Genomic DNA, 57,671 nt, shown 5'->3' on the forward strand with positions numbered 1-57,671 from the left:
ATGGCAAAGGGAGCGATGAGCTGTTCGTGGTGAATCTTTGGGGTTATCACTTAACGATCTCTGCAATGATCGAAAAAGATAAGATCAAAGATTACCAAGTAGATATTAAGTGTGATGTGGAAGAGGTACTGCGTTATTCTCGTGCTCGCACCACCAATGCCGGTAAACGCAATATGGCGCCAACTCTGCCAAACCCATTGCGTAACGAAATGGTTTCACGCCAGCAGCTTGATGAATTATCGCAAATTATTGATGGTGAGTTTGAGCCTATCCAACGCAAAGAACGTTCACCAAAAGGCCATTTAGGGCGTCGCGTTAAACAGCGAAAGCACTTGGTTGAAGTCAATGCCGATGAGATTACCATTACTTTATCTAAATATACCTCTCCAGAGGCTCTAGAACGCAGTATAACGGCTTTAGCTGCCATGACAGGGCATTCCCATGGCTCAATCAAAGAAGAGTGTCTGGAGCTTATAGACAAGCTTGATTGGCTTCGTGTTGGTGAGCAAACTATCCCTTACGAAACGCTGAGCAAAATGGTTGAGCTGTACAACAGCCAAAGTGAGAACAAGCATTTGTCCATTGAGCGCCTTATCGCAGGTTTGGCGGTTCGACGTAAAGTGTGTAAGCAAGTTCTGGAAGGGCACATTGATGAAACTGTCTTTAGAGCCCTCGATGAGGTCGCGGTTTAACGAAAATATGATCAAGAGTTAAGCGGAGCGAAATTGGAATAATTTTCAATTCAAACATACTTACAACACTCCGCTGACACTCAATTGACATAAGTCAGCGGTGAGCCAGTATGATTAATCACGAATAGACAACCTTTTGTCCTTTCTGATGAATAGGGGATGTATCTTCCCTTTAGATTGGCTCATATTGTTACATTCATTCTGAATATTTTTGCGAGTTCGAAAGAGCTCGCTTTTTTTTGTCTGAAATTTGCCAAATACTGAGTGTATTTGGTTTTTGCGCGATGAGTTACGATGAAAAGTAGGGGAGTGGTCGTGTTGATCTGGCAAAGAAAACGGAACGATGATCAAGCTAGCGGCCTTGATCATCGTTCCGTTATTGTTAGTCAAAAATCAGTGTAATGTGACTGAGCCTTGATCATTGTTCCGGAGTTTATTGCCGTTAGGCTCGTTCCAAGCATGAGCGGCCATAAACTCAACATGACTCTCCACCAACATATTGGATTCTCTCTGCCACTTGTCTTGTTCTTGCTGGCTGCAAAACTCAAGACCTAATACAGTGAGGTGTTGTAAACGCTTCATTGACCAATCTTTAAGTTCAAGGTCAGCAAGAGGTTGGCTTACCGTTGCTTGAAGCTTGCTCGTAGCTAGCTGCAAGTACTGATAAGCCTGATTTGGTTTTTGAAAACGCAAACCTTGAAAGACACGCAGGCAGCCATCTAACCAACACGCGATGGCCTTGCTTTGCAGCTCGGTCACTTCAGGACCCCAAACCGAATCTGGCACAGTTAAGATCAACGTTTGCAATTGTTCATCTTGATCATGCTTTCGGTTTTTGTACCAAGTGCTGATTTGTTCTACCCAGGTGTCTAGTTGGATCATGCTGCGTCTACCCAATGCTTAACGAAGTGGTTAGGACCAATTTGATCAAATCCATCGCGAACAATGGCACTTGTTGCGCGGATCTTATCGGCATCTACAGAATAGTCTGGTTCACTTTCCACTAAATGACCAAATGGAAGATCAGGATCAGGTACCGCTGAGATCAACAGTTTGGTGTATGGGTGCTGCGGGTTGGTGAGAAGCGCTTGCGTATCACCCCATTCCACAATTTGGCCTTTGTACATTACTGCCGTCTCTTCTGCGATGTAGTGCGCTGTGGCCAAGTCGTGGGTGATGTACAAGAAGCCAATACCAAGCTCTTTCTTCATGCGTTGCATAAGGTTAAGCACGCCAAGACGAATCGATACATCCAGCATTGAGGTAGGTTCGTCAGCCAGAATCACTTCTGCGCCAACAGCAAGAGCACGCGCTAAGTTAACACGTTGGCGCTGACCGCCACTTAGCTCGTGTGGGTACTTTTTCAAGGTATCCGGAGCAAGTTCAACCAAATCAATCAGCTCTTGTAAGCGACCAGGGATCTTACTGTTGTCTGATACTTGTTTATGAATCTTTAAAGGGCGAGTTAAGTGGTGCTCAATGGTATGGGTTGGGTTTAATGACCCAAATGGGTCTTGGAATACCATTTGTACTTTACTGCGATAATCAAGCAGCTCTTTTCGGCTAGTGATCTGGTCAATGTTCTTGCCTTTGAAAAGGATCTCACCGGTCGTTGCTGGGTACACTTTAGTCATCAAGCGAGCACAGGTACTTTTACCACAACCTGACTCTCCAACCAGCGCTAGCGTTCGGCCTTTATAGAGATCAAAGCTTACTCCTTGCAGCGCTTTAAAACGCTCAACCGAAGAGAAGCCACCACCAATAGTGAATTCTTTAACAATATTGTTTACTTGGATGATTGGCTCGCTCATGCTGGCTCTCCTTCAGTTTGGTGTTTACCCTCATGGATATTCGGGAAAGATGCCCATAGCTTTTGCGTGTAAGCATGCTGTGGGTTATTACGGATGTTCTTTGAGGTATTTACTTCCACAATCTCACCATGGCGCATGATGGCGATGCGATCACACAATTGGCTCATCAAAGCTAAGTCGTGGGTAATAAACAACACAGAGAAACCAAACTCTTCACGTAGCTGATAGATTTGTTGCAGGATTTCACGTTGAACCACAACATCTAGCGCGGTGGTTGGCTCATCCATAACAATCAGTTTCGGGTTCAATGAAAGTGCAATTGCAATCACCAAACGTTGGCGCATGCCGCCACTGAATTGGTGAGGGTATTCGGTTAATCGCTCGCGAGGAATGTTAACCAAATCAAGCAGCTGCTCAGCGCGTTTGGTGGATTCAGCTTCGCTCATGCCTTTATGGTGGCGAAGTACGTCAGCAAATTGCTCTTTCACGGGCAAAACCGGGTTAAGCGAGTTCATGGCACTTTGGAACACCATGGCAATTTCGCTCCAGCGGACCATGTTTAGCTCGCTGTCAGGCAGTTTTAATAGATCACGGCCTTCAAAGTGGATTTGACCACCTGAGATAAACGCAGGCGGCTTATGTAGGCGGTTTATCGCAAACGCAATGGTACTTTTACCGCAGCCAGATTCGCCAGCAAGACCGAAGATTTCGCCCTTGCCAATATCGAAGCTAACCGACTTAACGGCATTAAAGTCACCAGTGTCTGTGATGTAGTCGACACAGAGGTCGCGGATTTTAATTATAGGGTCAGCATGAAAGGCATGCTGTAACAATGTTTCACTCATAATGACACTCACTTGATAAAGATAATGGTTATCATTAACTCTTATTTTGCGCGAGAAAAGAAGAGTGACAAAAAATAGTGAACTAGGTCGAAAAATGAACGCAGGAAAACGCGGATATTGCGCAGCGAAAGCAAGTTTGAACTGGTGAGATTTTGTACCACACTTGATCTAGAACAGCATGGCCTTTCTGAGGGGGAATTTTTTAAATGTACTTTGGAATTTTGGCCGGTGCAAAGAGAATTGCAGCAAAATTTCTACTGGGTATTTGAACTATTAGCACCATCACATTCTTCACCAAATATGCTTAACAAATAGGATTGAGGTTTGTTAAGAATGAGGCGTCCCTAGCATGGTTTGTTCGGAGGTTACAATGTCCATCAATTCTATTGACCATGATGAAATGACAAATATTGCGAATAAGTGGGACTTCACGGAAGAAGTAGAATCGCATAAGCCAACCACGACGGTAAAATCAGCCGAAGCTCGTCGCCGCATTGAAGCGTTGAGAGAGATTCGAGAAAGCGGTCTTACCATTGAGGAAGCAAAGGAACTTGGCTTGTTGCACTGACGTGTATCGTAATGTTTGACCTGTGGGTGGCGAATCATTGAGCCACCCTTAGTTATTTTCAACGTTTTCTATTCTCAACATCCCCCTCTTGTGTGCTATATTTGCGCCTTTGTATTTTCTGATTCGAGATCCAGCATGTCGATAAACTTGTCACTTCTACCTGCCGATGAAAAGAACCGAGTCGAGCTTGATAAGCAGGCTTCGTTTTTGGTGTGGAAAATGAGGGAAGCAAAAGGCGGCCCTGAAGAAATTGATCTGCAAGCTAACAAGCTAATTGATGAGAATGAGCGCACTTGGTTTTTGGAGTGTGTTGCAAAATACAAACGAATAATGGGTATCGCGTAGCCCAAGCCGTTAGGCAAAATTGAAAAGCCTCGACATTTTGCTAAAATCCACCGCGTTAAATTGAATTAAGAGAGAACATCCCGATGGGAAGAAGTTTTGAAGTGCGCAAAGCCTCTATGGCTAAAACTGCTGGCGCAAAAATTAAAGTTTATTCCAAATACGGTAAAGAAATTTACATGTGCGCCAAAAACGGCGGTGCAGACCCAGATATGAACTTGTCGCTTAAGCACCTGATTGCTAAAGCTAAAAAAGACCAAGTTCCTGCACACGTTATCGAAAAAGCGATTGATAAAGCGACAGGTGGTGGCGGTGAAGATTACGCTCCTGCTCGTTACGAAGGCTTTGGCCCTGGCGGCACAAGCGTAATCGTTGACTGTCTGACAGATAACGGCAACCGTACATTCCAAGATGTTCGCCAATGCTTCGTTAAGTGTGGTGCGAAAATCGGTGTTGAAGGTTCAGTATCTCATATGTTTGATCACCAAGCTGTATTCCAGTTTAAAGGTGAAGACGATGAAGTGATCCTAGAAACGCTAATGATGGAAGACGTAGACGTGACTGACGTTGAGCTAGAAGACGGTGTTATCACTGTATTCGCTCCGCACACTGAGTTTTTCAAAACTAAGACAGCGCTTAACACAGCATTCCCAGAGCTAACGCTAGATGTGGAAGAGATTACTTTCGTACCTCAAACGCATACTCCAGTAACTGGCGAAGATGCTGAGAAATTCCAGAAGTTCCAAGACATGCTGGATGATTGTGATGATGTTCAGCAGGTTTACCACAACGCTGAGCTGTAATTGCTAAACGTGATATGTAAAAGCCTCGCACATGCGAGGCTTTTTTATTGCTGCTCGTTAAAGTGACTCCTAACTGTGAGAGAGTGATGGCTTCGTTGCTTTGGGTTTACAAGCGTAATGAGCGACCAAGCAGCACAGTGCGTAGAGTATCGCCAAAGTGACCATTAACTGCCAACCGCGTAGGAAGGTACGTTCAAGCCCCAAGTTCTGATGCGAGATATACAGCTGTATAGGCAACATCGTTGCTAGCAAAGCATCGGCATGAAGATCGCGCATCTGACTATCGGATTTCGTCATCATTGTCGCGATGACAAAGATTAAGCCCGCCAGTAGCAAGGTATAGCCTCCGACGACACTTTGATGTCCTAAGAGCAGTAAGCTAAATATTGCCGCAATGGCACAGCCACCCACCTGAGTAATGAATCGACGTTCAACGACCTGTTTAAAGGTAGATATTTGGTTTTGTGTGGCCGCTGCGATAACAGGCACCAAACAGAAGGTCGCAGAGAGCATTTCTACTTGCATCAGAAACCCTACGCCTACGCCAACTAAGCCGATAAAGATCAATCTTTGTTGTGCTGAAACCGCCTTGTCTGATGGGGGATTCGGCTTTCCGGTACTCGGTATAGGAAAACAATACACCGCCAGTTTGCACACTAGGATAGTGATGGCCATCGAAGTGAGAATTTCATGGATACGCATCGCCATATTGGTACTAGAATGCTGAGCAAATACGACAATTAAAATCCAATTAAAGGTTGGCATTAGCATCGCCCCCATCTTGGCAGGAGAAGTCGCTTGTCGGCGCATGAAATCCAAGAAAAACAGGCTGATGGTCCAAATGATAAATGGATGGTCGCTAAACGTTTCACTCACCACAAGAGCAGAACTGGCTGCAAGCAATGTTGGCACAAAGGTGCGCGTTAGTCCGCGCCAGCTATAGTCTTTGCTCTTCGTCATGATGATGGTTGGGTAAAGTGCCAAATAGACTGCTGAATCGAGTGCGAGCAGCTTTCCCAACATCATACAGGCAGTAATTGCGAACGTGATTCTAATCGCTTCATTGTTCGGTGAAGGTTGAGTAAAACATTTCATGCTGTGTCCGCTCTAATAGAGGTATCTGAACATAGAGACAAGGTGAATCCAAGCATTGCTGATTGGGCTTATCCAACTTGAAGGTTCACTGACACTGACACTGACACTGACACTGACACTGACAGAGGCTCGCGCACCTGCAATTAAACTCGGATCGAGTGCTTCGACTGCGATACGCACGCGGATCTTCTGTTGATCGCGAATCCAGCGACTATCGTTAATCACACTAGATAGTTGACCACTGCCATTATCGGCGTCGTGAACGGCTCTCTCTTGGCTCTCAATATGACCAATGAAAATCTGACCTGGTAAGGCATCAAAAGCGATTTTTACCTCACGACCAGCCACTAAATGTCCCATTCCTTTCTCGTTGAAATCAGCACTTAGCCATGTTTGAGCTTCATTGACGAGCAATAGAGCGGGTGAGCCTTGCGTGATGTAGCTGCCTTGCTGCAATTGAAGATTGGTCACGACGCCATCTGTTTTGGCGATAATGCGGGTATGGGTATGATCTAATTGTGCACTCGCTAGTTTTGCCTTGGCCAGTTGGATAGCTGCATTGGTTTCTGCGCCAGATAACTGCGCTTCAATTCTTTCTATTTCGGCTTCTGCAACCGAAAGAGCGCTGCGAGCAACATCAACATTGGTTTTGGTGTCATCCAGTTCCTGCGCGGTTGATAACCCTTTCTTAAACATGGACTGTGCACGCTGATATCGATTGTTTTGATTGTGCAGTTCAGCCTTGCGTTGGCCTAATGTTTGTTGTGCGGCGATCAGCTGTTGCTGAGTGGCTTTGTAAGACTCTTTCGCTTGCTCGAGTTCTGCTTGCGCTTGAACCACTTTGAGTTGATAGCTATCAGCGTTGAGGGTGAACAGTAGGTCTCCCTTTGCGACTTTCTGACCGTTACTGACAGAAACATGCTCAATCACGCCTGAAACTTCAGGGGCTATTGAGACGATATTACGATGCAAAGACGCTTGGGTTGTGAAGGGAGATAAATTATCTGAAGTAATCAGAAACAGTGAAAAAACGGCGGTGATACTCAAAACCGCGTAAAGGGTATATTGGTATATTTTTTCAGTCACAGTGTGTTCTCTTGCTCTGTATCGCTTCCTTGGATGTGAATGATTGGCTTTTGTTGCGAAACACTATATAACCAAGCAATATTGAGAAAAATAAGCGGTTTTAGAACCATGAATTCCATATTTGGAAACGTTGACGATCTTTATCTGTTTTGTGCCGTGGTGGAAGCGGGATCGCTGCAATCCGCTTCCAACCATCTAAAGCTGCCGGTTTCAACCATGTCTCGGCGTTTATCAGCGTTAGAAGATAGGCTTAATATTCGCTTACTTGAAAAGCAGGGTAGGGAGCTGGTGGCGACAGAAACTGGGCAAAATGTTTTTGAGCAGTTTAAAAGTGGTATGGAGAGTATTGAAACGGCATTTAAACAGTTGAGTGAAGATAGCCAAGAGGTGGTTGGCAAAATCAAACTCGCATTGCCGCACAATTTTTACCGAAGCTTTGTTAGACAAGTCGTGGAAGAATTTTTGCAAGCTTACCCGAAGGTTCGATTAGAGCTGATTTTAAGCCAAGAGCAAATGATCCCACAAACGGATCGCGATCTATTGATGACGTTTGATGTAACTGATATGCAGGGCATGATCGCAAGGCCATTGTTTACGGCTCAACATGGTTTTTATGCGAGTCCTGAGTATATTGCCAGCCATGGGCCTATGACGAAAATAGAGGATCTAAAACGTCAAGATTGGGTGTCGGTGGATCATATCAATGAAATGACAGTTTACCAGCAGGACGATTTGGTTGAGGCGATAGCCATTAAACCCAAACTGGTGGTCAATGACATTCTTGCTGTTGTTGACGCGGTAGAGAAAGGCTTAGGAATCGCGTCACTGCCTCATAAGCATATAAGCCAAGATTCAAAGTTAGTCCAAATACTGCCTGAATATCACCGTAGCGCTCGACAAGCCTACTTAGTATATCGCGAGAGGAAGTATCAACCTAAAGCGCTCAGGTTGCTTATAGAAGCGCTTTTAGCGGGTGTCGCGAGTATGGCAAGCTAACAGGGGGAAATGCACGGCTTATCAGCAATAACAAGCCGCGCATTGTTGGTCTCATCTAGTAGTTGTAAAGGTTGCCGTCCACCAGCACTGAAGCAGTATCGCCATGTTCAGTGAGGATGGTTGCCGAAGGGCGATAACCTTGCTTTAGATAGCCAAGTTGATCATCAAGTTTCATGGCTCGTGCTGGGTTTGTGCTTGCCATTTGATAAACGTGCGCAGCATCCACGCCCCAATCAATGAGGTTTTTCACCGATTGCGCCATCGTAATGTGCGCGCCTGCTAAACTGCCAGCTTCGTTAACCAATTTACCGTCTTTAACACGAATAGTTTGGCCATCTAGGACGAAGCTTTCATCTGGGTTACCTACAGAAGCCATTGCATCGGTGACCAAGACCATCTTGTCTTTTGGCTTCAGTTTGATTGCCATAAGCAAGTTTTGCGGATGAACATGAATACCATCGGCAATGTAAGATGCCCATCGTTCGTCATCGCTCAATGCTACCCCTACCGCACCAAGTTCACGGCCGGTTTGAGGTGACATAGCATTGTACAGGTGAGTAAAACCATTGATGCTTTCACGTTTACCAACAAGGTCTTGTTCGACAAGGTTAGTATGGCCTGCGGCAATAATGCAGCCTTTATCAGACAGCCATTTTATCGACTCTGCATCCACTTGCTCTGGCGCTAAGGTGATGAAGTTCACGCCGTTATTTAACCAAGGGAAGGCTTCTAACTGCTTGATTGTTGGGCTGTAGAAGTTGTTTTGATCGTGAGCGCCTTTTTTATTTGGGTTTAACCAAGGGCCTTCTAAATGGATACCCAACAAGCCATCGATTTCTTGCTCCATACCTTGTGAAATGGCTTCCAATGCCGCTGCCATTGCTGGTGGTTTCTCACTGACTAATGTTGGGAACAAATACGCAGTGCCTCCTTGGCGATGCGCTTTTATGATGGTCTCGATAGCTTGTACGGATTGCTCATCGTTAAGCATGACACCGCCGCCGCCATTGACTTGAATATCGATAAAGCCAGGAACAATGGTTGCCCTGCCGTAGTCAACTCGCTCAATGTTAGCATCGAGTTGATCGATGGGAATGATGTCGACAATCTTCGTATGATCAAACACTAACGCGTGTTGCTCTAAGTAGCGTTCACCGTCAAACAATGTGTGGGCGGTAATAGCTTTTAACATGAGGTTTTCCTTTTCTCTTTGGGCTATTTTTCTTTATCGGCAACGGCATCAAGATACCAAGAGGTTGCGACTTCAAGACGGGTTAATGCCGATCCAACGGTGACAGAAAGTGCGCCTGCTTGGATCGCTTGTTTACACAGTTCGGGAGAATTGAATCTTCCTTCTGCCATAGTGAGGTAACCGGCTTGAGCAAATGCAGTCACGAGTGCCAAGTCTGGCTCTTCCGGCGTGACCGCGCCAGTGTAACCAGAAAGTGTCGAGCCAATCAATTCAATACCTTGCGAGTGCGCCCAAAAACCGTCTGCAAACTCTGCACAATCCGCCATGCCAATGCAGCGTGACTGTACAATTGCGTCAGCAATGGCTTGGCGACTCTCTGGCCTCACTCGATCTGTAGCATCAAAAGCAATAATCGCTGCACCTGCGCTTTCTAGCGCTTTTACATCGTCAATAAATGGTGTGATGCGTACTGGGCTGTCTGGTAGATCGCGCTTAACGATGCCAATGATCGGTATCGAAACCGCCTTTGCTACAGCAGCAACGCGCTCAACACTTTCGATTCTTAACGCGGGTGCTCCGGCCATTTCTGCGGCTTTAGCCATAGCAACAACAAACTCGGTAGTATCGAGTGGGCTTCCTTCAACTGGTTGAATTGAAACGACAATCGTGTTGGCCAGTTTCTTGGCCATTTCGGTGATATCCCAGTTCTTCATAACTCGCCTCTTACCTATGATTTTTATTTTTAGAACTTGTTTGTGAGGCAGTTATACTCCTGAAAATTATCTTCATCCACAATAAAGAAAATATTTTTTACAGTGATCACGGATTTTCTTCATGGTATTTGAAGGAAATTTTTATTGTGTTGATAATTGACTCGATTAAGGGAAGCTGCGTAGCGGTTTGAAATACAATATTAATAATTCAAAGGGTTTGGAGGATACATGAACAGTATCTTTTCTGTACTACAAAAAATCGGTCGGGCATTCATGTTGCCTATTGCGGTATTGCCAATGGCGGGTATCTTACTCGGGGTTGGTGGTGCATTTACCAGTGGGCCACTGATTGAAACCTACAACTTGACCTTCCTTGCGCCGGGAACTCTGGCTAACCAATTTTTGGTGCTTTGTTTCCAAGCGGGTCTATTCGTGTTTGTGAACTTACCTTTACTATTCGCAGTTGGTGTTGCGATTGGTATGGCAAACAACAACAAAGAAACGGCGGCACTTTCTGCGGTATTGGGCTTTTTGCTCTTTCATACCGTGATTGGTTCAGTGCTTGGTTTCCAAGGCTTATCGCCAGATACCACTAGTGTAGAAGCGTTGATTGCGGCTGGTGCAAATGCCGATGAAGCGGTAGGTCTCGCCTCAATGTACACCAAAGAGCTCGGTATCTTTACTCTACAAACCGGTGTCTTCGGCGGTATTACGTGTGGCCTATTGTCAGCGTTTATCACTAACCGTTTTTCTAATGTGACGCTGCCTGATTACTTGGCGTTCTTTAGCGGTAACCGCTTAGTGCCAGTGATGACCATGTTGTTCTTTATTCCACTCGCATTTTTGTTCCCATTCATTTGGCCACCAATTTTTAAATCTATCGTTTTTGCTGGTGAAGCCTTCTCCGCAATGGGGTACATCGGTACTTTCTTCTACGGCTCTTTGATGCGTCTATTGAACGTCTTTGGCCTGCATCATGCGATTTACCCACTGTTCTGGTACACCGAATTAGGTGGTGTTCAAGAGGTTGCAGGTGAAATGGTTGCAGGTGGTCAGAAGATTTTCTTCGCTCAGTTAGCAGATCCTTCAACGGTTCACTTTAGCTCAGAAGCAACTCGCACAATGACAGGTGGTTTCCTGCCAATGATGTTTGGTCTACCAGCGGCTGCTTTGGCTATGTACCGTTGTGCGGATGACAAGAACAAAGCAAAAGTGAAAGGTATTTTGTTCTCGGCGGCCTTAACGTCATTCCTGACGGGTATTACCGAGCCACTAGAGTTCACATTCTTGTTCGTCGCACCTGTATTGTACGCAGTACATGCGGTGTTAGAAGGTGTGGCTTACATGCTGATGCACATGCTTGATGTAGCGGTAGGGATTACCTTCTCACGCGGTATCATCGACTTTACCTTCTTTGGTTTGTTGCAAGGTATGGAGAAGACTTCATATCAATGGATTCTAATTCTTGGCCCACTTTACTCAGTCATTTACTACTTCGTGTTTAGCTTTATGATTCGCAAGTTCAACTACTCAACACCGGGTCGTAACGATGCAGAGAGCAAGCTATACACACGTAAAGATTACAACGGTAAAGAGAATGCGCTGATTGATGAAATTGTGACAAACTTAGGTGGTAAAGAGAACATCGCGTCAATCGATGCGTGTATCACTCGTCTTCGTATCACAGTGAAAGACAGTGAACTGCCAGCAAGTGATGAAGTGTGGAAGTCACTTGATGCCAAAGGGGTCATTCGCTCAGGTAATGGTATCCAGTTGATATACGGCACTCAGGCAGAAACCTACAAGAACCAGATAATAGAAAAATATCAGTTATAACAGATAATTGAGATCAGAACCCAGCAAGCGCTGGGTTCTTGTTGTTTGAAATTACGTTATACTCCCAGCGTCAGTTACGGAATCAAGAGCTCTATGAACGCACAACCTCAAGTTAATCTACTTTCTCGCCTTCGCTACGGCATGGAAGGTTACAGCCCTAAGTTAAAGACAGTGGCTGATTTTATTGTATCTAACGCAGATAGTGCTCAGTACCTGACGATTACTGAGTTAGCAAGAGATACCATGACCAGTGAAGCGACCGTGATTCGCTTGTGCCGCGATTTAGGTTTCAAAGGCTATTCTGATTTTCGTATGGCGTTGGCGATCGAAATAAGCCAGCCGCAAGCCACTAAAAATAACGATGTACCAAAAGAAGATGGCGACCGAATTGACGATGCAACCCAAAGTGCCATTACCAGTTTGCAAGACACCAGTGCACTGATTGACCGAAAGCAGATTGATCGTATTTGTCAGATGATTCATCAGGCAGACAACATCCACTGTGTCGGTGTGGGAGCATCTAGCATTGTCGGGCGTTACTTATCGTTTCGTTTAACTAGAATTGGCAAAAGCTCGACCATGTTTGAAGACACCCATATCGCCGCGATGCGTGCAGTGAAATCAAAACCGAGTGATCTCTGGTTTGCGATTTCAAGCTCTGGCTCGACCAAAGATGTCGTCTACGCAGCGACCCGAGCAAAAAGCCAGCAATCACCGGTGGTGAGTTTGACCAACATCCGCCATAGCCCATTATCCGTAACCTCAGATGAAGTCTTGGTAGCTGCAAGACCAGAAGGCCCATTAACTGGCGGTGCATTCGCCTCGAAAGTCAGTGCCTTGTTACTGGTTGATATCTTGATCAATCAGCTGGTGGCTGAATATGAAGAGTACGCAGAATCTGTTAAAGATACCGCTGAAGTTACTATGGCGTTCATGGTTTAACGCCAACCTGATTTGCAGCGAAGTCTTGATTGCTGAATAAGCCACGACGGCTGAGCTGCGAACTCCTTTCGTTTTTCCTACGATAAAAAAAAGCCCCGAGTTCGGGGCTTTTAAAAGCAGTGAATTTGAGTGGTTAATTAAAGAACCGCTAGGATATCTTCCATCGCTAGACGCGCTTTAGGTAGGCCGTGGTTATAGTCTTCCCCATCTTTGTGGTAGCCCATTGCTAAAGCAACATCACATACATAGCCATCTAGCTCATCTTTAAAAAGCTCGCCAAGAAGTTCTGAATCAACGCCTTCCATCGTAGTTGAATCAATGCCCAAACGCGCAAGGACGTGCAGTGTGTTGCCTAGCGCAAGGTAAGTTTGTGCTTTGGTCCAGTTACCGTTGTAACCATTTTCGTCTGTGTTGGCCTCTGCAAATGCGTAAGCGCCCATGAACATGTCGTACATATCTGCTGGTAAGTGGCCAGAAGAGACTTCAGCGTCCACGCGTTTTGCAAATTTCTCTTTAGTGAGCTTTGGATCGTATGCAAACAAGATTGTATGTGACGCTTCTTTTGCATGCGGTTGGTTAAACTGGTGTTTGTTGGCAAAGCTATCGTGGAACTTTTGTTTCGCTTCATCACTTTCAATCACAATGAATTTCCAAGGCTGTGAGTTGATCGAAGATGCCGATAAGCGGATTGCTTGATAGATCACATCTAGGTCTGCTTGAGGGATACGCTTGGTTGCGTCGTAGCGTTTAGCAGTGTAGCGAGATTCTAGGTCAGCAATAATTGGATGAGTCATGTTCGTACCCTTTATGAGTGTTAGATGGCATTTGCCGTTTCAATGGGGGCATTCTAGCGATGGACTCAAAAAGGAAAAACTAGCGATCGATTGAAACATTATCAACGGAATATTGATAATAAAGCGGAGCCTTATGTCGCTTGATTATCGCATTGGATTTAAAGGATAAATTTCACTCTCTTTTGTAAAATCATCAAAGGTAGAGCGAATAATTTACAGTGTGAATTGAAAAGAGCAGCTCGATGGCTGCTCTTTAATTTTAAGATGAGTGGATTTAGCAACTCATTCGTAATAAACCACTTTTAGTAACCCATCAGTTTGAGTAGTTCTTCCGCAGTGCTAATCGCTTCTTTACGGTTGGCAATATTGAGTTTTTGATACAAGTTGCGAATGTGAGTTTTGATGGTGGTGGCCGCTACGTCCAACTCATGGGCAATTTGTTCATTGCTAAAGCCAGAATAGATCAGGCCAAGCACCTGCCATTCACGTTGCGTTAGTGGGCTAGTGCGCACGAGCTCTGGAATATTAGGATGGTTAACTAACTTCTCCACAAACTCTTCGTCAAAATGTACTGAGCGGCTGCGTTGAGTCGTTGAGATGTCTCTCATTAACTGCTGAGCGCGGTGGCGTTCTAAATCACCCAGTTCAGACTTGTTGCTGATTTTTTCAAGTAAATGACCAATACGCGCGCCATCCACTAAGTAGTTACCTAAAATACCGGTTTGATTGGTCAGCTCTAATGCATCTTTTAGCATTTGTTTCGCGACGTCGTCTTGTTTGAGCTCTTTGGCTAATACTGCTTGCACAATCATGTTGCGGTTGGTGTCGGTAAGCAGATGGTTTTGTTCTGCTTGCTGTTGTAAGAAGCTTAGCGTTTGCTGCGCATCGTCAAACAGACCAAGGTTGATTTGAGCGCGAGAAATATTGCGCCATTGCAATTGGGTAAAGTGGTTACAGGCTTTTTCTGGCCGTGTAGCGGTACTCAGCCATTGCTCAATGGCATCAGTATTACCACGAGCTTGCCAGTATAAAATCTGCGAAAGCGAGGCGTTTGCTGTCCAGTCCACATGATAGGTCGATTGTTTCAATAGGTGATCTATGTGATTAATGAACTTCGCTGCTTTATCAAGCTCGCCACGACCAATCGCAATACGGGCCAACATTGAGTAGCAATGTAAGTGCTTACTTGGATCGTGTTTACCAAGCACATCGAGACCTTTATAAACGCATTCTTCAGCTTCATCTAATCGGTTCCAGAACCAGAAGATTTGCGCGCGAATACGGAGTAAGAATTCGTGTAACGGCACTTGATGAAGTTGCTGTTCATCGATCAACTTGAAGGCATTTTCTTGCACTTCAAAAGCCGCTTGAACATAACCTTGGGCGATCAAAATTTCGCTTTGTTGCAACATTGCCCACAGCGCTTGGTGGTGAACTTGGTATTGGCGTGCGAGCTTTTCTGTTTGCTGCATCATCGGTAGCGCTCGGCTTAAATTGCCGAGTACATGGTTCACTTCACCCACTACAGATGTGGCCACAATGCGGCTATGGTAAACCGTGCTGTCCATTTGGCTTAAGGCGAGTTCCGCCAGTTCTAGTGCTTGCTCTGGCTCGTTTTGGTTGATGGCAACCTGAGCGCGTAATGCGTTGAACTCACCTTGCTCAATGGTTGATAGTTTCACATTGAGACGGTCCATCTCTGCGGCTGCTTTTTTAAGTAAATCCCCGACATCATCATAGCGGTGTTGGCTTTGGGCAAGCCAAGCTTGCAGCATACACAGTTTCGGTGCGCTATAGAGCTGTTCATTTGAAAGCGAACAGATCGCTCGTTCTAATACATTTAGCTCACCGTTATTGAACATGCGCCAACCATGTTGGTGCAAAATGTCCGCAGTTAGCTGGCTATTGCCCGATTTTTGCGCGTGAGACAGCGCTTGCTGAGGCACCGATTGACTAAGCCAAGCACGCGCCGCCATTTCATGTAAGCTTTGCTCTTGTAACGGAATACGAGCTTGACGCTCATGGGCAAGAAATTCTGCAAACAGGTTGTGGAAGCGATACCAGTTTTGCTCGCCCTCTAGTGGGTGAATAAACAAACCATAACGGTTGAGTGATTCAATCATTCCCAACGCATCTTCTCGTTGAGTTAGCGAGGTAACGAGCGCATCGTTGAAGTGGTCAAGAACCGAGCATTGTAAAAGAAACAGGCGGGTCTCTTGGTCGAGCAGATCAAATACCTCTTCGACTAAGTAATCCCATAAATGTGCGTGGTTGAATTGAGAAACGGACTCGACGGATTGTTGCAAGGATTTGTTTTGGTGCTGAGCTTGCAGCGCAATAAGTTGCAACGCCGAAGGCCAGCCCTCAACGTAACTACATAAGTTACCTGCTATTTCTTCGTCAATGCCATCGGCGATACGTTGATTAAAGAAGCGCGTGGTTTCTTCGCCATCAAACGCGAGCAGGTCGTTGCCGATTTCAATCATCAGGTCACGTACACGTAAGTTTGCAGTACCCAGTGGAGGAGAAGAGCGGCTTGTGACAACCAGTGTTAGGTTATCTGGCATATGCTTGAGGAAGAAGCGCATTGCTTCATGGATTTCATCGTCATTAATCAGATGGTAGTCATCAAGCACCAAGTAGCACTCTCTGTGGCAGGATGCCATTTCAGCGAACACTTCACTAAATAGACTACGTAATGACGAAAATTGGCGTTTTTCGGCCAATTTCAACGCATTTGGACACGCGTTGTCACACGCTTTGTTCAGCGCTTGAAGCAGATAGTTAATAAAACGGAAAGCATCGTTGTCACTGTCGTCAATACTGTACCAACCGACATTAGGTTTGTCGGCTAGCCATTGCGCAGCCATTGTTGTTTTTCCATACCCCGCAGGAGAGCGAAATAGAACCAGTTTGTAAAAAGGTGCTTGTTGCAGCAAATCAAGCACTCTTGGTCGTACGATAGCGTTATGCAAACGACCGGGACGTGTCAATTTAGAAGGAATCCACATCGTATTTATATCCTCGATACCAATCCCAATGGTGGGAGTTGGTTCTTTACCCGTCTTACCCATGTCCATTTTTGTTATTTAGTATCGGACTTATTAGGGGCATATAGATGATTTTGGTCATCGGTATTTATGCAATGTTACTGCTGAATTATTTTTCTCCGAGTGATAAGAGGTCAGACTTTTGAATAATTCACATTTTGCGCTCAACTACGCCCCAAAAGTGTGACGACGATCTTTTATTTGCCGCTTTTTTAACCGCTACACATGCGAGTGTCCTACCAAATACACTGCAACTTGTTAACTAGCTTCCAAAGTTATGTGACCAGATGAGCATATTTGTAATCTGATGAAATTATCTCTCATCCAATCGTCATAAACCGCATCTAGTTTTAGAGAGGCGGGGTTGTGATCATAATCACTGGTGTTTGTCGGAATTACGTCATTGATGCGACTTAGATCACTGAGCGCGCAGTTTTACGCCCTCTACGCCCTGAGGACTCCTCCTAATTCCTACCTAGGGTAGGAGGATGTTTAGCTTGTCCTGTCCATGCAGGATAAGTAGCAAGGAAACTAAAAGAGATTTCACCGATGAAACCAACACAACAAACTACGTTTGACAAAGTGTCATTCCAAAATAGCGTGAAAAAGCATTTAAGTGCGAGCTATGCAACGACGATTGAAAAAGCGAGCAGCCGTTCATGGTACCTTGCAATGGGTCGTGCTTTAGCTGAATTGACCACGTTTGATCTGCTAGAAACAGAACAAGATGAAGCGATTCGTGAAGCCAAAAGTGTTAACTACCTTTCACTAGAATTCCTTATTGGCCGTTTAACGGGTAATAACCTGATCAGCATGGGCTTGTATGAGCAAGTTCACTCAGCAATGGCTGAGCTAGGCCAAAGCCTAACTGACTTACTAGAAGAAGAGCGCGACCCATCACTGGGTAACGGTGGTCTTGGTCGTTTGGCTGCCTGTTTCATGGACTCGCTGGCTGCGCAAGAATTCCCAACAGTGGGTTACGGCCTGCACTATGAATACGGCTTGTTTAAGCAATCTTTCAAAGAAGGTCATCAACAAGAAGCTCCGGATGCATGGGCTGGCGTAGAAGGCTATCCATGGGAAGTGGCTCGCCCTGAATTGGCACAAGAAATCGGCTTCTACGGCCATGTAGAAATGTATGTAGAAAATGGCCGTGAGCGTCGCCGTTGGGTTCCGGGTATGTCAGTAAAAGCGATGCCATGGGATCTGCCAATTGTTGGTTACCAAAGCGATACGGTTTACCCACTTCGCCTTTGGGAGTGCCAAGCCATTGCCCCTTTCTCTCTAGAAAGCTTCAACAACGGTAACTATTTCGAAGCGCAGCACGCGCTGATCGATGCGGGTAACATTACTAAAGTTCTATACCCGAACGATAACCATGAAAAAGGTAAGACACTGCGTTTGATGCAACAGTACTTCCACAGTGCAGCATCGGTACGCGATATCCTACGTCGTCACGAAGAAGCAGGCCATACACTGGCTTCTCTACCAAAATTCGAAACGATTCAGCTAAACGATACGCACCCAACAATTGCGATTCCTGAATTGATGCGCATCCTTATCGATGAGAAAGATCTGAGCTGGGATGAAGCATGGTCTATCAGTTCTAAGACGTTTGCTTACACTAACCACACGCTACTGCCTGAAGCATTAGAAACGTGGAGCGAGTCTCTGATTCAACGCTTACTGCCGCGTCATATGGAAATTATTTACCATATCAACCACTTATTCTTGCAAGAAGTGCGTGCGAAATGGCCTGGTGATGTGGCTAAACAGCAGAAGCTGTCTATCATCCAAGAAGGTTTCCACCGCATGGTTCGCATGGCAAACCTATGTGTGGTTGGCTCTTACGCGGTTAATGGTGTGGCGGCGCTACACTCAGAGTTGGTTAAACGTGACCTCTTCCCAGAGTTCCACGAGCTATACCCAACACGCCTACATAACGTTACAAACGGTATAACCCCTCGCCGTTGGTTGAAGTTCTGTAACCCGGGTCTAAGCCAGTTGATCACAGATAAGATTGGTGATGAGTGGGCAGCGGACCTTGATCAGCTAGAGTCTATCTCTAATTACGCGAATGATGCTGAGTTCCAACAGCAGTTCATGGCGGTGAAGAAAGCCAACAAACAGCGCTTAGCGGATTGGGTGAAGACCAACATGGATATCGATCTCGATACCAATGCGATCTTCGACGTACAAATCAAACGTCTGCATGAGTACAAACGTCAGCACCTAAACATGCTGCACATCTTGTCTCTGTACCATCGTTTACTTAACGATCCTGATTTCGATATGGCGCCACGCGTTGTGTTCTTCGCAGCGAAAGCGGCACCGGGCTACCACCTAGCGAAAGAGATCATCTACGCACTGAACAAGATTGCCGACAAGGTGAATAACGACCCTCGTATCGGCAATAAACTGAAAGTGGTCTTCCTACCGGATTACCGCGTGAGCATGGCTGAGATCATCATCCCTGCTGCGGATGTATCAGAGCAAATCTCTACCGCAGGTAAAGAAGCATCAGGTACGGGTAACATGAAGATGGCGCTTAACGGTGCATTGACTATCGGTACGATGGATGGTGCGAACGTTGAGATTCGTGAAGAAGTTGGTGATGAGAACATCTACATCTTCGGTTTGGATGTGGATGAAGTTGAACGCACTAAAGCGAATGGCTACAACCCATACGATTACTACAAAGCGGATCCACTATTGAAGGCGTCACTTGATCTTCTATTAGGTGATGAGTTCACTCCGGGTGAAGTCGGTAAGCTACGTGCAACTTACGATAGCCTGCTAGACGGCGGTGACCCATACCTAGTACTTGCTGACTTTGCTTCTTACGTGCAAGCGCACGAAGACATGGACAAACAATACCGCGACCAAGCGGGTTGGGCGAAGAAAGCGATTCTTAACACGGCGCTGGTGGGCAAGTTCAGCTCAGACCGCAGTATTCGTGATTACGTAAATAACATCTGGAAACTGGAAAGCGTTAAACGTTAATCCATTTATGTGCCTCTCTAGCGCCGCTAGAGAGGCTTCTTAGTTTGAAGGTAAGCAGTCCTTCGGAGAGAGCGATGACACAACAAAATCCATTAAAACAAGTCGCTGAAATGGCGAGAATTGCCGACAAATATGTAAGTGCTTGGGGCAGCGAAGCCAAAGTTGAAGACGAAACCATTCGTCGTTTGCTTGCTTCATTAGGCTATGACACCAGTAGCGATAAAAAACTACTCGCATCTGCGCAAAAAATGCATAAAAAAGATGTGCTTGAACCAGTGGTTGTCGTACGAGAAAGCTATCCGATTGAAGTTGAACTGCATTTAGGAAGCAGCGCTCGTGAAAGTGACTTCAGTTGGCGCTTAGAAACAGAGCAGGGAGAGGTACTTGAAGGCTATCTTCAGTCTCAGATCGTTCGTGATGAACGTGCCGAGGGTGGCCCTTTAGTGTTTGCCCTACCGGGTGATATTGAATGGGGTTACCACAAGCTGATTGTCGAGCGTAAGCGCCGCAAATCACCTTATACTGCGACGTTAATCTACACGCCAGACTCGTGCTACAAACAGCCTCAAATTGAGCAAGGCAAAAAGATGTGGGGCCCGAGTGTTCAGCTCTACACTCTTCGTACTCAACACAACTGGGGTATGGGTGACTTCGGTGACTTAAAACAATTGGTCTCTGAGATTGCATCTCGCGGTGGCGATTTTGTCGGTCTAAACCCAATTCACTCACTGTTTCCTGCTAACCCTGAAGGGGCGAGCCCATACAGCCCATCTTCGCGTCGCTGGTTAAACATTTTGTACATTGATGTGAGCTCAGTGCCTGAGTTTTCACTCAGTGCAGAAGCGCAGCAACAAGTTGGCAGTGCCGAGTTCCAACAGCGTTTGCAACGGGCGCGTGAATCCCATTGGGTAAACTACAGTGAGGTTGCAGAGCTGAAACTTAGCGTGTTGCCGCTACTGTACAAAGAGTTTAAAAAACGTCACCTAGATAAAAACAGTGAACGCGCACAAGCGTTCCTAGATTTTGTTGAAATCGGTGGTGAGAGCTTGATGCACCAAGCCGCGTTTGATGCGCTGCATGTAAGTCTTCACCAACAAGATTCTTCAGTTTGGGGTTGGCCTGTCTTCCCTGAACAATACCGCCGCTTTGAAAATAGCGCAGTCCAAGACTTTATCAGTGAAAACCAAGATCAAGTGAACTTGTACCTGTACTTGCAGTGGGTTGCCGACAATCAAATTAGAGAAGCGCAAGCGCTGGCTGAAGAGAAAGGCATGTCTGTTGGTCTATACCGTGACTTAGCGGTAGGCGTAGCCGACTCGGGCGCAGAAACATGGGCTGACGATGGTAACTTAGTGCTCGATGCAAGCATTGGTGCGCCGCCAGATATTTTAGGCCCACTGGGTCAAAACTGGGGCTTGCCTCCGCTGAACCCTCAAGTGCTAAAAGCAACGAGCTACGATGCCTACATCAAGCTACTGCGCGCGAACATGAAACATTGTGGCGCACTGCGAATTGACCACGTACTGGGCTTACTGCGCTTATGGTGGATACCGAAAGGTGAAGACGCAACCGCAGGGGCGTACATCTACTACCCAGTAGAAGACATGCTAGCGATTCTTGCGCTTGAGTCACACCGACATCAATGTAGTGTGATTGGTGAAGACTTAGGTACTGTGCCAGATGAGATTGTGGATATCTTGCGTGACGCGGGCGTGCACTCATACAAAGTGTTCTTCTTTGAAACGTCTGAAGATGACGGCGGCTTTATTTCACCGGCTCATTACGCACCGCAGTCAATGTCAGCCCTGTGTACTCATGACATGCCAACGCTGCGTGGTTTCTGGCACTGTGATGATCTAAAAATGGGGCAAGAGCTTGGCCTATACCCAGATCAAGCGCAGTTAAACACGCTGTTTGATAACCGACTTGAATGCAAACAAGGTATTTTGGATTCAGTGGCATGGCATGGTTACCTTCCCGAAGGCGTAGGGCGTGATGCTCAATACGTACCAATGGACAACCACCTTGCTCAAGCGCTTCAGTTGCATGTCGCGGCTGGCTCTTCAACATTGTTGAGTGTGCAATTGGAAGATTGGTTAGAGATGGACAAACCGGTAAACATCCCGGGTACTGTGAATGAATATCCTAACTGGCGTCGTAAACTCTCAATGAACTTAGATGACGTGTTCTCTAAATCTGAGGTGAATGAGATTGCGAACAAACTGACTGAAGTGCGCGCTAAAGTCAGTCAATAACGGCTAATTGAGATAATTACCCAAGTGGTTTGTCTGAGCATTTTGCTCGGCCAAATGCTTGGGTTTTCCGCTTTTTGAGGATGACTAAGTACAAGTGGCTGACATAACAAAATTCTGTTTTGGTCACTCAAACCGCTAGCGGAATTCGTTAAGATATGAAACGCTGTACCTAGCATGAGTTAGGTATAGGATTTACCCGTCCCGTATGCGGGTTTTTTGCTTGTTGTGCTGCTCTGTGAGCAGAACGGAAGTTAGGTTAGGGAGATAATAACTTGAATAAAACAACACTAGATAAAAAAGAACAGGCATATCGCCAACTTTCTCAGGCAGCATTTGCTGACCCATTTTCTTTTTTAGGTCCATTTTTAGACCCTAAGCATGGTTCGCTCAGAGTATGGATGCCGGGAGCCGATGCCGTTAGCCTTTTGATTGAAGGTGAAGAGCGTATTGCACTGACTCGCGAAGCGGATTCTGCGTTTGTTTTAACCGAGCAACGTGATCTTCGCTTTACTCACTATCAACTTGCTGTGAATTGGGCGGGGAATGAGCAAATCATCGACGACCCATATCAATACCACACGATTTATGCCGAATATGAAGATCTTCATACACCTAAGAGTATGTATCATCATATGGGGGCGCAGTTTGTTACGGTTGAGCGTGATGGTAAAACCATCTCGGGTACTCGATTTTTGGTCTATGCACCACATGCTAGCGCTTGTAGCCTAGTTGCGGACTTCAACCATTGGGATGGTCGCCGCACTCCGTTACAACGTTTAGATTACGGTATTTGGGGGATTTTCATTCCTAACCTGCCAGAAGGCACACAATACAAATTTGAATTAAAAGGTCCTGATGGTGAAGGCTTGCCGCATAAAGCTGATCCATGGGGATTCTTCTCTCAGCAACACCCTTCTTTTGCTTCCGTGACATACGATCACAGCCGTTACGCTTGGCAAGATAATCAATGGCAACAACGCCCAGTGACAGAAAAACGCAAGCAGGCGCTGTCGTTCTACGAATTGCATGCAGGTTCGTGGAAGCGTGATGATAACGGGCAGTTTTTAAACTACCGTCAATTGGCCGATCAGCTTGTGCCTTATTTGGTTGATATGGGCTATACCCATGTCGAATTGATGCCAGTATCTGAGCACCCGTTTTATGGCTCATGGGGCTATCAACCGGTCGGCTTATTTGCGCCAACCAGCCGTTTTGGTACACCGGATGATTTCAAATATTTTGTAGACACTTGTCACCAAGCGGGCCTTGGTGTGGTGCTTGATTGGGTTCCTGCGCACTTCCCATCTGATGATCATGGCTTAGCCAACTTTGATGGTACGCCACTGTTCCATGATCCTGATCCACGCAGAGGTTGGCACCAAGATTGGAACTCATTCATTTACGATATGGGGCGTGAACACGTAAGACGCTTCTTAGTATCGAATGCACTGTATTGGTTTGAACAGTTCCATATTGATGGCATTCGTGTTGATGCGGTGGCATCCATGCTTTATTTGGATTACTCGCGCAGTCATGACCAATGGATTCCTAATGTGGATGGCGGCAATGAAAACTACGATGCAATTGCGACCCTAAAATGGATGAACGAAGAAGTGTACAAACACTTCCCGAATGCGATGACGATTGCAGAAGAGTCGACCGCGTTTCCTGGCGTGTCAGCGCCGACATTTGTTGGTGGCCTAGGCTTTGGGTTCAAATGGAATATGGGCTGGATGCACGATAGCCTCTCATACATTCAAGAAGATCCTGTTCACCGCAAATACCATCACAATACCATCACCTTCCCATTGATTTACGCACATAGTGAGAACTATGTTTTATCGCTATCTCATGATGAAGTGGTGTATGGCAAAGGCTCTATTCATAACAAAATGCCGGGTGACGAATGGCAACAAACCGCGAACCTGCGTGCGTACATGGGTTATATGTATGGCCAACCGGGTAAGAAACTCAACTTTATGGGTGCAGAGTTTGGTCAAACTGGTGAATGGAACCACGACGATCAATTGCAATGGTTCTTACTGCAATTCGAGCGCCACCAAGGTGTGCAAACCTTAACGCGCGATCTGAACAACTTGTATCAAAACGAGAAAGCGTTGTATGAGCTAGATTGCGATCCTCAAGGCTTTGAATGGCGACTGCAAGATGCGGCCGATGCGAGCGTATTGGCCCATGAGCGGATCAGCGAATCGGGCGAGCGTATATTGGTGATCTCTAACTTCACCCCTGTGCCACACAGTGATTTCCGTCTGGGCGTGCCTTGCAGCGGTAAGTATCAATTGCTGCTCAATACTGATGCTAAGCAATACAACGGCTCTGATTTCGCCATTCGTGATGTCGTACAAAGTGAGGCTGTGGAGAGTGAAGGGCTAGATCAGTCTCTACTGGTGAGCCTTCCCCCACTCAGTACCTTGTTCTACAAGTTGGTGTAATCCCAGACGATTACCGCAGCCAAGCCCTCGTTGAATAAACGGGGGCTTTTTCATACATGAGAATGAATTTCTTCTACACTGATGAAAAGGAGAAAATGTATGATTACAGCACTTTACGCAGCACTGCTTGGCTTATTGATGATGTGGCTATCGGTTCAAGTCATCAAACAAAGACGCAAAAACAAAATTGCTTACGCCGATGGCGGGGTTGAAGACTTACAGGTCGCGCGTAGTGCGCAAGGTAATGGCGTTGATAACATTCCAATCGGCCTGATTCTACTGGCCTTGTTGGAAATTAATGGTGCGAATGTGTTGATCATCCATGGGCTGGGCGTTTTATTCATAGTGGGACGAGTGATTCACGCTCGGGCGATTCTCGACAAGAAATTGAAAGGCCGTATAACGGGCATGAAGCTAACATTCGGCGTTTTGTTTGCCTTGGCCGTTTTGAATATCGTCTACTTACCCTTTGACAAGCTATGGTAATACGCAAGGGATGGCCGCCCGCATGGCTGTTGGTGTTGATTGGTTTAGTGCTTAATGTGTTAGCCATTTTGATGTCGAGCATCGTATTGGAAAAGCTGAGCGGTAACATCGCTATGCTCGATGAAAACAAGCAAGAAAATATCTACTCAATACAGTTGGTGTGGAACAGCGTTGAAACGTTAGAGCGCAAGCGAGAAGTTCTCCTTACTCACCTTAAGCTGTCTGAAATCAGACCTTCTCAAGAGTTAGATCATGCGATGGCGATGCAATTGAGAGAGTGGGTGGCAGAGCCGATTCCTTTGCTCAATACAGCCAATGTTACTCAGCTCATGGAGCGTATTGACGATGCCCAACAAATCTATCGCGATCAGATCGATGAATACTACTTAGAGAACTTAACACTCAGCGATGAGATGAACATACTCAATGAGCGAATCGCATGGTATCGCAATATCGGCTTGTTTTTACAGGTGTTTGGTTTGGCGTTAATTTTAGCGCGAGATCTCGCCAGAAAGCCGTAATTGGGATTGTTCTCCTAGCTTATATAAAAAACCGCAGCGAAGTGATTCGCTGCGGTTTTTTTGATGGTTGGTTTAACAGCTGTGAAGCATGAAGGATTGTATGTCATCGCCAGTTTGGAAGTACTGTGCTTCTTGCTGATGCTTAAAGAGTTTTAGAGGCGCGCCTGTTGCACTGTGGTAGCTTAGCGTCTCTCCTTCTACTTTCAGCATTGTACCTTCAGGAATCCCCACCACGATTTCATGCGGGTTTTGAATTAAGAACTCTTCAATACGTTCATCTCGGGTTTCACCCATGTGCCCTGAGATATTGGCCTCGATGTAGTGCGGGTTGATTTGAAATGGCACTAAGTTGAGTGACGGTAGAATGACCGCTGATACGATGGGCATGTCATTGGTGGTACGTATTGTCGGGCAGGCGATATTGGTGCCCGCACTCCAACCAATAAACAGTTTGTTCTGTTTTAGAATCGCGTTTCTAAGCGGCCCAATGAGCCCTTGATCGTGCAAAAGCTTATTCAGCACCCAAGTATTACCACCACTGACAATAAAGCCATCAGCGTCATTGACGGCTTTTACAGGGTCTTCTGCGTGATGGATACTGGTGACTGTTGCGCCTAAAGGTGCAACGACTTCGTTAAGTTGCTCGGCGCGATCGTCATATTGACCACGGATCATCGCAAATGGAATGAAAAGCAGTTTACGTGCGCCAGTGCGCTCAATCGCTTCTGCTACCCATTCCGCACCAAATTCGAGCAACGATGTGTTGCCCGCGATTTTACCATTGCTAAATAGCAATACATTCATGGCTTTCTCTCCGTTAAACAACGCTGTTGTAATCAATGGTCGAAATATTCAACCAGTGATTAGGGTTTATGTAGTGGTTTAACTGGTTAGTATTCATAAAATCAGAGTAAGTAATGTGCGCCAGTAAGCAAGTTTGCAGATATGGCGTTAAACAAGCATCCGCTTTCTATGCTTATATTGATCGAACTGATGGGCTGTGCGTAGTGGTATTCATAGATATAAAGGGAAAGTATTTAGATGAGTAAACTTACTTTGTTCTATGGCGGAACATGCCCGTTGTGCGCGAAAGAAATGCAAGCGATTAGGCAGCGAGATAACGCGAATATGATTAAGACCGTCGATATTTATAGCGACGAGTTTAGTGCTTATCCCAATATTGATCCTGATGAAGCAAACCGAATTCTTCATGCTGTCGATGGTGATGGCAAATTATGGCTTGGTTTAGATGCCGCCTATCGCGCGTGGGATTTATTAGGTAGAGGTTGGCTCTATGCTCCGCTTCGATGGAGCTTGATCAAGCCACTGGCTGATAAACTCTATCTCTATTTTGCCAACAATCGCTATCGAATTTCTTATTGGCTTACGGGCACTTCTCGTTGTGGCGACCAATGTCGTGTGAAAATGAATAAGCGACTGTGATGTCTATTGCGGGTAGCAAAGGGGCGGCTTAGCCACGCGCCAGTCATGGCTAAGCCTTTAGCGTGTGAGATGGAGAGTTAGTTTAGTGCTTCAATCAACACGATCTCGCGTTTTATTTGCTGGCTTTGATGCTCAGATGATCCGCTTAACTTGGCTTGACGCGTTGCAATCGCAGCTTGCTTATCTTTATCAGTTTTGAACATCAAATCCTTCACGTTGATAGAAGCAACGTTGGTGTAGCGACCATCTTCGCTAGTCGGAACGGAGATCTTCTCATCATTGATTAGCGTTTTAACGATTTCACGTTGTGGGTTGTATTGGCTTTCTAGGCCGTGCAGTTTCCAACGGTGTTGAGGTTTACCTTGGTATTGACCTTTTTTCTCTTCTGTTAGGTACTTAATGGTCAAATTACGGATCGTACCTGCTTCTTCGCCATATTCTGCTTCAGTATCAAACAGTACTGGGAAGGATTGGCCTTCTAACACGCCACCTTTTTTGGTGAGATGACCCATGCGGTAGCTGTTCATACCAATGCGAATCTCGCTGTTATCGGTTACTGGTGTGCCGTCGGCAAACATAAGGTCAGTGATGCGCTCACCTGCGGGTTTTGTTAGATCAATGGTGTAAGTTACGCCAGCGAAGAAATCGTTGGTTGAGTATTTGGATGAACGACGTTCAGGGTTAAAGCTGTATGTCACGTCGCCCGGTTTTACGGAGTTAAAGTAATCCGCTGACCACTCCATGTAGGTTTTGAGCTCTTGGCCTGTCATTTGGTAAACCGTGATCTCGCCGCCTGCGTACTGGTAGTTGTATGCGATGTCTTTGGCTTTGATAGGGCCAACATCGAGTTCAGCGTTATCATTATCAATTTGCAGGGCAATCACATTTGCTTTTGGCGCGTAGAAGAAACTCGCTTCTTGGTAAAGCGCACTGATGCCCGTGTCTTGAATATGGACTTGTGGGATACCGCGAATTTCATTTTCAGGCACTAAATCTACACCCGTTAACTGAGCCACAGGGCGATTCGCCATCTCTCTTAGACGTTTATGGTATGGCTGGTAGAGCGCATCCATATTCTCGTCAGAGTCCATGCCTTTAATTTTGTAGGTGAAGCTATCTTTGTTTACTAGAGTGAACTTACCATCGCGCTCTTCAAATTGCAGATCAACACGTGATAAGGCACGGCCATATTTGTCTGGTTCAGTAATGATCACCCCGTTAACCACCGCTTTGTCTATGCGTGTGTGCATGTGGCCTGCCACAATCGCATCCAGCTCTGGGTTTGCGTTAGCAATGTCGGTCACCCCTGTATTGGCGATGTCGTTTTCATTTTCAATACCCATGTGGGCAACCAATACAATAGCGTCGACTTTTGCATCAATTTCTTGGATTACTTTCTTCACTTCCAGTGTTGGGTTGGTGAAAGTTACTCCTTCTAGGCGATTAGTACCTTGGGCAAAAACTTCGGTCATTGGCGTATCCATGCCAATCACGCCGATTTTAATGCCGCCACGTTCGATGATGGTGTAACCGGGTAAGAAAGGGTTGCCGTTTTTGTTCTTGATATTGCCCCCAAGAGATTGGCCTTTAAATTGGGAAACAGCTCTATCTAGTGTTTTTAGGCCGAAGTCGAATTCATGGTTACCCAATACCCACACGTCATATTTCATGTGGTTAAAACCAAGCATCATTGGGTCAACCGGCTCATCTTTGAATGTTTCGACAAAGTTACCTTGGATGGTATCGCCAGCATCGACCAAGATGATGTTTGATTGCTCATTGCGGATTTCGCTCACTTTTGTCGCGATTTGGCTCAAGCTACCACGGGTATTGAGTTTATCTGCGGCGTAATCCCATGCCATAAAGTGGCCGTGGATGTCTGAAGTGCCAAGAATGGTGACTTCGTGAATATCACCATCAGCAGCAAAAGTAGGGAATGCGAGAGAAAGTAGAATCGCACTGGATAGGAAATGTCTTTTCATCATTATTTTCACATTGTAAGTAGGGCTTTGGGGAGACAATATAAAATCGAGCGCATTTCATAAGTGATTTAACTCAAAATTATAATGACAAATAACTCATTCATTTCATTCAGTTGCGACGAATCACTTCTTTTAAACAGATAAAGTTAATGTGATATCTGGTTCATACTTTGCAAGTTGGAAATGAGAACTGGTAAGCATTTATAAATTAGCCGTCGCTTGAGTAACTTAGTAGCATGGTTGTTCCAAATAAGTGCTTAGCACCACTTTTAGTAGGCAGCTCATAAAACGGTGGCTTACCTTGATTACAGTCTGGTACTTAGGAAATAGGAAAACGGTTATGGAAAAAATAGATTTTAAATTTTTTACAAAAGACGGCGACTACACCTATTTAAATTTGGCTTCTGAGACCTATCATCAAGAAGCTAAGCAGTTGTTGGAACAAGATTTTATTGAGCAGTCACTTATTATTAGTGCGGAAACACCTGAAAAAGCGGAAGAGATTTTTAAAGATGAACATCAAGGCTTCTTTAAAAAGCTCAATATGCTTTTAGGGCCATTTATCACCACGGGTTACCATCGCTCTTAGTTGACAGATAGACTCAATACTGGGAATTAAGCCGAGCAGCTATCGGCTTAATTCCCTTCATTTGATCGTAATTGATGCGAGTGAGCTACGCAGAAATTAGGTCGCTATTACAATGGCTTATAAATGAATATATTCGCACTTATTGCCGCTATAATCTTAGACGATCATATTAAGGCATATTTCGGCTATACCTACCGTTTGTTCGTCGACCCATTTGATTTGGGTTTATTCATTGTTGATATTGCAATTTTTGTCGTTGTTTACGTATGTTTTACGTTTTTGTTCGAGCAGGTGAAAAAGTGGCTAATCAAAATGCGTAGTGACTAGCTATTCCTATAAATCAATCAATCGCTTGGCAAGTATTATTGAGCATGTTCTTGAACTTGCTAACTATGTCGATAGATCTTCGCTGAGACCATCGCAACCTTTTCTAGATTCTCTACATTTGGCATTCTGTCCGGTGCTAGCTATTGCCGCATTGTATTTAAAGGAGAGACAGTGAATTTTCCAGAGTACCAAACAGATAGAGTGATGCTTCGGCAGTTATCTGAGCAAGATGCTCAATCGGTTTTATGCTTGTTTTCTAATCCCTCGGTCATTGCCTATTACGATCTTGACGTTATTTCTGAATTGTCTCAGGCGCAGAGAATTATTGGGGCAATGGACGAACGATTTAAGTCGAACACGGGCATTCGTTGGGCTATTACCCTAAAGAGAAACGGAGAGCTTGTTGGGACTTGCGGCTTTAACTCTTGGGATGAAAAAGCGAGGTCGGCAGTTATCGGTTATGATTTGCTACCAAATTGTTGGGGGCAGGGGATTGCAACCGAAGTTGTCAATGAGTTGGTAAAGCAAGCGTTTTTAGGAAATCTGCCTTGTGGTGAGTTGAATCGAATTCAAGCGGATACCGTACCAGGGAACGTGGCTTCGGAAAGAGTGTTATTGAAAGTTGGCTGTAAAGAAGAAGGTCTTCGCAGACAAAGTGGATACTGGAAGAATCAATATCATGACCTGAAATGTTTTGGTTTACTGAAGAGCGAATATAAGCCCAAGACTTAATCACTGCCCACTTTAATCATATAAAAAACTAGCCATAGCACTCAATGTTAGCAGAATGCCAAATGGCTAGTTCTTATCTAAAAATTATCAGTAGTGGTTACCTAAAAATAACTTTGTTTAAAGGCGTTATCTCAATCAACTTCACAAATGCCAACGTGATAAGGATAGTGCCCGAGAACACCATCATATCGCGGCCAGGGCCGTCAGGAATCTGCAGCATACCGAGAATGTTCAATATCGCTATGTTAAGTGGCAAGTGAGCCACATAGATAGGCAGTGTCCATTTAGCGAGTTTCTGAATCCAAGGTTGATTACCCATATTTGGATTCGCTAACAACCATAGGAATAACCCCGTACCCCACAAGAAAGTACCAAAGTTGTAATCAATTGAGTTCATTGCTTGCGCTTGTGAGTGCAGATAGAAACCTTCACCAAAGTGCATCGCCATGCCGAGAGCTGCGACAGCTAATGCTTTGCCAGAAGACAGCTTGAAATCATGCTGACGAATCATGAAGCCAAGGCCGAACATCAGCGTGCTGTAGAATGGGCCATTACGAGTGAAGAAGGGGGATGGAATCTCTGTAAGACCTTGGTAAGCTCCCGCTAATACACCGTAGAAATAAAGCGCAAAGCCGATAGGCAGCAAAACCGCCAATGCTTTAAATCGCACACATACCGCAGTGACAAACGCCGCCATGATCAAAGCAGGCAAGAACCATAAATGTACCAGACCGCCTTCAAGTAATGAGTCCCATGGGCGACTCGTTAAATAATCAAAATAGCCGCTTCGCTCCGCCATGTAGCCATGTTCAAACACGACTTGCCAGTAGAACGGTGTTGCCATACAGATCAACGACCAAACGACAAACAGGCGCAGTAACGGCGAAGAGTATGCGCCGAATGTCGCCACAGGGTTAGCTGACATCTTAGGCTGCACAAGGTAGCCAGAAATGATAAAAAACAGAGGAACAGCAAAACGAGTTGCTTGGTTAACTATGTAGCCAACCCAAGGAATCTCACTTTCACCGTCAATCCAGTAAGTGGTAAATAAAGCACAGTGGAGGATGATAACCGCAAATATTGCGACAACACGCCCCATCTCAATGCTTGGGATAAATTTTGAATGGTTCATATTTCCAACACAATTAGAGTAATTAATCTGGCTGCAATGTATATTAAACAACCGGTTGCGCAACTTGTGTTAAATCAAATTTTTATCCTGAATAGATTAATAAATATTAATTCGAGAGGCGTATCACGAATACGCTATACGCAATAAGTTTACTGGTTGGACTTGTAAAAAAGTACGGTCGTGCTAAATATAACAAGAATTGATTTGATCGGATAAGTAATGAGCAAAGGTCGCATCACAAGAGAAGCCATTTTGAGCACGGCGTTTGATTTAGCAAGCAAACACGGCTTAGAAAGTTTAACCATTGGCGAGTTAGCCAAGTGCTGTGGTATGTCAAAAAGCGGCTTGTTTGCGCATTTTAACTCGAAAGAGAACTTGCAGATTTCGGTGTTGGAATACGCCAACCTCACTTTTAGAGAACGGGTTATTGTCCCTGCGCGTGATCTCGGTGATGAAGATATCGAACATAAGTTAAAAGCACTTTTAGACAATTGGTTGGGGTGGAATCACTCTTTTCAAGGCAGTTGTATGTTTCTAGATGCTTGGAAAGAGACTGGCGGTTGCAGTTCACCACTGCAATCAGTATTGAAGCAGACCATCTCAATTTGGATTGATTATCTGACCATACAGATTGAAAAAGGTATCGATAATAAGCAATTTCGCCCTGATCTTGAAGCCAAACAAGCCAGTTTTGAACTGTATGGCCTTTATTTAAGTGCTCATCTGTTTTATTCCATTCAAGGGGAGTCGGTCAGCCAACAGCATTTTTGGCAAGGGGTAGAACGCTTATTGACGGATTGGCGAGTGGCAAGTCGATAAACTCGCGAGTAAGAATCGTAGCGGTTGATTGTATCAATCGCTTAATTTTTCTCTTTAAAAAGCACGACCGTTCGCTTTTTAAAGAATTAAGGACAGCACCATGAGTGAGAAAATTTACTTTAATACCTCGAACAAGTTCAGCGTAAAGCGTAGTTTGGTAGGGCTCAGCACACGGCTACATCATGTTTTAGCACCAAACCATGCAAAACAAACCGCACGTAAATTGCTGCTAACACCTGCCCGTACTCAGCCAAAAAACGCAGAACCTCAAGGCTTAGTCAAAGGTGAAGTGACCTCAAATGAAGGGGTACTAACTACTTATCAGCTGGGCAGTGGACCAGTATGGGTGCTGACTCATGGTTGGTCTGGCACGGCCAGTCAGTACTTTCCTTTAATGGAGCATATTGCCAGTCAGGGTTATACCGCATTAGCTTACGATCACCCAGCACACGGGACTAGCGAAGGTGTTTATGGGCACATTCCAGCGTTCGTTAGTGGGCTAGAGGCGATTTTAGATAGCGTTGATGACGTAGCGGGATTGGTGGGTCACAGTATGGGTACAGCTTCAGCGATTGAATGCCACCATATTAAACTGGTGGATAAGCCATTATTGTTGATTGCACCTGTATTGGATTATTTGGATAACTTATTTGGGAGTGTGGCGCGCTCGGGTTACTCGATGCGCTTGTTTAATGCGGTTGTGGCGGAAGTAGAGGAGCAATATCGCTATCCGATTCAGTCTATTGATCCTTATAGCAAGCTGAAGCTTCGACAAGGGAAAACCATCATAGTGCATGATGAGAACGATCGCTTTACTAAGTTTGATGTCTCTCAGCGTGCAGCCAATGAGATGGAAAACGTACAGTTAGTACCAACGACCGGGCAGGGACATGGCCGCGTAATGAAGTGCCAGCAGGTAATGGATAGCTTTGATAGTTTGATTAATAAAGAATAGTAAATAGTTACTCAAATCAAGCGATTAACATTTATAACCATATTATTGATGTGGTTAACAAATTCGCAAAGTAAAATATTTCCTTAGAGGGTTATGTGGGATCATTTGAAGTGCCACAAGGCCCTCATAAGGAAAATAATAATGAATAGAAATGATAGTGTTCCATTACCCAGCAATACACGTGAGTGGTTAATAAACCGAAACAGCCTAATTATCCTCGCCGATATCGCTTTATTTGCGACCCTCTATTTTACTCTACCGTTTGAACCACAAGTTGTACTTGGCATAAGCATGCTCACTTTTGTCGCGATCTTGTGGTTAACAGAAGCGCTGCACGTTACTGTTACCGCTATTCTCGTACCCATAATGGCGGTGCTGTTTGGTGTGTTTAATACTCAAACTGCGCTCAATAATTTCGCTAATTCAATTATCTTTCTGTTCTTAGGTGGCTTTGCGCTTGCGGCCGCAATGCATCGTCAAGGTTTAGATAAAGTCATCGCTGACAAAGTGCTTATTTTAGCGAAAGGTAAAATGAGTGTGGCGGTATTCATGTTGTTTGGTGTCACGGCATTACTGTCGATGTGGATCAGTAATACTGCGACCACGGCCATGATGTTGCCATTAGTGCTTGGTGTGCTCAGCAAAGTGAACTCTGAAAGTGGTCATAAAACCTACGTCTTTGTTTTGTTAGGTATCGCCTACAGTGCAAGTATTGGTGGTATTGCCACGATTGTGGGTAGCCCTCCGAACGCGATTGCCGCAGCCGAAGTGGGTTTAACCTTTACGGATTGGATGAAGTTTGGTGTACCAACCGCCGTGATATTACTTCCTCTTGCGCTGCTGATTCTATACGTCATTTTAAAGCCTCAACTGCAAGGTGAGTTCGAGCTTAATTATGAGCCAGTAAACTGGGACAAAGGTAAGGTTGTCACTTTAGGTATTTTTGCCGCGACGGTCTTACTGTGGATTTTCAGTAAACCGATTAATGCCATGATTGGTGGTTACGCCAAGTTTGATACCATCGTGGCGCTAAGCGCCATTGTGGCGGTAAATTTTGCCCGAGTCGTGCACTGGAAAGACATCGAAAAAACCGCGGATTGGGGGGTATTACTGCTATTTGGTGGTGGTATTTGTTTGAGTAACGTCTTGAAAGCCACTGGGACAAGTGTGTTCTTAGCCAATGGTTTAACCGAGCTTATCGCCCACCTTGGCTTTTTCTTTATCGTTGTGGTGATAGCCATCTTTGTGGTGTTTTTAACTGAGTTTGCCAGTAACACGGCCAGTGCCGCTTTGCTCATTCCAGTGTTCGCGAGCGTGGCGGAAGCTTTTGGTATGTCACCAGTTATTTTATCCGTGTTGATTGCCGTATCTGCGTCGTGCGCTTTCATGCTGCCTGTCGCGACACCACCAAACGCGATTGTGTTTGGTTCTGGGCACATCCAGCAAAGTGAGATGATGCGTGTAGGGATATTGCTTAATATTGCTTGTATTGGCGCGCTTACCGCAATAGCGATGTTGTTCTGGCTATAGCGCTAAGTGACTCATCACAAATTAAACGGCTTTAGTGATTTGCTAAAGCCGTTTTTTATTCACGAGTGAGTCGTCAATGTATGAGTGGCTCAAAGGCTATAAGCCGTGCACATAAGCCCCTGTTTATTTATTGCGGCTATCGTTACAATGCGCACAGAATAGAACATGGTTGAGAAAGTTGATGAAAATTTGGGTAGATGCGGACGCGTGTCCGGTCGTGGTTCGTGATATTTTATTTCGAGCAGCACAGAGAACAGGCGTAGAAGTGACCTTGGTAGCGAATCAATTTATTCGGACGCCCGCTGCGCCGAATGTCACTATGATGCAAGTGCAGGCCGGCTTTGACGTGGCCGATAATGAGATTGTAAAGCGCGTTGAACAAGGGGATATGGTGATCACCAGTGACATTCCTCTCGCGGACGAAGTGATCACCAAAGGTGGTCATGCACTTAGTTCGCGTGGTGAGTTGTTTACCAAAGAGAACATCAAATCTCGCCTAAACATTCGCGACTTCATGGAAACCATGCGTAGCAGTGGTATCCAAACGGGTGGCCCTGCACCACTGAGTCAAAGCGATCGACAGCAGTTTGCCAATCAGCTAGATAAATGGCTGGTTCAGTGGCAACGAGCTCAAAAATAACTTTATGCATCTAAGTTCATTTTTGTAGCCAAGTTCAAATACTTACTCATTTTATCCAGTTAAGTTGTCTACTGAGTTCGCGAGGTAGACAACATGAGTTCCATTCCCACCACCAAACCCCAATTATTAGCCGCCATCAATCAAGCGTTTGATAAGCTGATGGCCGATTATCAGAGCATTCCTGATGCGATCAGCCGTGACATCGGCGTTGAAGGTAATATTAAAGGTACGCAAGTGTCGGTTGCCGATACGGTGGCATACTTGATTGGGTGGGGACAGCTTGTCTTAAAATGGCATGATCGAGAAGCGCAAGGGCTAGAAATCGATTTTCCTGAAACGGGTTATAAATGGAATCAACTCGGTTCGTTGGCCGAGCACTTTCACCGTCAATACTCCGATTGGGCGTATAGCGACTTGCTGTATGAGTTTGAATGTACCACTCAAGCTCTGCTCGATCTCATTGAAAGTAAAACCGAACATCAGCTTTATCATCAACCTTGGTACCAGCAATGGACCATGGGACGTATGATTCAATTCAATACATCTTCTCCAATGAAAAATGTCCGTACCAAAGTGCGCCGATTTAAGCGGCAGTGCCTCACCAAGCAATAGTCCTTATCGTTGAACTCTCTGATTACTTTATAAATTCATGTCGTTTTTAGTGATTTTTCTCACTAATTAGACGTAATTGTCTGATTCGAGGGTGTTTTATTCTATATCTGTTGTATGTTAGGTGAACAGATAGCAATCGTATCTGATTGATATGGTTTAAAAAACGAAAATAAAAACAGCACCAGTCTGGAAAAGCAATGTGGTGATTTCGAACTACAACACGGTTGTATTCCAAGGAGAGAAAAGTGGAAAACAAGTGGGAAGAATTTGCCAAAAATTTTGAAGCCAGCAATAACTATGTTGTTGGTATTAAAGACATTAATCGAGTTAAACAGCGATTAAAGAAACACACCGATGTCGGTGCTCTGTTAGAGCTTGGCTGCGGCAACGGTACTTATACCGAGTGTTTTGTTGAACAAGCAGAACGTATTGTGGCGACTGATGTGTCTCAGCCAATGATTGAAGTGAGTAAGATCCGCTTTGAGAATGAGCTGAAAGTGGTTGTGGAACAAGCGGATTGCTTTGCTCTACGCTATGAAGACAACAGCTTTGACACTGTGTTTATGGCCAATCTGCTTCATGTTATTCCTAACCCTGTCAGCGCGTTAGAAGAGTGCTTACGTGTGTTAAAGCCGGGAGGTCGGCTGATTGGTGTCAGCTTCACTTTGCATAATATGAATTGCTTTAACAAGCTGCGCCTTAAGTATCGATATTGGCGTAAGTATGGCTTAAAGAATAATAACTCGATTGTGCTGACGCCTGTGTTAGCCCATGAGTTAGCGGCGACCGCAGGTTTTCAAGATGTGAGCACTGAGATGCTCGGCAAGCGAGTAAAAGCGGTGTACTTTACGGCGTTTAAGTTAGATGAATAAATTAAGTGAGTAATAAACAAAGATGAGTGATGTCTACGATCGCGAGATCTCTTTGCATTATGCGGCTTATCGTCCGCCCATTCATGACATGATCATAGAGCAATACCTTGCTCAGTTGCCTCAGTTTAGTTTTGGTCTGGATATTGGTTGTGGTGCAGGGGCATCCTCCCATGCTATCGCACCTATTTGCCAGCACGTGGTTGGTATTGATCCAAGTGAAGCAATGATCGACCAAGCGAAAGCGGCTGATAACATTCGTTATATAGTAGGAACCGGTAATAGCACTTCTTTACCAGATAGCAGGGTTGATCTCGTGACATTTGCTGGCTCATTGCCATATGCAAAGTCATCTGCGTTGATTGAGGAATTGCGTCGCGTATGCCGCCCCAATGCGAGGGTCGTGGTGTACGACTTTGAAGTGCAATATCAAGCGTGGCTAAGGTTGCTTGAGGTGGAAGTTGAGCCTCGGTCATCTAACTATGATCATGGGATCAACTTTGACGATTGTGGAGAGTTTTCCGCAATCGAATGTAAAAAAGAGCGCTTGCTTTTGCCTGTTGAGGCTACTCAGCTAGCACACTTGCTATGCTCATCTCAAAAGCGGTATGTAGCGCTTCAGCAGCGATTTGGTATCGAGAATGGGTTTGAGTTGCTGGTGGAAGCGATCGAATCACTGTGCGCTCAGCGTGGTTCATCTCTTTCTTTAGAGATTGATTGTTACTACTCGGCTTATCACATCAAAGTGGATTAGTTTAGCGCAATCCAAGTAAGTAGTAGCAGCCTAACTCATGGTCTTCTACTTGCCATACCATAGGGAAAAACGCGGTATCTTTTAGCAATGGGCGAATAGAGTCTGACGTGCTTTTAATATCCTCAACTTGTAAGCGCCCAAAAAGAATGGCGATGAGGTTGTCGACCGGCTTGAACTGTTCGACCTCTTTGAGGCTATCCGTGATAAAAAACTGGGAAGAATATCCGATGAAACTGCGTACATCGGCCACATCGAAGTTGTTATGAGGTTCAAGGCAAGCTTTTGCCAGACGTTGGTAAAACTGTAAGCATTTCGCTTTGTCATCATCTTGTAGGTAGAGCAAGTTGTACTCTTCACTAATAGTATTAACAAAAGGCAATTGGCTTGCCTTCGGTGACCAGACTAACAGTAGATCGGGCTGAGTTTCATCAAGCCATTTTGGCGTAATATCTGACCAAGTAAGCCAGTGCTTACTATCGATACTGAGGTAGCCTGGCAGGGCTGAATCTTGATCATCCAATACGATATATAGACGAACAGGGTCGGGTTCGAAAGTGGGTTCAACAGTAGATTCAAACATAATGGCGGTTCCTTGTTTGTGGTGTAACTCCGTGTCCCATAAACTCATGCTTTAAGTTTTTTCTACCTCAAAGCATGAGTAATGACAATTTAAATCAATGGGTTACTTTTGCAGGCACGACCCGACTTGTTCGGGAGCGAGGTTCGACTTAGGTATGTAATGCGTGCCTAGGCACACTGCAAAGTGGCTGAAGAACTCGCGAAGACCGTCACCCGAAATTTTCCCTTCTTGCTTTAATTGCTCAACCGATGAGCTTGCGATTGCGCGGCAGCGCTCTTTGTACGGCGCGAGTTTCGCCTCACATTGCTGTGCATTCGAAAACTCAAAGCAAGTTTGGAATTTATCCTCTTTACACAAGAATTTATCGGCATTAATGACGAGTTCTTGCAGCTTTACTGCTTGTGTCATTTGGGCAATCTCTTCAGGGTCATCAAGGTTTGACACTTGGAAGGATTTGCGCGCGACGACCGAATCACGATACAACAGTTCCAGCGTCCATTTCCCTGATACAATTTCGTTTTCTGCACCGAAATACCACATAGCAAGGTTTTGATTGTGCTTAAACATGGTGTCTGTCCATGAAGAAACCCTTGAACTTTGACCCGTGTTTGGATCGGTGATTTCTGGGTGAGTCATGCGTACAGTAATAGGGAATTGCTGTTGATTCGCTAAGTTTGCCGGTACATTACCGCTTGCATCTTTCGGTAGAGTAACGGAATAGCGGAATCCCATAAAATCGCCAACTTTTGGGAAAACGAACTGGCTCGGAGTCACGTTGTACTCATTGCCTTCCTTCTTAATTAGGCCGCCTTCTGTCACGCTGACACGTGGTGCAAATTGATTGCTGATGTCTTTGCTTTTTTTCCCTTCCATTGCGGCCTTTAGGCCATTTCCGGCTGGTGTTCCTTCAATCGATAGCAGTTTGAATTGTTCTAGGCTATCAACGGTCAGCGTGTGCAGTGGGTTGTTGAACGCGGTCAGCTTTTCGACTTTAGTATTTTCCGTTAAGTCTAAAACACTCAATTGGTTGTTGTTGAGCTCAACTTTGGTGAGAACCAGATTGTCACTGAGATCTATTTGGCTGAGCTGATTGTAGTCGGCTTTGAGCTCACGAAGCCTAGGTTGATGATTCAGCTCTAAATTGTGCAATTGGTTATTACGCACATTTAGTATTTGAACGTCGGGGTTACGGCTAAGATCGAGTTGGCCTAACTGGTTAGAAGATAGATACAGATAACCCAGTTTAGGGTTATTTGATAAATCAATGCTGGTCAGTTTGCCCGATGTGAGGTTGAGGTGAGTTAAATTAGGGTTTTGGCTTAGGTCAATACTAGTCAGTTCGTGTCTGCTCAAGCCAAGATCACGTAAGTCTGTTTGGTGAGATACATCGATATGACTAATCGGCATTTTGTAAGCGTAGAGGCTAATCAGCTCTGGGTTATGGCTTACATCAATGTCCGTTAAGTCATTGTTGGTGACGTTGAGATATTTCAATTTCGGGTTGTCCGACACATCGATTTGCGAAAGCTTATTGTCACCCAAGATCAGTCGAATCAGTTCAGGGTTGTTTGAGGTATCGATGTGCGTAATGTCGTTTTTCAACAGCACCAAATGAGCCAAATTAGGGAAATATTGGATTTCATCGACAGACGCGATGTTGGCTTCATTACACTCGAGCTTGGTAATGTTTTCTAAAGAAGATTCGTTGTATTGGTAGACGCATTGTGCAAAGTTGAGATCTTGGAATTCAATTTCATCTACGCTTTTCGGTTGAGTTAGCGTAGTCGCACAACCGGATAGAGTCGCAAGCGTTATCGCTGCGGCTAACTTGTTAAAGTTTGACGACAACATACAGTCTATGTCCTTGTATATAATGCAAAACGCGTTGTAAATCGCTGCTGTTTTTTAGACAGGGGATACTAGCACTGTATAGTGTTGCTTGATATGCAATTAATGTGACTGAGACTTGAACTTGAGCAGTATGTAGTACTTTTGGGGGGTTCTAATCTTGAGCTTTGCGTTAGCTTCAATGATTTCCTTGGAGAAGTACGGGCTAATTTTAACCATAGAGTGACTTAGCCCGTGAAATACTTAGTGTTGAGTTGCATGCACTAGATCGAGTTGAAGCTTAGGTTTGATTTCTAATAAATAGTCGGTGAGCGTGTAAATAAACAGTGCGACGCCGACCATCTCCAATACCTCTTCACAAGTAAAAAGTATCGTATAAACCAAACCTTGGTTACCGTACTGTTCGGCTTGCCAACCACCAAGCATCTCAAAGCCAAGCGCTCCACCGACAAATAATCCGCCCGAAAAAATGAACAACCACATGGTTTTTCGGGGTAGTTCGAGAAGGAACTTAGCATAGGCCGCGATAAAGCCAATCAAAGCAATACCATATGGGATCACCCAAGCGTAATAGAGTAGCCCAGTAGTTTCGTTCCCTGCTTTGACTTTCTTGCCTAGTTTTTCGTGAATTGAAGCCATTTCATCGATGGACAAAAATAGGAAAATGCAGGCGAGTACTGCCCATAGTATCCATGCGCGATTGGCAGAGCGATGAATACTGGCAATAAAGGCCAGCAACAAACTTGCACCAATTAATGCAACTGAAGAGTATAGGGTGGGAATATTGCGTTCTGCATTTAGGTAAAACAGATCCGCAATGCCATGAAGTTGCGGGAAATTTGCTTTGTAAAGTGCGCTGACGATATTCGCGAGTAGTAACAACGTGATGATGGAAAGAAGTGTAGTAAGGATTCTACGTGGGGTTACTTCAACAACCATAGGATTGTCTCCTGATAATGACTTAGTGCTACATCCATACGTAAACAAAAGTTCACATAAAAATTGCCTTACCAATGAGAGACAAACTAAAGCGAGTTGAAAACTACCCCATCATATTGTGTTTTATTAAATTTTAGACAGGATAAAAACTGCGTTTTCGCCGTCAGTAGCCGTGTAATCACTGGATAACAGCGACCCTAGCATAGGAAGATCCTCAAAAATGAAACACTTAATAATTTAGTCACTAAACTGACATCTATGCGAAATAAAGTACTGGGTGAGTCTCAAAACGGAGAATGTTGCAGCTTCGGCGCTCGATTACTTGGCCTAACTGCAACTAATGTTTGAGTTAATAACCTCACAGTGAAAATTCTTCTCTAATGAGTTAGTTACATGCAGTGAGTGATATTGGTTCACGCTAAAACATAGTATTGTTGTGAGCGATCTCATCCGGAACGGTTTGAATGGCATCCCAATGCTCTACGATTTTCCCATTATCGTCGAAACGGAAAAAATCCATGGTGACGTACTGATCGCCATCGGGCCAAGTTTGATGGGTATGCAGCGCCACCAGGTCACCTTCTGCTATCGCTCTAAGGAAACGAATAGACTTATTTGGATACTCGCGGTTCATTCGTTCAAAGTAATCAATAAAGGGTTGTGTGCCATCACCGACCAATGGGTTGTGCTGGATATATTGTTCGCCGACGAAGAGTTCAACCGCTTTAGTAGGGTTGCCCAAATAGGCCATTTGGTAAAATTCAATAGCGTTTTGTTTGTTGCTCGCTTGTTGAGTTGCCATAGTGACTCCGTTGTTTAGAGAGCGCTTACGCGAAGATGGGGGGCTTATTTCTGGGAATGAAGCCCTACGGTGTTGCCTTCGGTATCGCTGATAACACTGATAAAACCGTATTCACCGATCGGCATTTTAGGAACTTGAACCGCGCCGCCATTGTCAGTCACTCTTGCTTCTTCAACGGCACAATCTTCACAAGAGAAATACACCAAGGTGCTGTTGCCGCCGGCAGCGACATTGTCCATTTTTACTATCGCACCAGCTGCGCCATAGCCCTCTCCCATATCTGGGAACGCCCACATCTCAATCGGTATCCCACCCGGGCTGTCGAGTTTTTCTAATGTGACATTTAGTACGGATTGGTAGAAGGTTTTGGCTCTTTCTATGTCATCCACATAGATCTCGAACCAACAAATAGGATTAACTTGCATAGTGACCTCTGCTTTCTGTTGCGTTTCAGTAAGTATATGTAGCCTGATAAAGCACATCGTACTTTTCACGTAAGGTCGGCATAGTAGCAATTTGTTGATAACAATTATCGTTTACAGTGTGTGTTGAGCGGAGTAATATCGGTCCAATTGAGCGAAAAATCACCTTGTTTCGGATAGTTGCAGAATTTTCTTCTATCAATCAAGGGCCGGTAGAAAGGAATGAGTCTAGATGAGTGCTGTAGAGGAACTAGGTCGCGTTTATGATCAGAACTCCAATCACAATGAGATGAGTAATTTTATTGAGCTTCAATCAGGTTTGACGGTCGGTTTGTTTTCTCGCGCAGACATGGAGCAAATGGACATTGAGTCCCCTCTACCGAGTAATAAGGATTACATTCATTTGAACCACTTTATCCAAGGTCACTTCAGTGCCACCGTCAAAGGCAAAAACCTCAACTGTGACAGTGGTTATATCAATATGGGCTTTTCGGATGGGGAGATGTTCCATGTTCAAGATAGTGATGATTTTTGTAATCTAGAGATTATGGTACGGCCTGAGGTTCTTTATTCATTAGCGGGGGAAGAGCTAACAGGAATTAACTTCGATAAAGATATGGAGTTCTTTATTCGCCAAGGTCGTTCGAGCCAACAAGTTAACTCGTCAGTGAGTCGTGTCATTACACTGATGAAGCAGCAAATTAAACATCCATTGCTGCTGCATTCTGCCATCCTTGAATACCTGTATTGGCATTTACAAGCACTTAAACCGGCGAACACGAAAGAGTTTTTGTCTACACGTGAGAAGCGGCAGTTAGCCGTTGCTAAAGATTGCTTATTGTCAGATTTGAGCTCTGCCCCAACCATTGCGGAGTTGGCGAAAACCGTCGGTGTGAACCAATGTAAGTTGAAGAAAGGTTTCAAAGAACTGTTTGGAACGAGTGTCTATGCCTGCTTTCAAGAAGAGCGCATGAAACGGGCGATGGAACTGTTGAAACACCACAATGTGACTGAGACGGCAGTGGCGTTGGGCTATAGCAACATCAGTCATTTTAGTACGGCTTTTCGCAAGCAATATGGTGTGCTACCTAATAATGCTCGGCGCGAGCTAATGTATGATTTTAAGTTTAATCAGCATGAGTTAGGCGTTAATACCTGAGCTTCAATATCAAGTCGCCAGTGAGTTTGAGCAGCCAAACCCACTGGCGTTTTTATTAGAAGTTAAGTTTTGCTTTTACCCCAACAAATCGAGGCTCGCCCGCGGCTTTAGCTGCATTGAACATCGAAGTTGAATACTCTTCATCGGTTAAGTTTCGTCCGTACAAGTATACTGCCCAATCATGAGTTCGGTAGCCGACTTGAGCATTGAATATTGCATAGCTGCCTTGCTCAAAGGTATTGGCTTCGTTCATAAACTGCGCGCCGTAGAATGAAACATCTGCCCCGACAAAGATACCAACAGGCTGACCATAGTTAGATCCAAGAGAAACAGTGTATTCGTTGGTATAAGGCAGTTTGTTACCTGTGTAATCGCCGCCTGCACCATTCGAGAAATCATCAAATTCATATTCAAACAAATAACTGGCGTTCATGAACATGGATAAGCCGTTGAGTGGGCTGGCCAGTAACTCCATTTCAATTCCGCTACTGTGCGCTTCGGCGGCATTTTGCTTCAAGTAACCACTTGGGTAGTTTGGATGAGGCACGTCGACTTGGATGTCTGTCCAACCGATGTAATAAATAGCAGTGTTGAGCTCTACGTTGCGAGAGAGTCGTTCTTTATGACCTAGTTCATAGGTCGTGCTGTATTCGGGGTCAACCGCATTGCTGACCAGTGGCGCTTCTACCATTACATTGTTGTAGTCACCGGCTTTATAGCCTCGTGAAACGGATAGGTAACTATGTCGGGTATCGGTCGGCTTCCAGCTTAAAGAGGCGGAAGGAAGCACTGCAAACCAGTCATCGTCAAAGCTCAGAGCAGTTGTCGGCATGCCCATACTATTACTGTCTTTCCAATCGAGCGATTTTTCATCGTAATCAAGGCGCAATCGGCCTGTGAGTTCAAAGTTACCCATTGGGTAGATCACTTGACCAAACAGTGCCGCATTAAACATTTCGATGGTGCTGTCTTGAGACATTTTTACACCTGGTGGCATAAACCACATGCCTGCATCACTACCAAAGTTTACGTTGGTGTTGGTGTCCACTTCTTCACGCATTAAGAATGCACCGACTAGCCAATTCACGTCGCCTTGAGTGGTGCCGTGTAAGCGTAATTCTTCGGAGAAGGATTGAGTAGACTCATCAAAATCGGCAAAGCTGATATCGTACTGAGAGAAATCCCAGTCATGCAAAAAACCGTAACTGGAATCGGTGTAGCTTGTGATGGAAGTTAGAGTGGTACTGGCTGAGAGCTCTTTTTCTATGGTGAAAATACCTGTGAACAAATCACCAGTGTTGTAGCCCGGCTCGTTATTGGAGGGCTTAAACCCACCACCAAGCACGTAGTTGTCAAAGCCGCTATCGTAGGAATCGGCGATTAAATCAAATGCGATTTTGAGTTGATCAGTGTTGTAGATGTCAAACTTAGCATGAACGGAGTATTGCTCGTTGTCGTTGGTGTCGTCTCTATTGAGCGTGCTATTTTCGAAATATCCGTCACTGGATTTATATTGCGCAGCAATGCGAGCGGCACTGTATTCGCCAAGGTCACCCCCGATAGCGGTTTCTACGTTATAACTATTAAAGCTACCGTAATCGGCTTGAATGTAATTTTCGTAGCCATCCATTGGGCGGCGAGTTTCAACTTTAATCAAACCTGCAAGCGTATTTCGACCGTAAAGCGCCCCTTGCCCCCCTTTAATTACTTCAACTTGCGCTGCATCTAACAATATATTCGGATTAACATAAGGAATGGTAACGCCATCAATATTTATATTGTAGATCTTGTTCATTGTGGTGGTGCCGCCAATGCCACGATAAACAAAGTAAGCGGTATGGTTGTCTGCTTTTAAATAGTTCATTCCGGGAGTGAGTTGAGCAATATCTGTCGTTTGTTTGATATTCAGCTCTTCTAAATCAGTATCAGAGTAGATATTTAACGATGCGGGAATATCTTGTTTACTCTGTTCAATTTTTTGTGCTGAAACGACGATGGTTTCCATCACGCTAGAGTCAGATTCCGATGATGAGTAGGCGTAAGTTGTTGTGAGTAATAAGCTGATTGATATTGCTTGTGCGAGTCCTGTCTTGCGTAGATTGGTCACTGCTGATTCCCTCTTCACAGACCTGTTTGGCCTGCATAACCACTATTTAGGTGAATGTGTATGTGAAAAATAATCGTCTTTAAATTCTCCAATAGGTGATGAATTTCCGACTACCCCAAAACGGATATCAATGCCCGCTTCGGAACTAATATTTATTTTGTCAACAATTAGGGTTCTTTTTATTCTTTGAAGCCAATAAGCTGTGAGCACTGAATATATCGATAAGGGTAATTTAAATTACCGGTTAGTTAACCAAGGATATGGCATGACCTTTAATTTGAGTCCGAAAGATCTGAGTACCGTGGCTATTTACTCAGTGCTATTTTTTGTATTAATGATCGCAATTGGCTGGGTAGGGTTTATCCCGATATTTATCCCTCTTCTAGCGGCTTTAGCTCCCCTGTTCGGTGGGTTGATCTTTATGCTGTTCCTTATGCGAGTCAATAAATTTGGCATGGTCACATTATTGGGTTTTGTAAATGGCCTACTAATGTTTGTGGCTGGTATGGGGTATTGGGTGGTTTTGACAGGCGCTGTGTTTGGTTTGCTGGCCGATTTACTTTTGAAGCGTAGTGATTACCGACAACTTAAGCACAGCATCACCGCTTACAGTGTATTTAGCTTGTGGGTGATTGGAAACTTTTTACCTTTTTATCTTTCACGAGAAAGCTATTTTTCAATGATCTCCAAGGGCTATGGTGAAGAATATGCTCAAAGCCTTAGTGTGTTAATGCCATATTGGCTTCTGCCCGTATTGGTTGTTGGTGCAATGGTGTGTGGTTATATCGGTGCAAAGGTTGGCTCAAAACTTCTTAACAAGCAGTTAAGCCGTGCAGGAGTGGTGTAGGTTTCGCGATGGCTGAAACACCAATTTTAGAGCCGAGAAACAATCAGCTTTCTCGACCGAAATCGGCAATGACCGTACCGCAAGAGAAAAGTAGCCGAGTCGATCCTCGCAGTAAAATTTTGCTATTGCTGTGTGTCAGCGTCATCTTGGTGGGTGGCGCTGGTGGAGATCAAGTCGCAAAAAGCGCTTATTTGCTGTTAGCAGCCCTGCCCATGTTGGTATTAATGTTAGAAGGCTACTGGAAGAGCGGTTTATTTTTATCCTCACTGTTTGGCTTTTTTGCATGGGTAGCAATCACTGTTGTTCCCAGCCTTGAAGGAGATAGCCAAATTGCTGTGATGGGCATGGTTGTGTTTTGTACTCGAATTTTGCCAGCGGCGGCCAGTTTTAGTTTATTGATGACCATTCCTGTTTCAGAGCTGGTTTCTGCCTTGTATCGGTTTAAGCTTCCCGTTGCTTTGATTACCGTTTTGGTCATTATCCTGCGATTTTTCCCGTGTGTATTGAGTGAGTTTGTCGCTATTGAGCGTAGTGTGCGTATGCGAGGGCTAGCATTGGGCAATGGTAGTTTGAAAACTGCGGTATTTAGTCGATTGCTGCCTTTTCTTAGTAACACGTTACGCATAGGTGATGAACTTTCTGCTGCTGCGATCAGCCGTGGTTTAGGCGCAAAAAAGCGTCGTACCAACTATTACCAAACACGTTTTTCTTGGTTTGATTTACCGATTTTGGCTGTAATTGTGATGAATGTACTGTTGGCAATTACATCGCTGTGGGTGATGCCATGAGTAAACTGTGTTTTAAAGAGTTTAGCTTTCGTTATGCGGCAAGCTCACATGCCCATCCGACATTGCAAACCATTAACTTGACCATACATTCCGGGGAATGCGTGCTGTTAACCGGAGGTTCTGGTTCAGGGAAAAGCACACTAATTCGGGCGATGAATGGCCTTATTCCTAACTTCTACGATGGTGGCATTAGTGGTCAACTTTACCTCGATGGTGAAGATCTATCGAGTATCCCTGAAGCTGCTTTGTACCAAAAGGTCGCCACGGTTTATCAAAACCCACGTAGCCAATTTTTTACTAATAAAATTGGTAGTGAACTGGTATTCAGTGCGGAAAACTTCGCACTAGAGCGCTCTAAGACAGAGAGGTGGCTAAAGCAAACCCTAGAACAATTTCAATTAGAAGGCCGGGAGCATGACAAGCTTGATTTTTTATCGAGTGGAGAAAAGCAGCGGGTTGCTTGTGCTTCTGCCAGTTTGATGCAGCCGGAAGTTATTCTGCTTGATGAGCCAAGTGCCAATTTGGATGCCAAGGCTGCCCAAATGTTGGCTCAGGCCATTGCATATTGGAAACAACAAGGTATGACGGTGGTCGTGGCGGAGCATCGTAGTGCTTACCTTGATGGTTTAGTGGATAGGCAAGTTCATCTTGAGAATGGTCGAATTACACAAGTGATTACTGATAGTTTTTATCAGGCTCCCGCATCGAATACATTTCTGGGCAAGCAAATTAGCAAGTTATCGGATGTTCGCTCGGAGCGTATTTCATCTGAAGAGAACTGGTTGATCAGCCCTCGTTCGAGTTTGTTTTCAAGAGCGTTGAAACAGGTTAAAACCCATCGTATTGTTAAGTCTTCCATCGTGGCGGTAGTTGGTGAAAATGGTGCGGGAAAAAGTAGTTTATTTCGTCAGTTGTGCGGTCTAGATAAAGGGGTAGTTCAACTTGCTGATCAGCATGGAGTCCTGAAAGGAAAAGAGCTTCGTCGGCGCTGTTTCTTTGTCGATCAAGAAGTCAATCGTCAATTGTTGTGTGACTCCGTATTAGAAGAAGTGATGCTTAATATGCCGAGCGATGATGAATCACAAGCAATATCGATTCTTAATGAGTTAGATCTCGGGCATTTGAGAGAGGCTCATCCGCTAGCCATTTCTGGTGGCCAAAAGCAGCGATTAGCATTAGCGACAGCGGTTGCTGCCAAGCGAGAGTTTACCGTATTAGATGAACCCACGAGTGGGTTAGATAGTGCCAACGTCGTACGTGTGAGCAAGCAAATTGCTAGGCTGCGTGAAAATGGCAGCACAGTAATCATCATCAGCCACGACCCAGAGCTATTGCTGGGGTGCTGTGAGTGGGCGATACATATCAACCAGCGGAATATTGACCAGATTTACCGTCTGGATGATTCTGGCAACAAGCGTTTATTGCGGTTTATGCAGCTTGTTAACACAGAGGAAATGGTAGATAACCGAACGCACCGAAATGCTTTGACGGTTAATTAGTACTTCTCGTTTTGCTGAACAGGTCATTTTTACACGCTGATTGCTTTATTTGCGTAGGTTGTCTCGATAAAATAAGCGCAAATTTTCTAGATCGGAATCATCATGGCAAAACTAACACTGCAAGAGCAAATGCTAAAAGCGGGCTTGGTTAACGAGAAAAAGCTTAAGAAAGCGAAGAAAGGCTCTAAGAAATCACGAGTACAAGCTCGTGAAGTCAAAGCGGCGGTTGAAGAGAACAAACGTCAGCAGCAAGAGCGTGATAAAGAGCTGAGCAACCAGCAAAAAGAGCAGCGTCTAAGTAAAGAAATTAAGGCGCAAATCAAGCAGTTGATCGAGATGAACAAGATCGATCTGAAAGATGGTGAGATCAAATATAACTTTACTGACGGCACTTTGGTTAAAGTGCTTTATGTAGAAGAGTTAGTTCAGACTCAATTGGCAAAAGGCATCTTGTCTATTGCGCGTTATGAAGAGGGCTATGTGGTTATTCCGAGTGCGGTAGCCAACAAGATAGCTCAACGCGATGAAGAGACCATCATTGAACTTAATACGTCATCTTCCGATGAGATTGATGAAGACGACCCATATGCAGATTTCGTCGTGCCTGATGACCTAATGTGGTAATTGTTGTATATGACTCTGAGAAAGCCTCCATTTTGGAGGCTTCTTTGTTCTGCGGAGCGGATTAGCGTTAAATGAGTAAACCACAGCCAAGGTTAGAGCTATATTCAATGGAACATCGATATATTGCTTGGTTTGTGACTACTTACCTGACACACTTAGCGAGCATTTTAAATTAGGCAATCATTATGAAACTTTTAGTTCGCAATCTAGAGCGCACAACAACAGAACAAGATATTCGAGTTTTGTTCTCAACTCACGGTACAGTTACTGAGTGTAACTTGGTGTTAGACCAAGAGACTGGCCTTTCAAAAGGCTTCGCATTTGTTGAAATGCCTGACGAAGATGAAGCAAAAGCTGCGGTTGAAGCGTTAAATTTGTCGACGCTAGCTAAGAGCAAGATCCGAGTTAAATACGCTCAAAATTGATTGAATATAGAGCGAGTTAAACGGTTTTTCTCGCTCCATATAATTGAATTTAAAAGGGCAGAGCTTAATTGAGCTCTGCCTTTTGCGTTATGGCGAGTCGCATTCGTTAGGTTCGCGGCTCTTTTGTTAACTGACCTTTTCTAGCTTTCGCTCTTCGGATTCCTCCGCTTCAATTTTGAGCGATTCTTCGCTAGTAGATTCAGAGAATATTTCTGCTACTGCACTGCGTTCGAGTTCACCTTGCAGGTTACCTTCGTCATCGACCACGGGCAGTGAATAATCACAAGACATAGTCTCAGTAAGGACTTCTTCGATCGCGGAGCTTGGTGATACGGCGGGGACTTCTTCGTAGATTTCGTCAAACAGGGCTTCGTGGTCACTCTCTTTGGCGGCATCTAATAAGCCTTCTTTGGTGACTAACCCTTGGTAGCCATCTTCAGTGACGTGGTAGCCGTAATCTTGCTTAGAGCGCTTCATTTGTTGTAGAGCGTCTTCAATTGTGAGCGCAGTAATACGCAGTGCAGGCGGCTGCATGACGGTCTCTACCGTTAAGGCTCGCGCGCGATTGACGTCTTTTACAAACGCTTCTACATAATCATCGGCTGGGTTGAGTAAGATCTCATCAGGCGTACCTTGCTGCACCAATGCGCCATCTTTTAAGATAGCGATTCGATCGCCCAGTCGCAGTGCTTCATCCAAATCATGAGTAATGAAGATGATGGTTTTGTGTAGCGTTTCTTGCAGCTCGATAAGTTGATCTTGCATCTCGCTGCGGATCAATGGGTCAAGCGCAGAGAAGGCTTCATCCATGAGCAGTATTTCTGCATCGGTTGCGAGTGCACGAGCCAAACCAACCCGCTGTTGTTGGCCGCCAGAGAGCTGGCTTGGGTACTGCTTCTCGTAGCCTTTTAGCCCCACGGTATTGAGCCATTCGGTTGCTTTGGCGTTACGCTGATCTTTTTCAATCCCCTGTATTTCGAGGCCGTAGGCAACGTTATCTAATACCGTTCGGTGAGGTAGCAGGCCGAAGCGTTGAAAGACCATCGACATCTTATAACGACGAAACTGCTCTAACTCGGTGTTAGACAGCTGCATCACATCAATGCCTTCTACCATGATCTTGCCTTCAGTAGGGTCTATAAGACGGTTGAAGTGACGGATCATGGTCGATTTACCAGAGCCAGATAGGCCCATGATCACAAAGATCTCACCCTGCTTGATGCTTAGGTTGATGTCTTTTAAGCCAACGGTGTGTCCGGTTTCCTCTAAGACTTGTTCTTTGCTTGCGCCTTGTTTGACTTGATCCATCACTGAGTGCGGAGCAGGGCCAAACACCTTATATAAGCCACTAATCTCAATTAAGGTATCAGTCATGCTTGAGCCCTCCAAGGTGCGCTTGAGTGCGCTTTGCATACGCTTGTGAAGCGCGGTCGAATAGAATCGCTAGAGCCACAATAGCAAAGCCATTAAGAAGACCTAAGGTAAAGTATTGGTTAGTGATGGATTTCAGTACTGGCTGGCCTAAGCCTTTTACGCCAATCATCGATGCAATCACCACCATAGACAGAGCCATCATAATGGTTTGGTTGATACCTGCCATGATGGTTGGCATGGCGAGTGGTAGCTGAACGCCGAATAACCTTTGTTTGTTGCTCGCCCCAAACGCAGTGGCAGCTTCCAACACCTCTTTGTCCACTAATCGAATACCAAGGTTGGTTAAGCGGATAACCGGAGGGATGGCATAAATGACAACGGCAATCAGTCCTGGAATTTTACCAATACCTAATAGCATCACGACTGGGATAAGGTAAACAAACGCAGGCATGGTTTGCATGACATCAAGCAACGGAGTAACGATCGATTGCACTCGGTTTGAGCGCGCCATAGCAATACCAATTGGAATACCGAGAAGAATTGAGAGCAAGGTACATACGGTGATGATGCTTAATGTACGCATGGTGTCTTCCCACATGCCAAAGTAGCCGATCAGCAGCATTGAAACCACACAGCCTACAGTGAGCTTCCATGAACGGCTTGCGACGTAAACCAATCCAGTACAGACGGCTAACACGATGAACCATGGCGTGGAGATGAGCAGTTTTTCAAACCAAACGAGGAATGATAGGAGTGGGTCGAATATGGATTCAATTAGCTCGCCATATTCACGAGAGAAATTACGGTATGCTCCGTCGAGCGTTTTCCTTATGGCTCGTAAATCAGCGCGATCCATTTCTGGGAATTCGCTAAGCCAACTTAAGTCAGACATTATTACTTCCTTATCAATGCCAGAGCTGATGTGACGCTCTGACTTACAACTTTGACGATTGAGTTGTTTGTCCTGAGTAGAGGTGCGCACTACTACTCATAACAGTGTAGCAGCGCGCAATAAAAGAGGTGATTACAAGGCCTTAGTTACTTTGTCAGCAACATCTTGAGGAACCCACTGTTGCCAAATTTTCGGATAAGTTTCTAGGAAGTAGAGCATAGCTTCTTCACCATCGGCTTGGTTGTCTTCCATCCATGCCAGTAGTTGGTTCATGTCAGCGTTGGTGAAACCGCGTTTGGTGAAGTATTGGTATGCTTCTGGTGCGCGGCTGGCAAATTGCTCGGTAGTAATGGTATGCACTGGAGATGGCGGGTACATAGTCGCTTTTGGCGATGCACACTCGGCTTGAGTGGTACAGTTAATGAACTCTTGCTCATCAATGCCGCTGCCAAAATCAACTTTGACCATGTCGTATTTACCGAGTACCGCTGTTGGTGCCCAGTAGTAGCCAAACCATGCTTCTTCGCGCTCGTAAGCCTTGGCGATAGAGCCAGAAAGGCCGGCGCTCGAACCTGGGTCAACCACAGTAAAACCAGATTCATCTAGTTTCATTGCTTTGAATAGGTTACCTGCGCTGATTTGACAGTTCCAGCCGGCAGGGCAAGAGTAGAAGGCTGATTGGTCTGGATCTTCCGGATGGCTGAATAGCTTAGCGTGTTTCTTGACACCCTCAATGGTTGCCAGCTCTGGGTATTTAGTCACAAGGTATTTTGGCACCCAAAATCCTTCTTCACCGCCATCGACAAGAACTTTACCTGCATAGCGCAGGCGTTTTTCTTCAACCCCTTTATCTAGTGCGTCTTTTAGGCTATTGCTCCAAAGTTCAGGTGCGATGTCAGGTTGCCCTTTTTCAATCATCGACGTACCGGTTGGCATGGTATCGCCGGGTATTAATTCAGCTTCACAGCCGTAGCCGTGTTCGAGAATAAATTGGTCAACGTGCGCAATTAGGCTTGCAGAATTCCAGTTCATGTCTGCAATGGTGACTTCACCACATTCATTTGCAGAGGCGTGAGTTGCGGTTGCACCAAGCAGTAAAAGCGCTGCTGTTTTGAGTTTCATCTCGATTTCCCTTTCTAATGAATACCTTATAAGGGTAGCGAAACAATATTTAGAGTTCAAATGAATGGGGTGGGGTTATATCCAACATAATTACCATGTTAGAGCATGAAATTATGGGTATGTTCGGTAAATAGCAGATTGTATTAGGTTTTAGAGATTAGGTAGTGAGTTTGCGGAAGTACAAAATCCTTTGTGCTCTAAGTTTATTGTTGCGCAATAAGAGGTGTTTGCGCCCCTCTTATTGCGACTATGCTTATGCTGGCTGATTTATGATTCTCGAGTTAGTCTGCTGACCATACGTTGCGAATGTCCGGCCATCCCCAATTGGTGAGAGCGACGTCTTTCAACACCCCATGGAAACGTAGTGTTTGACGATGATGGAACAAAGGCAGTAGCCAAAACTGGTTAATCAATGCAGAGGCAATGGGTTCAAGGGCGGTGAGATATTGATCGAGCGGCGTATTCCGACGCAAGGTGCGCAGCGCTTGGCTCAGCCACTGTTCTGCCTCTGCACCAATCGCGCCATGAAGAATCGCGTTATTGTACAGTGAGTTAAAGGCCGAGGCGTGGCGGTTGTCATCAAGGTTGATGTTAGTGATCACCAAGGTTTCTTTAAGCTGATGATTGCGGGAGAGAGCATTTAATTCCCGAAATGCGTAACTGTTTATCGTCACGTGAATGCCGAATTCTTCGAGTTGCTTTTTCACCGCATTGGCGCAGTTTTTTAGTGCCGCGTAATCATACACAGCGATTGAGATTTCGTTCGGTAATGTGGTCGGCTCGCCGGCAGGTCTTATTACTGAGTGCCACATAGGAAGTACGTTGTAAGCGTGTTCGCTGCCGAAGCTATTGCCTTCTTGCAACAATTGCTGGTGTACGCTTTCTGGCGTGACTAGGTATGAGAAGTAACGTTTTTGCTGTTCAGTCAGTGGGGACTCACTTCTTTGGTTGAATAGAATAAACATACAACCATCTTCAATTCGCGTCTGCTGGACATCCTGTTCTTCTTGGCCGCTTTCTTGCCCAGTCAGATAGTAATTACACGATCTTTCCCCTTTGTGTTCCGGGTGGTTGGTTGCTATCTGATTGGTATCGATCTGCTTGTTTCTAAGCTCGTTCTCATCCAGCTGCCAGATCGTTACTAAGTCAGTCAGAGCACGACAAGCGTAGTAGTGTTCAAAAGCACGTAAGCCAAGCTTAGTGTTTGAGTGTTCACTCACTTCAAATACACCACTACCAATCACTGCTCCTTGGTAATTGTCTTGCAGCTGTTGCAGAGGTTGAATGGAGTATTTAATGCCAGACAGTAGACCACCGAAGCCGAAGTCTGGCTCAGACAGGTGAAAAACGACTTTATTCGCCATCGGTGCTTCTGCTTTGGCTAGATGACCTATTTCTCTCTGATAGTTTGGGAGTTGAGCGAGACGATTAAACAGATCGGCAACGCTATTGGCATCAATCGCAGAGCCATCATGAAAAGTAATTCCCGGGCGCAAATAGAACGTCCATTCTGTCGCTTGCTCATTGTGATGCCAATGGTGAGCAAGCTGAGCCTCTAATTGACCATGCCAATCGCTGCTTACTAAGCAACAATACACTTGGCGAATCAGGTAGCGTTCACTGGAGCGATGTAATTGGTGAGGGACTAAACGTTGAAACGGTCGCTTATAGGTGAGCTGAATATGCAGTCGACCTTCACGCATTGACGCACCCGAAGTCGATTGAAGCAATTGACCGAAAATTCGCTGATCGTTATCGAGGATTGAAAGGGCTTTCTCGTATTTGCCTTGTTGAATGCGTTCTGTCGCCAATTGTGCTTTTAATTCGGACAGCTCTAGATTGAGGATCAGAGTTGAACGTTGGTTTCGGCCTACTTTGGGTTGCCATTGCAGCCAACCGAGATTTTTCATATCACCAAGTAAATTTCGAGCGTGGCGAGCACTGGTAAACAGTAGATCAGCCACATCGGATAGGGCAGTCTTTACATCGTGCCTGACTCCAAGTGGAGCTAAGCGGGCGTAGTAGCGTAACAGATTGAGATCAGACATTTATTCCCCTTGTATCCGTGAAACTAAGCAGTTTATGCAAAGTAGATTTCCGCATTTTAACTTATTGTGACTGTAAAACGCTTAATTTCAATCAAATAAGTGGAATTAGGGAACGATAAAAATCTAATTGTTCAGTTTTTGTTTCCTTTCATGTCAAGCAGAATAGATCATAGAGAAAACATCCAAAGCGGCAGTAGATAGCACCCTGCTCCTGTCACCCCCGGAATTAAGCCGCTGTTTACTGCTGCTCTGCGTGTTTTCTTCACCGAATGCTTCCAAGGTGACATTCACCACCTTGGAAGGGTTTGAATAACGAAGTTTGAGCAATGAATTCGAATATCGTTGTGACTACTTGTGCTGTTTACAGCGTTTCAATCACGTTCAATAGTTGGCTATTGAACTCTTCATTTGTCACTTTTTGCTCTGCCATATCGAAGTTATCGAAAAAGCTTGGTAGTGAAATGCTGCCTTTTACATCTGCTGCAAAGTATGGTGCTGAGCCTGATGCCGCTGCCAATACGCTGCTTGCGCCGCCGGGGCCAGGAGACGTCGCTAGCATAATCACCGGCTTGTTTTGGAATACCTGCATGTTGATGCGCGATGTCCAGTCAAAGACGTTTTTATATGCGGCTGTATAAGAGCCGTTATGTTCAGCAAAAGAGATGATCACCAAATCGGCGTCACCAATGGCTTTGTAGAATGCTTGAGCCTGCTCTGGTTGGCCTAGTTGCTTTTCGCGTTCATCGCTAAAAATCGGCATTTCTAGGCTATCAATATCCAACATTGTGATGTCAGCATTAGGTACTTGTTTCGCTGCGTATTGAGCAAGTTGCTGGTTGATAGATTGTTTGTTATTGCTGGCTCCAAAAGCGAGTACTTTCATGGTTTATTCCTCAAATTCGTTTTTCATATCAGTGGATAGGTATAGATTACTTTGATTCTATATATTGATTAATAGCCTGAGTGTGCAATGATTATTTCCATATGACTCTTAATAGGGCTAATCAATGAGTGAGATGAATTTGTTGGATGGAATGGTGATCTTTGCCACGGTGGTGGACGAAGGGAGTTTTACCAATGCCGCGAATAGTACTGGTCATTCTACTTCTTACATCAGTAAGGAGATTTCTAAACTGGAGGAACGCTTGGGGGTGCGATTACTTCACCGTACAACGCGCACGCTCAGTTTGACGCCTGAGGGTGAGCACTACTTTCGCCATTGTAAGCAAATTGTCGAGAGCGCTCAGGATCTAGAAGATGCGATCAATGGTAAGCAAAGTGAGCCGAAAGGTTTATTGCGAATCAGTTGTCCGGCTGGCTTTGGTGCTGTGCAGCTAAGTCCCATTCTCGCGAAATATATGGACAAATACCCAAAAGTGAAATTGGAAGTCAATGCTAGCGATCATAAGGTTGATTTGATCGGGGAAGGTTACGATGTGGTATTGCGCTCATCACATAAAGCCCAAGATTCCACGCTGATTAGCCGCCGTGTTCAACGCTCTTGTACTCGAACGGTTGCCTCGCCAGAGTATGTGGCAAAGCACGGTTTGCCAAAGCATCCCAGTGAGTTAACCAATCACCGCACTATGAGTTACTCCAATCATAAGCAGCCTTTTGTTTGGGATTATGTTGGTAAGCAAGGTGAGCCGATAAAGGTCGATTTGGACAGCGTAATTCTAACCAACAGCCCTGAAGTGGAGTTGAGTTTGTGCTTGCTGGGTAAGGGTATCTGTCGATTACCTGATGGTCATGTTCGAGAGGGGTTAGCGTCTGGTGAGTTGATCGAATTGTTCGCTGATTATCCCCGCCATGATATTGAGCTGTGTTTGGTTTATCCAAGTCGTAAACATATGTCAGCTAAGGTTAGAACCTTCATTGATTTTGTCGTGGAAGAGCTCGGCCAACATTAAGTTTTGCTTAATCTTTTATTGGATGAGTAACGGATCACATCATTGATTGCTTGTTAGGGAAGCTTACTTGTTAAAGTCATCAATACAGTAAGTGAGTTAAAGGCATAGCATGAAAAAGGGAATGTTGGTTGCTACAACCGTTGGGTTTGTAGTGTTTGTTGGTGTTGGCAGTAAGTTGCAGTGGTTTGGTTCAAGTAATGCTGAATCGTTTCCAAAATTACCTGCGGAGCCGGGTTTTGTTGTTTCTCCTGAATTCGATGGCGAATGGGCGGGAAAACGTGTCGATGTTACTAATAACAACCTATGCGAGAAAACCACCATTACAGGGAAAGTGGTCGATGGATTTGCAACGTTCACTCTAACTTACAATGGTACTCCACTAAGAGGCTGGATAGACGAAGCGGGGAGCCTGCGTTTG

At 45.0% G+C, this 57,671-nt stretch carries 54 protein-coding genes (2 of these 54 cut by a window edge); 31 read left to right on the forward strand and 23 right to left on the reverse strand.

Annotation, left to right across the window (positions count from 1 at the left end):
* Positions 1-692, forward strand: partial view of a replication initiator protein RctB domain-containing protein gene (locus tag OH461_RS15655; RefSeq protein ID WP_270021508.1) — the 3' end only. The gene continues 1,279 nt to the left of window position 1, outside the view; 692 of the gene's 1,971 nt are visible here — the last part of the coding sequence; its start codon lies beyond the left edge, outside the window; it ends in the stop codon at positions 690-692.
* A gap of 393 nt (positions 693-1,085) precedes the next feature.
* Here the strand turns inward: OH461_RS15655 and OH461_RS15660 are convergent, their stop codons facing one another.
* The 3 genes from OH461_RS15660 to OH461_RS15670 are packed head-to-tail and all read right to left on the reverse strand — an operon-like array spanning position 1,086 to position 3,348.
* Positions 1,086-1,574, reverse strand: coding sequence for a transcriptional regulator (locus OH461_RS15660; protein ID WP_270021509.1), 489 nt, complete (start codon positions 1,572-1,574; stop codon positions 1,086-1,088).
* Positions 1,571-2,503, reverse strand: a complete 933-nt coding sequence (locus OH461_RS15665) for an ATP-binding cassette domain-containing protein (protein ID WP_270021510.1) — start codon at positions 2,501-2,503, stop codon at positions 1,571-1,573. The genes OH461_RS15660 and OH461_RS15665 overlap by 4 nt, the downstream gene beginning before the upstream one ends.
* Positions 2,500-3,348: an ABC transporter ATP-binding protein gene (locus tag OH461_RS15670; RefSeq protein WP_270021511.1), complete on the reverse strand. Its 849-nt coding sequence runs from the start codon at positions 3,346-3,348 to the stop codon at positions 2,500-2,502. Before OH461_RS15670 ends, OH461_RS15665 begins: the two co-directional genes overlap by 4 nt.
* A gap of 370 nt (positions 3,349-3,718) precedes the next feature.
* Between OH461_RS15670 and OH461_RS15675 the strand changes: the two genes are divergently transcribed.
* The 3 genes from OH461_RS15675 (at position 3,719) to OH461_RS15685 (ending at position 5,061) form a co-directional block, all read left to right on the forward strand.
* On the forward strand, positions 3,719-3,916 hold the full coding sequence (locus OH461_RS15675; RefSeq protein WP_260262105.1) for a PA3496 family putative envelope integrity protein: 198 nt from the start codon (positions 3,719-3,721) through the stop codon (positions 3,914-3,916).
* 135 nt (positions 3,917-4,051) lie between these two features.
* On the forward strand, positions 4,052-4,261 hold the full coding sequence (locus OH461_RS15680; RefSeq protein WP_270021512.1) for a DUF3283 family protein: 210 nt from the start codon (positions 4,052-4,054) through the stop codon (positions 4,259-4,261).
* Between the two features lie 83 nt (positions 4,262-4,344).
* Positions 4,345-5,061: a YebC/PmpR family DNA-binding transcriptional regulator gene (locus OH461_RS15685; RefSeq protein ID WP_270021513.1), complete on the forward strand. Its 717-nt coding sequence runs from the start codon at positions 4,345-4,347 to the stop codon at positions 5,059-5,061.
* A 69-nt stretch (positions 5,062-5,130) separates the two neighbouring features.
* Here the strand turns inward: OH461_RS15685 and OH461_RS15690 are convergent, their stop codons facing one another.
* Positions 5,131-6,156, reverse strand: a complete 1,026-nt coding sequence (locus OH461_RS15690) for a DUF2955 domain-containing protein (protein ID WP_270021514.1) — start codon at positions 6,154-6,156, stop codon at positions 5,131-5,133.
* 12 nt (positions 6,157-6,168) lie between these two features.
* Positions 6,169-7,242 carry an HlyD family secretion protein gene (locus OH461_RS15695; protein WP_270021515.1) on the reverse strand — a complete coding sequence of 358 codons (1,074 nt, stop codon included), beginning with the start codon at positions 7,240-7,242 and terminating at the stop codon, positions 6,169-6,171.
* Between the two features lie 108 nt (positions 7,243-7,350).
* Here OH461_RS15695 and OH461_RS15700 point away from each other — a divergent pair, with 108 nt between their 5' ends.
* The gene (locus OH461_RS15700; RefSeq protein ID WP_270021516.1) at positions 7,351-8,238 is read left to right on the forward strand and encodes a LysR family transcriptional regulator; all 888 of its coding nucleotides are present in this window, start codon (positions 7,351-7,353) and stop codon (positions 8,236-8,238) included.
* A 55-nt stretch (positions 8,239-8,293) separates the two neighbouring features.
* Here OH461_RS15700 and nagA read toward each other — a convergent pair whose 3' ends face one another.
* Together nagA and OH461_RS15710 are read right to left on the reverse strand one after the other, a co-directional pair.
* A complete protein-coding gene (nagA, locus tag OH461_RS15705; protein ID WP_270021517.1) occupies positions 8,294-9,430 on the reverse strand; it encodes an N-acetylglucosamine-6-phosphate deacetylase in 1,137 nt (378 codons plus the stop codon).
* Positions 9,431-9,453: 23 nt separating this feature from the next.
* Positions 9,454-10,143, reverse strand: a complete 690-nt coding sequence (locus OH461_RS15710) for an N-acetylmannosamine-6-phosphate 2-epimerase (protein ID WP_270021518.1) — start codon at positions 10,141-10,143, stop codon at positions 9,454-9,456.
* Between the two features lie 228 nt (positions 10,144-10,371).
* Between OH461_RS15710 and OH461_RS15715 the strand changes: the two genes are divergently transcribed.
* Both OH461_RS15715 and OH461_RS15720 read left to right on the forward strand, forming a co-directional pair.
* Positions 10,372-11,979: a PTS transporter subunit EIIC gene (locus OH461_RS15715; RefSeq protein WP_260262033.1), complete on the forward strand. Its 1,608-nt coding sequence runs from the start codon at positions 10,372-10,374 to the stop codon at positions 11,977-11,979.
* A gap of 93 nt (positions 11,980-12,072) precedes the next feature.
* Positions 12,073-12,921, forward strand: coding sequence for a MurR/RpiR family transcriptional regulator (locus OH461_RS15720; RefSeq protein WP_270021519.1), 849 nt, complete (start codon positions 12,073-12,075; stop codon positions 12,919-12,921).
* 137 nt (positions 12,922-13,058) lie between these two features.
* Here the strand turns inward: OH461_RS15720 and OH461_RS15725 are convergent, their stop codons facing one another.
* Both OH461_RS15725 and malT read right to left on the reverse strand, forming a co-directional pair.
* Positions 13,059-13,715: an NAD(P)H-dependent oxidoreductase gene (locus OH461_RS15725; RefSeq protein ID WP_270021520.1), complete on the reverse strand. Its 657-nt coding sequence runs from the start codon at positions 13,713-13,715 to the stop codon at positions 13,059-13,061.
* Positions 13,716-14,017: 302 nt separating this feature from the next.
* Positions 14,018-16,726, reverse strand: a complete 2,709-nt coding sequence (gene malT / locus OH461_RS15730) for an HTH-type transcriptional regulator MalT (protein ID WP_270021565.1) — start codon at positions 16,724-16,726, stop codon at positions 14,018-14,020.
* A 588-nt stretch (positions 16,727-17,314) separates the two neighbouring features.
* Between malT and OH461_RS15735 the strand changes: the two genes are divergently transcribed.
* The 5 genes from OH461_RS15735 (at position 17,315) to OH461_RS15755 (ending at position 25,483) form a co-directional block, all read left to right on the forward strand.
* Positions 17,315-19,768 (forward strand): glycogen/starch/alpha-glucan phosphorylase, encoded by a 2,454-nt coding sequence (locus OH461_RS15735; RefSeq protein WP_270021521.1) that lies wholly within the window; start codon positions 17,315-17,317, stop codon positions 19,766-19,768.
* A 74-nt stretch (positions 19,769-19,842) separates the two neighbouring features.
* Entirely contained in the window at positions 19,843-22,023 is a 2,181-nt protein-coding gene (gene malQ / locus OH461_RS15740) for a 4-alpha-glucanotransferase (protein ID WP_270021522.1), read from the forward strand.
* A gap of 272 nt (positions 22,024-22,295) precedes the next feature.
* The gene (gene glgB, locus OH461_RS15745; RefSeq protein WP_270021523.1) at positions 22,296-24,476 is read left to right on the forward strand and encodes a 1,4-alpha-glucan branching protein GlgB; all 2,181 of its coding nucleotides are present in this window, start codon (positions 22,296-22,298) and stop codon (positions 24,474-24,476) included.
* A gap of 99 nt (positions 24,477-24,575) precedes the next feature.
* On the forward strand, positions 24,576-24,962 hold the full coding sequence (locus tag OH461_RS15750) for an MAPEG family protein (RefSeq protein ID WP_270021525.1): 387 nt from the start codon (positions 24,576-24,578) through the stop codon (positions 24,960-24,962).
* Positions 24,956-25,483 (forward strand): DNA mismatch repair protein, encoded by a 528-nt coding sequence (locus tag OH461_RS15755; protein ID WP_270021526.1) that lies wholly within the window; start codon positions 24,956-24,958, stop codon positions 25,481-25,483. The genes OH461_RS15750 and OH461_RS15755 overlap by 7 nt, the downstream gene beginning before the upstream one ends.
* Positions 25,484-25,555: 72 nt before the next feature.
* Here the strand turns inward: OH461_RS15755 and pepE are convergent, their stop codons facing one another.
* Positions 25,556-26,287, reverse strand: coding sequence for a dipeptidase PepE (gene pepE / locus OH461_RS15760; RefSeq protein ID WP_270021527.1), 732 nt, complete (start codon positions 26,285-26,287; stop codon positions 25,556-25,558).
* 237 nt (positions 26,288-26,524) lie between these two features.
* Here pepE and OH461_RS15765 point away from each other — a divergent pair, with 237 nt between their 5' ends.
* The gene (locus OH461_RS15765) at positions 26,525-26,926 is read left to right on the forward strand and encodes a thiol-disulfide oxidoreductase DCC family protein (protein ID WP_270021528.1); all 402 of its coding nucleotides are present in this window, start codon (positions 26,525-26,527) and stop codon (positions 26,924-26,926) included.
* A gap of 77 nt (positions 26,927-27,003) precedes the next feature.
* Here the strand turns inward: OH461_RS15765 and OH461_RS15770 are convergent, their stop codons facing one another.
* Complete coding sequence (locus OH461_RS15770; protein ID WP_270021566.1) at positions 27,004-28,908, reverse strand: bifunctional metallophosphatase/5'-nucleotidase; 1,905 nt, start codon at positions 28,906-28,908, stop codon at positions 27,004-27,006.
* Positions 28,909-29,248: 340 nt separating this feature from the next.
* Between OH461_RS15770 and OH461_RS15775 the strand changes: the two genes are divergently transcribed.
* The 3 genes from OH461_RS15775 (at position 29,249) to OH461_RS15785 (ending at position 30,556) form a co-directional block, all read left to right on the forward strand.
* Complete coding sequence (locus OH461_RS15775) at positions 29,249-29,497, forward strand: hypothetical protein (RefSeq protein WP_270021529.1); 249 nt, start codon at positions 29,249-29,251, stop codon at positions 29,495-29,497.
* Between the two features lie 123 nt (positions 29,498-29,620).
* A complete protein-coding gene (locus OH461_RS15780) occupies positions 29,621-29,824 on the forward strand; it encodes a hypothetical protein (protein ID WP_270021530.1) in 204 nt (67 codons plus the stop codon).
* Between the two features lie 171 nt (positions 29,825-29,995).
* Entirely contained in the window at positions 29,996-30,556 is a 561-nt protein-coding gene (locus tag OH461_RS15785; protein ID WP_270021531.1) for a GNAT family N-acetyltransferase, read from the forward strand.
* A gap of 97 nt (positions 30,557-30,653) precedes the next feature.
* On the opposite strand, the gene OH461_RS15790 is transcribed toward OH461_RS15785, so the two are convergent.
* Positions 30,654-31,688 (reverse strand): acyltransferase, encoded by a 1,035-nt coding sequence (locus OH461_RS15790; RefSeq protein WP_270021532.1) that lies wholly within the window; start codon positions 31,686-31,688, stop codon positions 30,654-30,656.
* Positions 31,689-31,907: 219 nt separating this feature from the next.
* Here OH461_RS15790 and OH461_RS15795 point away from each other — a divergent pair, with 219 nt between their 5' ends.
* From OH461_RS15795 to OH461_RS15825, 7 genes are all read left to right on the forward strand, one after another.
* Entirely contained in the window at positions 31,908-32,507 is a 600-nt protein-coding gene (locus OH461_RS15795; RefSeq protein ID WP_270021533.1) for a TetR/AcrR family transcriptional regulator, read from the forward strand.
* 100 nt (positions 32,508-32,607) lie between these two features.
* A complete protein-coding gene (locus tag OH461_RS15800) occupies positions 32,608-33,462 on the forward strand; it encodes an alpha/beta hydrolase (RefSeq protein WP_270021534.1) in 855 nt (284 codons plus the stop codon).
* Between the two features lie 141 nt (positions 33,463-33,603).
* The gene (locus tag OH461_RS15805; protein ID WP_270021535.1) at positions 33,604-34,992 is read left to right on the forward strand and encodes an SLC13 family permease; all 1,389 of its coding nucleotides are present in this window, start codon (positions 33,604-33,606) and stop codon (positions 34,990-34,992) included.
* Positions 34,993-35,173: 181 nt separating this feature from the next.
* Positions 35,174-35,632, forward strand: coding sequence for a YaiI/YqxD family protein (locus tag OH461_RS15810; protein ID WP_260262056.1), 459 nt, complete (start codon positions 35,174-35,176; stop codon positions 35,630-35,632).
* A gap of 93 nt (positions 35,633-35,725) precedes the next feature.
* Positions 35,726-36,244 carry a ClbS/DfsB family four-helix bundle protein gene (locus OH461_RS15815; protein ID WP_270021536.1) on the forward strand — a complete coding sequence of 173 codons (519 nt, stop codon included), beginning with the start codon at positions 35,726-35,728 and terminating at the stop codon, positions 36,242-36,244.
* Positions 36,245-36,468: 224 nt separating this feature from the next.
* Entirely contained in the window at positions 36,469-37,116 is a 648-nt protein-coding gene (locus OH461_RS15820; protein WP_270021537.1) for a class I SAM-dependent methyltransferase, read from the forward strand.
* 22 nt (positions 37,117-37,138) lie between these two features.
* Entirely contained in the window at positions 37,139-37,867 is a 729-nt protein-coding gene (locus tag OH461_RS15825; RefSeq protein ID WP_270021538.1) for a class I SAM-dependent methyltransferase, read from the forward strand.
* Between the two features lies 1 nt (position 37,868).
* On the opposite strand, the gene OH461_RS15830 is transcribed toward OH461_RS15825, so the two are convergent.
* From OH461_RS15830 to OH461_RS15850, 5 genes are all read right to left on the reverse strand, one after another.
* Entirely contained in the window at positions 37,869-38,447 is a 579-nt protein-coding gene (locus OH461_RS15830; RefSeq protein ID WP_270021539.1) for a hypothetical protein, read from the reverse strand.
* A gap of 102 nt (positions 38,448-38,549) precedes the next feature.
* A complete protein-coding gene (locus OH461_RS15835) occupies positions 38,550-40,298 on the reverse strand; it encodes a DUF3859 domain-containing protein (protein ID WP_270021540.1) in 1,749 nt (582 codons plus the stop codon).
* A gap of 240 nt (positions 40,299-40,538) precedes the next feature.
* Positions 40,539-41,234: a hypothetical protein gene (locus tag OH461_RS15840; RefSeq protein WP_270021541.1), complete on the reverse strand. Its 696-nt coding sequence runs from the start codon at positions 41,232-41,234 to the stop codon at positions 40,539-40,541.
* A gap of 418 nt (positions 41,235-41,652) precedes the next feature.
* Complete coding sequence (locus OH461_RS15845; protein ID WP_270021542.1) at positions 41,653-42,036, reverse strand: nuclear transport factor 2 family protein; 384 nt, start codon at positions 42,034-42,036, stop codon at positions 41,653-41,655.
* 44 nt (positions 42,037-42,080) lie between these two features.
* Positions 42,081-42,461: a VOC family protein gene (locus tag OH461_RS15850; protein ID WP_270021543.1), complete on the reverse strand. Its 381-nt coding sequence runs from the start codon at positions 42,459-42,461 to the stop codon at positions 42,081-42,083.
* A gap of 229 nt (positions 42,462-42,690) precedes the next feature.
* Between OH461_RS15850 and OH461_RS15855 the strand changes: the two genes are divergently transcribed.
* Complete coding sequence (locus OH461_RS15855; RefSeq protein ID WP_270021544.1) at positions 42,691-43,617, forward strand: helix-turn-helix domain-containing protein; 927 nt, start codon at positions 42,691-42,693, stop codon at positions 43,615-43,617.
* A 55-nt stretch (positions 43,618-43,672) separates the two neighbouring features.
* On the opposite strand, the gene OH461_RS15860 is transcribed toward OH461_RS15855, so the two are convergent.
* Positions 43,673-45,724 carry a TonB-dependent receptor gene (locus OH461_RS15860; protein ID WP_270021545.1) on the reverse strand — a complete coding sequence of 684 codons (2,052 nt, stop codon included), beginning with the start codon at positions 45,722-45,724 and terminating at the stop codon, positions 43,673-43,675.
* A gap of 265 nt (positions 45,725-45,989) precedes the next feature.
* On the opposite strand from OH461_RS15860, the gene OH461_RS15865 reads away from it, so the two are divergent.
* The 5 genes from OH461_RS15865 (at position 45,990) to OH461_RS15885 (ending at position 49,907) form a co-directional block, all read left to right on the forward strand.
* Positions 45,990-46,571, forward strand: a complete 582-nt coding sequence (locus OH461_RS15865; protein ID WP_270021546.1) for an MptD family putative ECF transporter S component — start codon at positions 45,990-45,992, stop codon at positions 46,569-46,571.
* 8 nt (positions 46,572-46,579) lie between these two features.
* Positions 46,580-47,359 (forward strand): energy-coupling factor transporter transmembrane component T, encoded by a 780-nt coding sequence (locus tag OH461_RS15870; RefSeq protein WP_270021547.1) that lies wholly within the window; start codon positions 46,580-46,582, stop codon positions 47,357-47,359.
* Positions 47,356-48,858: an ABC transporter ATP-binding protein gene (locus OH461_RS15875; RefSeq protein ID WP_270021548.1), complete on the forward strand. Its 1,503-nt coding sequence runs from the start codon at positions 47,356-47,358 to the stop codon at positions 48,856-48,858. The genes OH461_RS15870 and OH461_RS15875 overlap by 4 nt, the downstream gene beginning before the upstream one ends.
* 102 nt (positions 48,859-48,960) lie before the next feature.
* Entirely contained in the window at positions 48,961-49,482 is a 522-nt protein-coding gene (locus OH461_RS15880) for a DUF2058 domain-containing protein (RefSeq protein WP_270021549.1), read from the forward strand.
* Between the two features lie 185 nt (positions 49,483-49,667).
* Entirely contained in the window at positions 49,668-49,907 is a 240-nt protein-coding gene (locus OH461_RS15885; RefSeq protein ID WP_270021550.1) for an RNA recognition motif domain-containing protein, read from the forward strand.
* 126 nt (positions 49,908-50,033) lie between these two features.
* Here OH461_RS15885 and OH461_RS15890 read toward each other — a convergent pair whose 3' ends face one another.
* From OH461_RS15890 to OH461_RS15910, 5 genes are all read right to left on the reverse strand, one after another.
* A complete protein-coding gene (locus tag OH461_RS15890) occupies positions 50,034-51,281 on the reverse strand; it encodes a quaternary amine ABC transporter ATP-binding protein (RefSeq protein ID WP_270021551.1) in 1,248 nt (415 codons plus the stop codon).
* The gene (locus tag OH461_RS15895; protein ID WP_270021552.1) at positions 51,274-52,173 is read right to left on the reverse strand and encodes an ABC transporter permease; all 900 of its coding nucleotides are present in this window, start codon (positions 52,171-52,173) and stop codon (positions 51,274-51,276) included. The genes OH461_RS15890 and OH461_RS15895 overlap by 8 nt, the downstream gene beginning before the upstream one ends.
* A 132-nt stretch (positions 52,174-52,305) precedes the next feature.
* A complete protein-coding gene (locus OH461_RS15900; RefSeq protein WP_270021553.1) occupies positions 52,306-53,295 on the reverse strand; it encodes an ABC transporter substrate-binding protein in 990 nt (329 codons plus the stop codon).
* Between the two features lie 281 nt (positions 53,296-53,576).
* The gene (locus tag OH461_RS15905; RefSeq protein ID WP_270021554.1) at positions 53,577-55,343 is read right to left on the reverse strand and encodes an SgrR family transcriptional regulator; all 1,767 of its coding nucleotides are present in this window, start codon (positions 55,341-55,343) and stop codon (positions 53,577-53,579) included.
* 361 nt (positions 55,344-55,704) lie between these two features.
* Entirely contained in the window at positions 55,705-56,226 is a 522-nt protein-coding gene (locus tag OH461_RS15910) for an NADPH-dependent FMN reductase (RefSeq protein ID WP_270021555.1), read from the reverse strand.
* 124 nt (positions 56,227-56,350) lie between these two features.
* Between OH461_RS15910 and OH461_RS15915 the strand changes: the two genes are divergently transcribed.
* Both OH461_RS15915 and OH461_RS15920 read left to right on the forward strand, forming a co-directional pair.
* Positions 56,351-57,253: a LysR family transcriptional regulator gene (locus OH461_RS15915; protein WP_443088469.1), complete on the forward strand. Its 903-nt coding sequence runs from the start codon at positions 56,351-56,353 to the stop codon at positions 57,251-57,253.
* Between the two features lie 109 nt (positions 57,254-57,362).
* Positions 57,363-57,671: the 5' portion of a hypothetical protein gene (locus OH461_RS15920; protein ID WP_270021556.1), read on the forward strand. Its footprint extends 135 nt past the window's final position; only the first 309 of its 444 coding nucleotides appear in the window; the start codon lies at positions 57,363-57,365; its stop codon lies beyond the right edge, outside the window.

The organism is Vibrio sp. LaRot3, assembly GCF_027587025.1.
Classification (GTDB): domain Bacteria; phylum Pseudomonadota; class Gammaproteobacteria; order Enterobacterales; family Vibrionaceae; genus Vibrio.

Bases quoted from the DNA above. Each gene is read 5' to 3' on its own strand.
- OH461_RS15710 (WP_270021518.1), bottom strand. From the start codon at position 10,143: ATGAAGAACTGGGATATCACCGAAATGGCCAAGAAACTGGCCAACACG.
- OH461_RS15780 (WP_270021530.1), top strand. From the start codon at position 29,621: ATGAATATATTCGCACTTATTGCCGCTATAATCTTAGACGATCATATT.
- OH461_RS15845 (WP_270021542.1), bottom strand. From the start codon at position 42,036: ATGGCAACTCAACAAGCGAGCAACAAACAAAACGCTATTGAATTTTAC.
- OH461_RS15875 (WP_270021548.1), top strand. From the start codon at position 47,356: ATGAGTAAACTGTGTTTTAAAGAGTTTAGCTTTCGTTATGCGGCAAGC.
- OH461_RS15900 (WP_270021553.1), bottom strand. From the start codon at position 53,295: ATGAAACTCAAAACAGCAGCGCTTTTACTGCTTGGTGCAACCGCAACT.
- OH461_RS15750 (WP_270021525.1), top strand. From the start codon at position 24,576: ATGATTACAGCACTTTACGCAGCACTGCTTGGCTTATTGATGATGTGG.
- OH461_RS15915 (WP_443088469.1), top strand. From the start codon at position 56,351: ATGAGTGAGATGAATTTGTTGGATGGAATGGTGATCTTTGCCACGGTG.
- OH461_RS15835 (WP_270021540.1), bottom strand. From the start codon at position 40,298: ATGTTGTCGTCAAACTTTAACAAGTTAGCCGCAGCGATAACGCTTGCG.
- OH461_RS15885 (WP_270021550.1), top strand. From the start codon at position 49,668: ATGAAACTTTTAGTTCGCAATCTAGAGCGCACAACAACAGAACAAGAT.
- OH461_RS15790 (WP_270021532.1), bottom strand. From the start codon at position 31,688: ATGAACCATTCAAAATTTATCCCAAGCATTGAGATGGGGCGTGTTGTC.
- malT (WP_270021565.1), bottom strand. From the start codon at position 16,726: ATGTGGATTCCTTCTAAATTGACACGTCCCGGTCGTTTGCATAACGCT.
- pepE (WP_270021527.1), bottom strand. From the start codon at position 26,287: ATGAATGTATTGCTATTTAGCAATGGTAAAATCGCGGGCAACACATCG.
- OH461_RS15680 (WP_270021512.1), top strand. From the start codon at position 4,052: ATGTCGATAAACTTGTCACTTCTACCTGCCGATGAAAAGAACCGAGTC.
- OH461_RS15815 (WP_270021536.1), top strand. From the start codon at position 35,726: ATGAGTTCCATTCCCACCACCAAACCCCAATTATTAGCCGCCATCAAT.
- OH461_RS15770 (WP_270021566.1), bottom strand. From the start codon at position 28,908: ATGAAAAGACATTTCCTATCCAGTGCGATTCTACTTTCTCTCGCATTC.
- OH461_RS15865 (WP_270021546.1), top strand. From the start codon at position 45,990: ATGACCTTTAATTTGAGTCCGAAAGATCTGAGTACCGTGGCTATTTAC.
- OH461_RS15675 (WP_260262105.1), top strand. From the start codon at position 3,719: ATGTCCATCAATTCTATTGACCATGATGAAATGACAAATATTGCGAAT.
- OH461_RS15870 (WP_270021547.1), top strand. From the start codon at position 46,580: ATGGCTGAAACACCAATTTTAGAGCCGAGAAACAATCAGCTTTCTCGA.
- OH461_RS15700 (WP_270021516.1), top strand. From the start codon at position 7,351: ATGAATTCCATATTTGGAAACGTTGACGATCTTTATCTGTTTTGTGCC.
- OH461_RS15715 (WP_260262033.1), top strand. From the start codon at position 10,372: ATGAACAGTATCTTTTCTGTACTACAAAAAATCGGTCGGGCATTCATG.
- OH461_RS15775 (WP_270021529.1), top strand. From the start codon at position 29,249: ATGGAAAAAATAGATTTTAAATTTTTTACAAAAGACGGCGACTACACC.
- OH461_RS15660 (WP_270021509.1), bottom strand. From the start codon at position 1,574: ATGATCCAACTAGACACCTGGGTAGAACAAATCAGCACTTGGTACAAA.
- OH461_RS15830 (WP_270021539.1), bottom strand. From the start codon at position 38,447: ATGTTTGAATCTACTGTTGAACCCACTTTCGAACCCGACCCTGTTCGT.
- malQ (WP_270021522.1), top strand. From the start codon at position 19,843: ATGACACAACAAAATCCATTAAAACAAGTCGCTGAAATGGCGAGAATT.
- OH461_RS15905 (WP_270021554.1), bottom strand. From the start codon at position 55,343: ATGTCTGATCTCAATCTGTTACGCTACTACGCCCGCTTAGCTCCACTT.
- OH461_RS15720 (WP_270021519.1), top strand. From the start codon at position 12,073: ATGAACGCACAACCTCAAGTTAATCTACTTTCTCGCCTTCGCTACGGC.
- OH461_RS15855 (WP_270021544.1), top strand. From the start codon at position 42,691: ATGAGTGCTGTAGAGGAACTAGGTCGCGTTTATGATCAGAACTCCAAT.
- OH461_RS15880 (WP_270021549.1), top strand. From the start codon at position 48,961: ATGGCAAAACTAACACTGCAAGAGCAAATGCTAAAAGCGGGCTTGGTT.
- OH461_RS15825 (WP_270021538.1), top strand. From the start codon at position 37,139: ATGAGTGATGTCTACGATCGCGAGATCTCTTTGCATTATGCGGCTTAT.
- OH461_RS15805 (WP_270021535.1), top strand. From the start codon at position 33,604: ATGAATAGAAATGATAGTGTTCCATTACCCAGCAATACACGTGAGTGG.
- OH461_RS15665 (WP_270021510.1), bottom strand. From the start codon at position 2,503: ATGAGCGAGCCAATCATCCAAGTAAACAATATTGTTAAAGAATTCACT.
- OH461_RS15725 (WP_270021520.1), bottom strand. From the start codon at position 13,715: ATGACTCATCCAATTATTGCTGACCTAGAATCTCGCTACACTGCTAAA.
- OH461_RS15685 (WP_270021513.1), top strand. From the start codon at position 4,345: ATGGGAAGAAGTTTTGAAGTGCGCAAAGCCTCTATGGCTAAAACTGCT.
- OH461_RS15795 (WP_270021533.1), top strand. From the start codon at position 31,908: ATGAGCAAAGGTCGCATCACAAGAGAAGCCATTTTGAGCACGGCGTTT.
- OH461_RS15910 (WP_270021555.1), bottom strand. From the start codon at position 56,226: ATGAAAGTACTCGCTTTTGGAGCCAGCAATAACAAACAATCTATCAAC.
- OH461_RS15895 (WP_270021552.1), bottom strand. From the start codon at position 52,173: ATGTCTGACTTAAGTTGGCTTAGCGAATTCCCAGAAATGGATCGCGCT.
- OH461_RS15800 (WP_270021534.1), top strand. From the start codon at position 32,608: ATGAGTGAGAAAATTTACTTTAATACCTCGAACAAGTTCAGCGTAAAG.
- OH461_RS15850 (WP_270021543.1), bottom strand. From the start codon at position 42,461: ATGCAAGTTAATCCTATTTGTTGGTTCGAGATCTATGTGGATGACATA.
- OH461_RS15670 (WP_270021511.1), bottom strand. From the start codon at position 3,348: ATGAGTGAAACATTGTTACAGCATGCCTTTCATGCTGACCCTATAATT.
- OH461_RS15810 (WP_260262056.1), top strand. From the start codon at position 35,174: ATGAAAATTTGGGTAGATGCGGACGCGTGTCCGGTCGTGGTTCGTGAT.
- nagA (WP_270021517.1), bottom strand. From the start codon at position 9,430: ATGTTAAAAGCTATTACCGCCCACACATTGTTTGACGGTGAACGCTAC.
- OH461_RS15890 (WP_270021551.1), bottom strand. From the start codon at position 51,281: ATGACTGATACCTTAATTGAGATTAGTGGCTTATATAAGGTGTTTGGC.
- OH461_RS15735 (WP_270021521.1), top strand. From the start codon at position 17,315: ATGAAACCAACACAACAAACTACGTTTGACAAAGTGTCATTCCAAAAT.
- OH461_RS15690 (WP_270021514.1), bottom strand. From the start codon at position 6,156: ATGAAATGTTTTACTCAACCTTCACCGAACAATGAAGCGATTAGAATC.
- OH461_RS15840 (WP_270021541.1), bottom strand. From the start codon at position 41,234: ATGGTTGTTGAAGTAACCCCACGTAGAATCCTTACTACACTTCTTTCC.
- OH461_RS15765 (WP_270021528.1), top strand. From the start codon at position 26,525: ATGAGTAAACTTACTTTGTTCTATGGCGGAACATGCCCGTTGTGCGCG.
- OH461_RS15755 (WP_270021526.1), top strand. From the start codon at position 24,956: ATGGTAATACGCAAGGGATGGCCGCCCGCATGGCTGTTGGTGTTGATT.